32 protein-coding genes (1 of these 32 running past the window's edge) are annotated in these 57,671 nt (G+C 46.2%); 1 reads left to right on the top strand and 31 read right to left on the bottom strand.

Features of this window, described 5'->3' with window-relative positions:
• The 13 genes from AC1DLM_RS07875 to AC1DLM_RS07815 form a co-directional block, all read right to left on the bottom strand.
• A protein-coding gene (locus AC1DLM_RS07875; RefSeq protein ID WP_477569632.1) for a sensor histidine kinase crosses the window boundary here: on the bottom strand, positions 1 to 469 show its 5' end (the start). It extends 1,274 nt beyond the left edge of the window; 469 of the gene's 1,743 nt are visible here — the first part of the coding sequence; the start codon lies at positions 467 to 469; its stop codon lies off the left edge, out of view.
• A 69-nt stretch (positions 470 to 538) separates the two neighbouring features.
• Positions 539 to 1,879: a histidine phosphatase family protein gene (locus AC1DLM_RS07870; RefSeq protein WP_477569631.1), complete on the bottom strand. Its 1,341-nt coding sequence runs from the start codon at positions 1,877 to 1,879 to the stop codon at positions 539 to 541.
• Positions 1,876 to 3,381, bottom strand: a complete 1,506-nt coding sequence (locus AC1DLM_RS07865) for an ABC transporter substrate-binding protein (protein ID WP_441987912.1) — start codon at positions 3,379 to 3,381, stop codon at positions 1,876 to 1,878. Before AC1DLM_RS07865 ends, AC1DLM_RS07870 begins: the two co-directional genes overlap by 4 nt.
• Positions 3,382 to 3,587: 206 nt before the next feature.
• Positions 3,588 to 4,430 carry an alpha/beta hydrolase gene (locus AC1DLM_RS07860; protein WP_477569630.1) on the bottom strand — a complete coding sequence of 281 codons (843 nt, stop codon included), beginning with the start codon at positions 4,428 to 4,430 and terminating at the stop codon, positions 3,588 to 3,590.
• Positions 4,431 to 4,813: 383 nt separating this feature from the next.
• The gene (locus AC1DLM_RS07855; protein ID WP_477569629.1) at positions 4,814 to 6,436 is read right to left on the bottom strand and encodes an extracellular solute-binding protein; all 1,623 of its coding nucleotides are present in this window, start codon (positions 6,434 to 6,436) and stop codon (positions 4,814 to 4,816) included.
• Between the two features lie 25 nt (positions 6,437 to 6,461).
• Positions 6,462 to 7,337: a carbohydrate ABC transporter permease gene (locus tag AC1DLM_RS07850; RefSeq protein ID WP_441987908.1), complete on the bottom strand. Its 876-nt coding sequence runs from the start codon at positions 7,335 to 7,337 to the stop codon at positions 6,462 to 6,464.
• Between the two features lie 27 nt (positions 7,338 to 7,364).
• The gene (locus tag AC1DLM_RS07845; RefSeq protein ID WP_477569628.1) at positions 7,365 to 8,333 is read right to left on the bottom strand and encodes an ABC transporter permease; all 969 of its coding nucleotides are present in this window, start codon (positions 8,331 to 8,333) and stop codon (positions 7,365 to 7,367) included.
• A gap of 99 nt (positions 8,334 to 8,432) precedes the next feature.
• The gene (locus AC1DLM_RS07840) at positions 8,433 to 10,211 is read right to left on the bottom strand and encodes a sensor histidine kinase (protein WP_477569627.1); all 1,779 of its coding nucleotides are present in this window, start codon (positions 10,209 to 10,211) and stop codon (positions 8,433 to 8,435) included.
• Positions 10,208 to 11,302: a response regulator transcription factor gene (locus AC1DLM_RS07835; RefSeq protein WP_477569626.1), complete on the bottom strand. Its 1,095-nt coding sequence runs from the start codon at positions 11,300 to 11,302 to the stop codon at positions 10,208 to 10,210. The genes AC1DLM_RS07840 and AC1DLM_RS07835 overlap by 4 nt, the downstream gene beginning before the upstream one ends.
• Before the next feature lie 120 nt (positions 11,303 to 11,422).
• Positions 11,423 to 13,243: an S-layer homology domain-containing protein gene (locus tag AC1DLM_RS07830; protein WP_477569625.1), complete on the bottom strand. Its 1,821-nt coding sequence runs from the start codon at positions 13,241 to 13,243 to the stop codon at positions 11,423 to 11,425.
• A gap of 76 nt (positions 13,244 to 13,319) precedes the next feature.
• The gene (locus AC1DLM_RS07825; protein WP_477569624.1) at positions 13,320 to 13,634 is read right to left on the bottom strand and encodes a dockerin type I domain-containing protein; all 315 of its coding nucleotides are present in this window, start codon (positions 13,632 to 13,634) and stop codon (positions 13,320 to 13,322) included.
• 104 nt (positions 13,635 to 13,738) lie between these two features.
• Positions 13,739 to 18,211, bottom strand: a complete 4,473-nt coding sequence (locus tag AC1DLM_RS07820) for an S-layer homology domain-containing protein (RefSeq protein ID WP_477569623.1) — start codon at positions 18,209 to 18,211, stop codon at positions 13,739 to 13,741.
• Between the two features lie 279 nt (positions 18,212 to 18,490).
• Complete coding sequence (locus tag AC1DLM_RS07815; RefSeq protein WP_477569622.1) at positions 18,491 to 20,356, bottom strand: ADP-ribosylglycohydrolase family protein; 1,866 nt, start codon at positions 20,354 to 20,356, stop codon at positions 18,491 to 18,493.
• Between the two features lie 118 nt (positions 20,357 to 20,474).
• Here AC1DLM_RS07815 and AC1DLM_RS07810 point away from each other — a divergent pair, with 118 nt between their 5' ends.
• On the top strand, positions 20,475 to 21,365 hold the full coding sequence (locus AC1DLM_RS07810; protein WP_477569621.1) for an AraC family transcriptional regulator: 891 nt from the start codon (positions 20,475 to 20,477) through the stop codon (positions 21,363 to 21,365).
• A 61-nt stretch (positions 21,366 to 21,426) separates the two neighbouring features.
• Here AC1DLM_RS07810 and AC1DLM_RS07805 read toward each other — a convergent pair whose 3' ends face one another.
• The 18 genes from AC1DLM_RS07805 to AC1DLM_RS07720 all read right to left on the bottom strand — a co-directional run.
• Complete coding sequence (locus AC1DLM_RS07805) at positions 21,427 to 21,957, bottom strand: DUF1003 domain-containing protein (protein WP_477569620.1); 531 nt, start codon at positions 21,955 to 21,957, stop codon at positions 21,427 to 21,429.
• A gap of 29 nt (positions 21,958 to 21,986) precedes the next feature.
• The gene (locus AC1DLM_RS07800; RefSeq protein ID WP_477569619.1) at positions 21,987 to 22,802 is read right to left on the bottom strand and encodes a PPK2 family polyphosphate kinase; all 816 of its coding nucleotides are present in this window, start codon (positions 22,800 to 22,802) and stop codon (positions 21,987 to 21,989) included.
• 34 nt (positions 22,803 to 22,836) lie between these two features.
• Entirely contained in the window at positions 22,837 to 23,967 is a 1,131-nt protein-coding gene (gene glgD, locus AC1DLM_RS07795; protein ID WP_477569618.1) for a glucose-1-phosphate adenylyltransferase subunit GlgD, read from the bottom strand.
• 23 nt (positions 23,968 to 23,990) lie between these two features.
• Entirely contained in the window at positions 23,991 to 25,172 is a 1,182-nt protein-coding gene (locus AC1DLM_RS07790; RefSeq protein ID WP_477569617.1) for a glucose-1-phosphate adenylyltransferase, read from the bottom strand.
• Positions 25,173 to 25,179: 7 nt separating this feature from the next.
• Complete coding sequence (gene glgB / locus AC1DLM_RS07785) at positions 25,180 to 27,084, bottom strand: 1,4-alpha-glucan branching protein GlgB (protein ID WP_477569616.1); 1,905 nt, start codon at positions 27,082 to 27,084, stop codon at positions 25,180 to 25,182.
• 155 nt (positions 27,085 to 27,239) lie between these two features.
• Positions 27,240 to 28,025 (bottom strand): SDR family oxidoreductase, encoded by a 786-nt coding sequence (locus AC1DLM_RS07780; protein WP_477569731.1) that lies wholly within the window; start codon positions 28,023 to 28,025, stop codon positions 27,240 to 27,242.
• A 217-nt stretch (positions 28,026 to 28,242) separates the two neighbouring features.
• Positions 28,243 to 28,638, bottom strand: coding sequence for a (R)-mandelonitrile lyase (locus AC1DLM_RS07775; RefSeq protein ID WP_477569615.1), 396 nt, complete (start codon positions 28,636 to 28,638; stop codon positions 28,243 to 28,245).
• A 474-nt stretch (positions 28,639 to 29,112) separates the two neighbouring features.
• Positions 29,113 to 30,210: a BTAD domain-containing putative transcriptional regulator gene (locus AC1DLM_RS07770; protein WP_441987887.1), complete on the bottom strand. Its 1,098-nt coding sequence runs from the start codon at positions 30,208 to 30,210 to the stop codon at positions 29,113 to 29,115.
• Between the two features lie 3 nt (positions 30,211 to 30,213).
• Positions 30,214 to 33,306, bottom strand: coding sequence for an ATP-binding protein (locus tag AC1DLM_RS07765; RefSeq protein ID WP_477569614.1), 3,093 nt, complete (start codon positions 33,304 to 33,306; stop codon positions 30,214 to 30,216).
• Between the two features lie 273 nt (positions 33,307 to 33,579).
• Positions 33,580 to 42,213 (bottom strand): cadherin-like beta sandwich domain-containing protein, encoded by an 8,634-nt coding sequence (locus AC1DLM_RS07760; protein WP_477569613.1) that lies wholly within the window; start codon positions 42,211 to 42,213, stop codon positions 33,580 to 33,582.
• A gap of 265 nt (positions 42,214 to 42,478) precedes the next feature.
• A complete protein-coding gene (locus tag AC1DLM_RS07755) occupies positions 42,479 to 44,653 on the bottom strand; it encodes a glycoside hydrolase family 88/105 protein (RefSeq protein WP_477569612.1) in 2,175 nt (724 codons plus the stop codon).
• Positions 44,654 to 44,734: 81 nt separating this feature from the next.
• Positions 44,735 to 46,291: an extracellular solute-binding protein gene (locus AC1DLM_RS07750; protein ID WP_441987883.1), complete on the bottom strand. Its 1,557-nt coding sequence runs from the start codon at positions 46,289 to 46,291 to the stop codon at positions 44,735 to 44,737.
• A 179-nt stretch (positions 46,292 to 46,470) separates the two neighbouring features.
• Entirely contained in the window at positions 46,471 to 48,831 is a 2,361-nt protein-coding gene (locus AC1DLM_RS07745) for a helix-turn-helix domain-containing protein (protein ID WP_477569611.1), read from the bottom strand.
• A 72-nt stretch (positions 48,832 to 48,903) separates the two neighbouring features.
• Entirely contained in the window at positions 48,904 to 49,770 is an 867-nt protein-coding gene (locus tag AC1DLM_RS07740; protein ID WP_056623712.1) for a carbohydrate ABC transporter permease, read from the bottom strand.
• A 55-nt stretch (positions 49,771 to 49,825) separates the two neighbouring features.
• A complete protein-coding gene (locus tag AC1DLM_RS07735) occupies positions 49,826 to 50,794 on the bottom strand; it encodes an ABC transporter permease (protein WP_216626247.1) in 969 nt (322 codons plus the stop codon).
• A 329-nt stretch (positions 50,795 to 51,123) separates the two neighbouring features.
• The gene (locus AC1DLM_RS07730) at positions 51,124 to 52,656 is read right to left on the bottom strand and encodes a sulfatase family protein (protein ID WP_477569610.1); all 1,533 of its coding nucleotides are present in this window, start codon (positions 52,654 to 52,656) and stop codon (positions 51,124 to 51,126) included.
• Between the two features lie 7 nt (positions 52,657 to 52,663).
• A complete protein-coding gene (locus tag AC1DLM_RS07725; protein WP_477569609.1) occupies positions 52,664 to 55,969 on the bottom strand; it encodes a glycosyl hydrolase in 3,306 nt (1,101 codons plus the stop codon).
• A 452-nt stretch (positions 55,970 to 56,421) separates the two neighbouring features.
• Positions 56,422 to 57,671, bottom strand: a 1,250-nt coding sequence (locus AC1DLM_RS07720) for a hypothetical protein (protein WP_477569608.1), incomplete at its 5' end; no start/stop codon positions are given.

Here is a 57,671-nt window from a genome sequence, read left to right as displayed (position 1 = left end):
ACGTATCGCCTTGAAGCATCTGGAGAAGCGCCTTTTTGACACCGTCCCTCTCCTGATAGCTGGATCCAAAATTTTGATTCCAGATCAAATCTTGGTTCACTTCAGAATAGATAAAAAATAAATCTATCGATTTATAGTAGCTGATTTCATTTGAAATCGAATTGAAGAGCCTCAGTTTCGCTTTATTGTAGTCATTCTCGCTATTTTGTGACGTCACCTCAAGATCCAGTAGATCTGTGTTGAGCTGTGATAAACTGTACAAATAATTATCAACCTGCTTTAGATTTTGATCAATTTGCCCGACGTAGAGACTAAGCAAATTCCTATTGGATCCCGCGACCTCGTTACGTACAACTTGTGTGGAATAAAAATTAATGACAACAAGCACAACGACTAGAGGCACAATGATGAAAATAATACCTAACAGTTTGAAACGCAGCGAATTGAAAAAAGGTTTATAATTCCGCATTGGGCAGGTCTCCAAGTTAAAACAAACGTACTCCAACCAAATCTGAGTACGTTTGTTCATTTATTAAATTTATTTATTCATTTTCTGACCTTTTTCTGCGTAACTTTGATCACCAACTTTTAACACCTTGAATTTACCGTTTTTCCACTCTACCGTCGTCACACTCGAGTTAGGTAATCCGCCTTTACTAATGTCGAAACTTTTCGGATCAAGCGCAAGGATGTATTTCAATATCGTAATGCCATGAGAGACAATAAGCACATTACCGCTCGCTGATTTGTTTTCTTCTATGATGCGGTTTATGGCTGCACTGGCTCGCTCTACCAGTTCCGCCTGGGATTCCCCACCAGCCAAGCTTTTCACCAAATCAAAGTTCGTATTTAAATCCGGGTGTAATTTCAGGATGTCTTTGGTATACTCACCCTCCCAATTCCCGAAATTCATTTCCTTAAGACGTTTATCCTCTTTATAGGGCACGTACCTGTCTTTTAAAATTAAGTCGGCCGTGTCGGATGCCCGTTCACTCGTAGAACTGTAGGCCGCGATAAACGGAACATCCCTCAATCCCTTTCCTAAGTTCTCAGCTACCTTGATTCCCTCTTCCGTCAATGAAGAATCCGAGTATCCTTGCATACGTCCTTGCTTGTTGAATAGTGTTTCTCCATGGCGTACCAAATAGAGGGTAAGCTTCTGTTCACCTTTTTCCGCGTAGCTCTGATCACCGACTTTCTGAACGGTAAATTTACCATCTTTCCATTGCACGGTCGTCACACTAGAGTTTGGCAGGCCGCCTTTACTCATATCCCAGCTTGTTGGGTTTAGACCGAGAATATAGGTCAATATGGTTAATCCGTGAGAGACAACTAGCACATTACCGCCGTTTGATTTATTTTCCTCTACAATTTGGTTAACAGCTTCTTTGGTTCGTGCAAGCAGCTCCGCTTGGGTTTCTCCACCAACACTTTTAAATATATTCTGATTTGTATACATATCAGGATGTTGTTTCAAGAGGTCACTTGTATATTCGCCTTCCCAATTACCGAAATACATCTCCTTCAGACGTTTGTCTGTTTTCAGAGGTATGTTTCTGCCTTTCAAGATCAAATCGGCTGTATCCAGTGCCCGTTCACTCGTGCTGCTGTAGGCTGCTGTAAACGGAATATCCTTCATACCTCTTCCCAAATTCTCGGCTACCTCAATTCCTTCCTCGGTTAGTGGTGAATCCGAGTAACCTTGCATACGCTTTTGTTTGTTAAATAACGTTTCGCCGTGACGCACGAAATAGAGGGTGAGCGTCTTGTCTTCTTGTTTCTTGTTGTCGACGTTTTGGCCAGAGGCCGTCGCACTAGTCGTAATTACAAAAATAGCAACCATCATAATCGATAGTAAGCGTAATAGTTGATTCTTCATTTTTGTGCTCCTTTCGCCCAAACATCCAGTTGTTTTTGTTTTTCCGCAATGATCTTATCCAAGCCTGATGCTTTAAGCTTGCTATTGAATTCCTGCAAGCTCAACTTCGGATCCAACGTACCTGTTTCCAAACCTACTCGGTATTGATTTAATACGTTCATAGCAGCGGCGATTTCCGTTTTCACAGGCTCGACGTCAAATGTGAAGCCTAACGCTTTCGATTTAAAAGCAGACTTATTAAACTTCTGCATGTTATCCCAAATTTGCGGATCCTCGCCTTCCCACACATAAGCCAGGAAGTTGTTACCGATTTCCCACTCATTTAGATAATAGCCAGTTTCCGTTTTTCCATCTGGCTTGGCGATTATCGTATCGGATTTCTTTACATAATGTTTTCCTTCTATGCCATTATCGATCAGATTCACGAGATTTTTATCCGTATACAAGAGATTCATGAACTGCATCGCTCTTTCCGGATTACCGCTATTTTTCGAAATGGACATCATGAAAGAAGTGATACCGCTCGTTGAGGTAACCGGCTTGGTTAATCTAACTCCAATCATTTCTTTACCTGTAGCTCTGGATTCCTGCACTTCAAATCCCGGCTTCATGTTGGCCACATAAGCGAAAGCTTTATCGGACTTCACCAAATTTTGTCCAGTTTCCTGTAAAGTCGCAATATCTTTCATAATATAGCCAGCTTGGTACCATGATCTGACCATCGTCAACGCATCTGTGTATTCTTTGGATTCAAACATATTTTTCACATTGAGATCACTTCCCGCATCTGCAAGTACACCCAGCGAGTCACCCAGGGAATCGAATGATGCACCTAGAATAGCTTGTGCGACAGTTTGCGACTGAGCCTGTTGAACCAAAGGAGCCATGCCAGGCTCATTCTCTTTAATTTTTTTGAATACCGGTTCCAGATCGTTGAACGATTTGATTTGATTGACATCGATATGATATTTGTCGACGAGATCTTTCCGCATGACGATGCCAAAATCTGCAGCCAAATCCCTCATGCTGGGAACCCCGTACATTTTCCCTCCAATTTTTGTACCGTTCAGATAGTCTGGGTCTACTGCGCTTTTAATTCCTTGTCCATACTTGGCAATCAAATCATCAAGAGGAAGCAGCTGCCCTTTGGCAACCTGACTGTTGTAATTAAAAAACGTAGAAGAAACGACGAGATCCAGTTTCTCATTGCCTGCCAGTATCAGATTGATTTGCTGGGTCCAAGCCGAGAGGTTAATTGGCGTTAATTTGACGGTAGCATTCAGTTTTTCCTTCGTAATTTTATTAATTTCGTCTTGAACAGCGCCAACATCGGGTAAGTTTTGAAAAGTAAGAAACGCCATCGAAATTTCGTATGGCTTGGAATCCTCTTTTTGCTCGCTGACAGTCCCTTGTTGCACCGAATCTCCACATGCAGTAAGTAAAGTTGATGTTGCCAATACGAGTGTCAGCAAACTAACAGCCACTTTCAATTTCTTGACCATTCGATTCCCCCCTATGATTATGAATCCACCCATGTGAAGCGCTTTCAAAAAATTAATTTCACATCGTACTCACCTCTATTTCATTGTACTTGTTTCAAAATTGAGCCACTCACCAAAAAAACGATCTATACTTTTGATTTTCCGACCTTTTACTGTTTTGGCATATTTCCCGAATTTATCCTGATCATGATTAGATTGATTGGAATTCAACGATTTGTATGGATAAATTCTTTTACCTCATCGATAAAGTCTTCAGCCTGTTTGCAATTTCCGGTATTATCGATAAAGGCATGTCTCGTATTTTTATATAGAGAGAAATGAACGTTATTTCCTGACTCTTCCAGCTTCTTAGCGTAGCTCAAAGAAGAATCCTTTAAGAAATCCAAATCGCCAACAACGATCAAAGCATCCGGCAAATTGGCGTGATTTTCACAGAATATCGGGGAAACGTGCGGAGTTCTTACTGTTCCCTCCGTTTCCTTCAAATACATTTCAATGAGTGTTTCAGCAAATGCACGTTCTGTTTTGTTCTTACCACCAGATTCCATTTCTGATAAATCTGTAGCTGGATAAAGCAAGATTTGCTTCGAAATGCGGAAATCCCCACGATCGCGGGCCATGATTGACAATACCGCGGAGTAATTCCCCCCTGCGCTATCACCAGATACGATCACATTTTCTTTATCAATATTTAGCTCATCTGCGTGCTCTACGCCCCACTTTAGAGCTGCATATGAATCTTCAAGACCTTCAGGATATGGAGCCTCCGGCGCTAAGTGATAATCAACAGAAATCACTACACAATCTGCCCGATCTGCCACGGCGAGACAGTAGTCGTGAACAGCATCTATAGAGCCTGCTACCCAGCCGCCACCATGTATAAAAATCATCAAAGGACGTGTTGCTTCACCCTCAGGTGTATAAATGCGAATGCGAAAATCACTCTTGTAACCCTTAATCTGACGATCTTCAGTACGAACCTTTCTTACACTAATATCCTTACTTTCTCCGCCCATCATTGCTCGGATTTTTTTCACATTTCTTTTCAACCAAAATTTCGTTACAAAGGCCGGTATYTTAATATACCCGCCAAAACTTTCATTTTTAATCGCAACAAATTCATAATCTTTCTCCTATCCCTCCAATTCGCGTATCAACATGTTTGCCTATACTAGTTTCACTAGCATGCTACTCTTACTTTTTGACTAATATCGATGTATGAATAATACAAGGAATGTTCAAAGCGAACAACGCGAATGTTCCTCTATACGGAATAGCTATTCATAAAATAAATTTACTTGTGAGATCACCAACGCCATAGCCAAGCTTCTCGAAAAATTTTATTCAGACAACAGAGTTTCTGGAGCTGGGCACACTTAAAAAAGAGCAGATCACCACGAAGGTGAACTGCTCTTTTCCGAAAACCGACATCCTATTTCTTATTCAATTTATCATAAATAGCCTTACCATCTTTGGTAAACCAATCCTGCGATGCTTTGATAACATCTTGTCTGCCGGAAGCATCCGCCTTTTTAAAATACTCATCCAATGCCGTCAGTGGTAACGCGCCGTTGATGATTTTGGCAACGTACTCATTTCTCAGGTCGATCAATGCTCTACCTTTGGCAAGTTCGACTTCCGTCTGCGGTCTGTACTGGTTAATATTGAAAGCAGTCAGCTGTGCACCCGCTTGGGCAAAACTCTTCATAGCTGGCTCATATCCGCCAAGTAAAGCGTTAGGCAGCCAAATGTCCGGTGTATTCCACATTCTATAATACAGTTTATAAATGATCTGATCATACGCAGGTTTCTTCGGAGTCAGCGCGCCATTGACCATGTCATAGTGAACGCCTTCCTTACCGAAATTCACAAACTTCTGCAGATCTTTATCTTTCAAATAGGTGTTCAGTAAATCCACAGCTTCGTTCACATTTTTCGAACTTTTTGGAATGATATAGAAGTTGGATACAGGAGCAGGCATTGTATAGCCTTTCTGTCCATCTTTACCTTCTACCGTAGGCAAGAAGCTCAACTTCGCATTCGCATCAATTTTACTTAAGCCTGCCTGGTAAGTAGCCGGGTCCCAATAACCCGCATATGCTGCAGCTGCTTTCCCCGCCGATATCTTTTCGGTCACTTGCTGTGTTTTGTTGAATAGGTACTCGTTGTCAATCAAGCCTTCTTTATAGAGCTTATTCAGGTATGTCAGCAAGTCTTTTAGATTCACATCCTGTGCATCAACCAGTTTACCATCCTTAACAATGAAAGGGACAGCGAGGTTATTTATGCCGGAAAATCCAAAAGCTGCGGTAATGACATCCAGCCCATCAAGCGGATTACCATTATTGCCGGCTGCTGCTACGTACGGTATGGTTCCCTTGCCGCTTGGATCTTTATCCTTCATCGTCTTCAAGAACGTATATAGTTCATCAAGATTTTTAGGCGCCTTCAGCCCCAGCTTATCCATCCAGTCCTGTCTAGCTAGAAATCCTGATCCTAGATCTACATTTTCGAATTTCTGAAACGGAGGAACCGGGATGGCATATTTCTTCCCTTCCAGCGATACTGCCGTCCATGCGTTCTCGGTAACTAATTTATCGACCTCGCTGCCGAATTGCTTGATCGCATCGTCTACTGGCAGGAGAGCTCCCTGAGCACTGAAACGTTTGAAAATATTCAAATCATTCGTATAAATCAGATCATACACATCACCAGACGCAAACATCAAATTGTACGTATCCAGTTGATTTGCAGCCGGAATGACATTCCACTCTATATTGCTGTAGCCTGTTTTCTCTTTGATCATGTTCAGGAATTGGTTATCGTTTGCACTTGCTCCTTGCTCGTAGCCTTTGACTCCTGAATTATCGGGAACAGCGATTCTGATTTTGGCGGCCTTATTCAGCTTCGGTCCTTGGGTCGCAGCAGCCTCTTTCGTTGCCTTGGCTTCTGGCGTGGCTTTGTTTGATTCATTACTACAGCCAGCAAGGGACACCGTGGCTGCAAGTGTAACTAATAAAGTTGTCGTTGACCATTTGTTTAATCTCTTCCGCATATTTTTTCCCCCTTCAAATATGTAGCTATTGTTTAACAGCACCTAGCGTTAAGCCTGTGACAAAATACTTTTGTAGAAATGGATAGACGATCAGAATCGGTATTGAAGAAACGAAGATGGCTGCGGCCCTGAATGTCTCGGAAGCGATATTAGCCAATTGCTCGGGATTTTCCAAACCGTTCTTATTGGCTGCTGCCACTACGTTTTGCAAAAATAAAGGTAAAACCTGCACTTCTTTTTTCGTCAAATACATTAATGGGTCCATGTAGTTGTTCCAAATCCCTACCGCGCTGAAAATAGCGATTGTCGCAAGCAACGGCTTGGAGATCGGAAGCATGATGCGAAATAGGATCGTGAGATTACCAGCTCCATCAATTCTCGCAGATTCCTCTAGGCTATAGGGCAGAGACTCGAAGTAATTTCGCACCAGAATCAGATTGAAAGCGCTCACCATCCCCGGAATGACAAGCACCCACAGATGGTTAATTAATCCGGTATTTTTAATGACCATATAGGTAGGGATCATTCCCCCGTTGAACAGCATCGTGAACACATAAAGAATATTGATGGCTTTACGACCTACTAAATCCCTCTTCGCAATGGCATACCCAACACAAGCTGTAAAAAACACTTGAATGGCTGTACCTAGAACGGCTACAAACAAGCTGTTCGTAAACGCAGTGCGAAAATCAATACCGGATAACAACACTTCGTAAGCTTTTAACTGAAAACCCATCGGCCATAAGCTGACCTGACCGCTGACGACGTAAGCTTCTTCACTAACCGATTTCGCTAACAGTGTGATAAACGGTAGGACGCAAATGAGACCTACTGTAATCAACAATGTGTAATTAACAACCGTAAATACCTTTTCCCCGGTCTTCATCCTCTTGTCGAACAAAGCTATTTGCTCCTCTCTGCTGCCGATTTACCATATCCCTCGGTTCGAATACTTGCGGCTAATTTTATTGGCCAGAATCATTAAGGTAAATCCAATTACAGATACAAACAAACCGACCGCGGTTGTATAGCTGTAACTGCCGTTCTGAATCCCTTCGCGGTACACATAGGTGCCGATGACATCCCCAACACCGTATACAAGGGGATTGTACAACAGTAGTACCTGTTCCGTATCGCTGCCCAATAAGGTAGACACCCTTAGAATAATGATGAATACGATCGTACTGGATATGCCTGGAAGCGTAATATGCCACGTTTGTCTGAGTTTACCTGCACCGTCAACGCTGGAAGCGGCGTATAGATCGGGATCAATTGACGTTAATGCGGCCAAGTAAATAATGGCGCTCCAACCGGTTTCTTTCCAAGCCGTCGATGCGACGAGCACACTGCGGAAGTAACTATCGTCGCCAAGAAACGTAATTGGTGAGATGTCGAATGCCTTCAGGATGCCATTGATAATGCCTGTGCTTGGGGACAGGATATCCACAAAAATCCCTGCAATAACGACCCACGATAGAAAATGTGGCAGATAGGTAAGCGTTTGCGTCATGCGTTTAACAACGCCCGTTCTGACTTCATTCAACAGCAGCGCCAAGATAATAGGCAGAGGAAACTGAAAAATAAATTTGAACAGATTGATCAGCATCGTATTGCTTAACACACTAAAAAATTTAGGATCGGTCAACAATGTTCGAAAATGTGCCAGCCCTACCCACTTGCTATCCAGTATGCCGTCGAATACCCGATAGTTCTTAAATGCGATGACGATCCCCAGCATCGGGACATAACTGTAAATCAAAAGCACCAGTAAGGGGATCGAAATAATCAGATATAAATCCAGATTATGTACGACTCTTGCCTTCAGGCGATTTTTTTTCTTGGGGATCACACCTGCTTCTAGAGCGTTTATCGCATGGGAGGGTGTAATCTTTGCCATTTCATCACCTCAGCTCCTTGTTGTATAGCTTTATTTTACGTAAATGTACCCATCAGCCACAACAGGACAGAAGTAAGATATCTCTGACAAAAACACGGATTATACGCTCCCCGAAATCTTTAGCTTCGCAACGGCACGGCAGCCATTTCCTGGTTCGCTGTAAAACTGCAAGCCACATTCCTCACCATAATAGACTTGTATACGCTGATGTACGTTCTTCACCCCGTACCCTCTGCTCTCCGTTTCAAACATTTCCTGAAGCCTCTCTGCCGTTATCCCTACGCCATCATCGATGACCTCCAAAACCATATAGACGTCTTCCCGATAAGCACGGACGACAACGGTTCCAGCTTTCCCTTTTTTAGGCCTGATCCCATGAATAACTGCATTTTCAACGAGTGGCTGCAAAATCATTTTGATCATAATCTTCTCTTCAAGACCCTCTTCGACGTCCGTCTTAAACTGGATGGCTCCCCGATAGCGATAATTGATGATCTGCATGTACTTGCTGACCTCCATAACCTCTTCGGCCACGGAGATATGCTCCTTGCCTTCGTTCAAACTCAACCTCAAAAACTTGGCAAGTGATTCGGTCAATTCTGCGATTTCTTTCGCATCGATTCGTAAAGCGCTCCATTGAATAATGTCTAACGTGTTATACAAAAAGTGCGGGTTTATTTGCGCATACAACAGTTTCATTTCCGACTCTTGCTTGCTGATTTGTGCCTGATACACCTCTTCAATTAGGGCTTTAATACGCGTGCTCATTTTATTAAAAGAGCGCTGCAGCCGAGCATATTCATCATTTCCTCGAATGTTATCCTCTGTCTCGAAGTTCCCTTTTTCGGCATGCTTGATGAGCTTCACCAACTTTTTCAACCTTTTGGTAATGCTCCCTGAAATGATGAAGGCGGTAATGATAGCAATAATTGAGACTACCCCMGCCAAGGCGAGCATGAAGTTCTGAATCCACCTACTGTTCATGCCAAGATGCTTCTCCGTCATTAGCAGTGCAATTTGCCATTCCAGACCTTTCGTTGTACTGAAGACAGCATAATTGGCCCTCTCCGCAGGTCCGAAACTGATAATCCCCTCTTCCTCTTCCGGCAAAGACTTCAAGTACATGTCACTTACACCACTGCCACCTGCCTTTAATTGCTCGAAGCCAATTCGCTTGTTAGGGGACCTAACGAGTGTTTCCGCTCCATCTGGAAGCCGAATACCATTCAGAATAGACCATATAAATTTGGCATCCAGCTCCACCATCACATAGCCAAGCACATGCTGAAATCGGTTAATATCCTTGATTTCTTTAATAAAGATGACCTCATCCTTCTGAACGATGCTGAGATGTTCCACTTCACTTGCATAGAACCACTTTTCTCTGATTTTCCCTTCCAAAAGTGGCTGTACACCAGCTTCAAGTTGAAGCTGATCTATCCCAAAGAAATTCGGGCTAGCCGAGACGAAGGTTGGGTTCCCTTTCATGAAATAGCTAACCTTGAGCACATTGCTCTTGCCCACGTAATTGCTCACGTTTTTGTTCAGCAGATTAAAAAAATCGATCACTTCCCMCGAAGTCAAAGCGCGTTCTGATACCGTTCTTAGAATGAGCTGAATATCGTAATTGCTTTGCGTCAGATCGGCAATGTTATAGGCGGTTTCAATGCCGAATGAAATGTTTTTCTCCGCCTGCTTCAAGGTTTCCAAATAAGCCTTACCCGTCTGTTCAACCACAGACTTATGAATCGTAATATAGGAGAAATAGACCAATACCATGACTGGAATAATGATCAAAATTAAATAGGAAATAACCAGCTTGGTCCGCAAGTTAATGTTATAGTAAATGCCACTGAGCTTGTTCATCACTGTTCTCATAGCATTTTCTCCCGATAGTCCATAGGGTTGACGCCCACTGTTTTTTTGAATATTTTGGTAAAATAGTGCGTATCCTGATAGCCGACCTGATTGGCTACTTCATATATCTTAATTGAGGCGTCCTTGAGCAGCTCCTGCGCCTTCTTTATACGTACATGCGTGATATAATCGTTAATCGTGTGGCCCGTTTCTTTTTTGAATAACGTCTGAAGATGTCCAGGAGACATGAATACTTCTGCAGCCAGCTGCCCAATGGTCAGATTCTGACAGTAAATTTTATGAATAATACCCTCAACATCTCGGATAATTCTTCGGGACTTGTTGTTGCGCAACTCATTGGAAGCCATCTCCAAATAGACTAGCTTCTCCATGACAAATATCTCGATTTGCTGAGGGCTCTGCATCGTTCTGAATTGGTGCAAGGATTCTTTCACCTCTTGCGCAATCGCAGGCTCAATATGCGTGGATGCGCTTCGAATTGCTTTAATTAGAAGCTCACTGCAGATGGTTGTAAGAAACAGCATGCTTTCCATTTTCAATTGCCTAATCGTAATGAAGAGCTGCTGGACCTCAGCTGTTAGTGCATTTGTTTGCCCTGTGCTGCATAATCCTATGATCTTCTCCACAGACTCCACAATCACCGGCAACCCCGTCGATGAAATACTGCCTGAATAATATTGGCTAACGTCATCCTTTAATCGCTTCTCCGCTCTTTCTTTATCCAACTTAGCGACAACTTTGCCTACAACCTGTATGAATTCCTCCCGATTGAAGGGCTTTAATATGTAATCGATCGCATCCAATTTAATCGAAGCCTTCACATACTGAATGTCTTGATGAGCGCTAATCATGATCACCATGACCGCAGGCTGCTCATGTTTCAACTCCTCTACAAATTGAATGCCATCCATCACAGGCATCACAACATCGGTAATTACGATATCCGGTTTGAGGTCACGGGCAACGAGCATCGCTTCCGCTCCATCTTCTGCTTCACCAATAATCTCGATACCTAGACGATCCCAGTCGATGAGATCTCGCAGGCCTTCCCTTGAAATATAATCGTCGTCGACCAGCATCATTGTATACATGGGCAGGGACCTCCTTGGCAATTTGAGAAGCGTTCTCTTAATTGTATCTTACTCTGATCGATTTACTCAATCACAATGTAGGATAAGATCATGTTAAGAGACTCCTGGTGAAAATACCGCTTACGCATTCATGAATGAAAGCTTAATCAACAAGCGTTTCAGCATAACTACTGCTTCCGCACGTGTCGCTGATTGTGAAGGGTGAATGCCATGTCCATCATCCCCAGTTAGGATGCCGAGTCCTACCATCATGTGAACAGAGTCCTTCGACCAGTCGTTTAGATGATCCATACCTAACAGTTGAACGAAATGGGCAGGTCGATCGTATTTAAATCCCGTTAAGTGCAGTGCACGATCCAGCATGACGGCAATTTCCTCCCGCGTGACGAATGYATCAGGACGAAATATCCCTCCGTCATAGCCTTCAATTAAGCCGAAGGACACCGCAGTTAAGAGAGCGCGCGAATACCAAGCAGATGGGTCAATATCACGGAAGGTCATGCTGTCACCTTTCTCCGGCAAAGCAAGCGCATCCGTTACTAACTTGGCAAATTCAACTCTAGTTATCGCATCATCCAGACGGAATCTTCCCTCCGTATCCCCATTCACGAGCAAACGGCCCGCCATCGTTTCAATATCCTTTTGGGACCAGTGACCGTTCAAGTCCGCAAATGTTCGGCTCCCCGTAATAAGCCCATACGTACTATTGCCCATTCGGTGGATAAGTGCCATATAAGAGCCATCTGGCTGCTTGACGAACAAGGTTGGAACCGGGGCCATCGTGCCATCTGTACGGAATAGAACTGCTGCTGTTCTATCTGGATCCATATGCCCTGCTGGTATCGTTCGAGCAGCAAACGCGCTCTCATAGTCATGCATCTCCGTTACTTGACCGGAGGCATCTAGGATCGAAACGGAGAAGTCGACGGGTACACCAGTTAGCGTAAAGCCTTCTGMCGTAACAAGCTTATCTATCGCGTGCGTCTGTTCTTCCGATACGGTCGCTATCGTTACTGTGACCTTCGCCTTCGCATCAAGTTTCAATTGATCAATTGGCAGCTTATACATGCCGACGGAACTTGAAATAACAAGAGAGCCAGTTCCCGCACTTTTAGATTGGATCGCTTGCAGAACCTCGGAGGGTACATCCACCGTAATAGATGCCGACTCCTGAGCTGGAATCATGACAATGAAAGTTGATTTTTCCTTCGAGGATTCATGGATCTCTTTCAAAGCTTGCGCCATATGCAAGACGACGTGTGTACGATTTCCTGATTCCATTGTGAGGCTAACCACATTTTCAGATAATGTCATGGCTGGGGCGTTGCCCGCAATAATGGCCACTTCTGGAGTCAAAGGTGCTTGCGCTTTCCCGCTCCCATTCGTATTAGGCACGTTTACACCGCCCACATTCCCTACGTCACCTGAACCAGATTCAGCTCGAGCATTAGTCCGAAGTGAAACTCCTGGGGATACAGCCACTTCTTGCAAACTGCGATTTGCAATCCTCAGTGATTGCCAGATGATCTCCGTCTCCCCTGCTTTCAGCACGTCGAAAGTCAGCTCAGCCATTCTCATCGTACCGTTGGTCGGCTGTTCATTGCCTTCTTTTGACCATGCAAGTATGATTTCCCCCTCATCACCAATAGGTTTTATCAGATTACCGTTTGCAGCTGCATCCGCACGGATCAGTTTAACCTTCTGCGGATCGTAGGTAAATATCGTCTCGAATGCGAATAGCTCCGAAACGTTCGCTGTCGCTGTTACCGTGAAGCTGTCCCCTACCTGCGGTGTACTTGTACTTGCTGATAGTGTGTAAGCGGATGATGCCGGCAACCAATTGGCATAAGCTGGGAAAGGGTTTGTAAGAAAACATAGTACCATTACAATAAATACGAAAAACACGCTTTGCTTACGTTTAGGTTTATGTAGGGATAACATATTCATAGCTCCTTTGTACAAAATAAAAGATTCGGGAGATTTGGCGTGATAGAACCAATCTCCCGAAGTTGGATAGCTATTCGATTTTCATAGCAACTGCGGCCATATCGAGATAATCGATCTTCAGATCCTGATTAACATCGTATTGACGAACCGTCGACCATTCTGAGCTTGCCGAAGTTTTGCCATAATGGATTAAAATTGGGTACAGGTCGCTGACGCTAATGCGATTATCACCATTCAAGTCCTCAGGCTTCTGCTTATTCACAGTCAGTTTAAAGGCGTCTACAGCTCCTACAAGTAAGCTCGTTGCCGCGTCGATCTGTGCCTGGGTCGCAGCAGTGTCAGTCTCAACCGCTTTCCCAGCGTTAATCGCCGATTGGAAAAACACGAAACCCTAAATCGGGTTCCGTGTTCTTGTTGTTGCTATTGTTCTTCCGTCTTAGTGGTCATAAATGCGAAAGAGCATCAATTTCGATGAAAACGTCTTTCCTCTTACGGATTGATCAACCCGGCCTGCTGCAGAAGACGTTGCGACATGACAGCAACTTCTGCTCGTGTCAATTGCCCTTTCGGTGCTAGCGTGCTGTCCGTTCGGCCAGCAACTATGCCTCCCTGTAAACAAAGGGCTATGCTTCTTTGCGCCCATTCCGATACCTGATCGGCATCCTGATACTTGGTAAGAAGTGCTGCGTCCGACAAGTTCTCCTTCATGTTTGTTAATTTCATGGCATTAGCCATGATCATCATTGCCTGTTCCCTGTCGATGGTATTCGTCGGCCGGAAAGTGCCATCCTCATACCCCCCAATAAGTTGGTAGGCAGAGGCAGTTTGAATCGCATCATGGTACCACGCAGAAGGAGCAACATCAACGAATAAGCTACTTCCATTTTGCGGCTTTAGTCCTAAAGCCCGAACGATAATAGCAGTAAACTCCGCTCGTGTAATGTTATGATCCGGGTTAAAGTGATTATCGTCTTGCCCTTGAATAACCATTCTGGCTGCCAAATTATTCACTTCTTTTTTCGCCCAGTGATTTTGAACGTCTCCAAACTCGATGCGGTGTGAGACCAAAAAGTAGACGCTATTCGTCAAACTATTTATTTGGGCCCAATATTTCCCGTCTACTTTCACTATCTTGGTAGGTACGTGCCGTAAGGTTCCGTCTTGGTCGATCACGACTGCTGTCGTGATTTGGTCAACATCTGCTTGATCTTCGATAGGCAGCATTCTTTCTACATAATTGCTGAACTGAGAAATCGCTATAGTTTGGCCCTTATAGCTTGCAGTCACTTTGAAGTCAACTGGCGAAGATTTCAGTTCCAGCTCGTTAGTGGAAAGGGTATTCTTTACAAGCTGCACCATATCCTCATTTGGTTTCACAATTTCAATCTGGATTGTAATATCTTGAAACTCCACATTTTCGCCAAACTGACTCTGTAAACTTTCAACTTGAATCTGCTTTGCTGGTAAAGTATACCTAGCTGCATCGGTTTGTAATTCTAGCACAGCATTCTTTTGCTCCATGCTTTTAATCATTTGTCCGGTCAGTTTACCTATGAACCCGTCCGTTGAACCCGAAGTCGACAGAATAATATGACTACCCTCTCCACCTGTGGATAAACGCTGCTCCAGCTTTTGAGCATCCACGGTATAGGTGGTTGTGGATTTGCCTCCTCGTTCATCCTTGACTGTGGAGCCCAACTCACCTATTGGTGAGGAAACAGGAGCTTGTCCCGATGGTGTACTAGATTGATCGCCATCCCCACTATTTGACTGTTCTTCCGTATACGGAACCGCACTTACTTCTTGCGATGCTTCGCTGACTCCACCCGGATTTACAGCTTTAACGGTAAAATAGTACTTCGTACCATTGATCAAATTCACGACATCATACGTATAAACAGAGCCGCTAACGGTTGCAAGTTCGCTTCCATATTCACCTGAATTCGTGCTGAGATAAATCTGATAATTCGTCACATGATCCATCGGGTCCCAGCTGAGACTTACTTGTCTATTGCTAACAACTGGGGCTTTAACGGTTGGTGCTCCAGGCGGGGATATTTGTGGTGTTGCACTAACTTCCTGGGATGCTCCACTTAATCCTCCTAGATTGCTGGCCTTTAGAACAAAGTAGTACGGCGTTCCATTCGTTAAATTCATAACATCATACGTATAAACAGAGCCGTTAACGGTTGCAAGTTCATCTCCGTATAAGCCTGACTGATCACTGACATAAATATGATAATCCGTGGCTGAATCCATTGCATCCCAAGTGAGACGCACTTGGGCATCGCCCGGCAACGCGGACGTTACTTGAGGTGCTCCCGGCGTTGCTATTTGCGGCACCGCTAACAGTTCATTGGAAACGCCGCTCTCTCTCTCACCACGAACTGCCTTAATGACGAAGTAATAGGTATCGCCATTATTCAGCCCTTCAGCCTTGTAATTGTAAACTTCATTGCTAACCGTTGCTAGCGGGGAACCATATGAACCCGCTGTTGCGCTAGCATAGATGCGGTAATTCGTGGCCCTGTCTACGTTGCTCCAGCTCAGATTCACGTAACCATCTCCTGCTAGGGCAGATAGCAATTGAGGTTTGTTCAGTTCAGCTACCGTAACCGTTGCCACTGCCTTGAATTCACCGTTCGCGGTTTTTGCTGTGATGGAAGTGGTTCCCAATCCCGTCGCAGTAACAAGTCCGTTGCTGTCTACCGCAGCTACATTCTTGTTGCTCGACGACCATATTACTTTATTGTTCGTTGTATTTGCTGGCTGCACCGTTGCCGTCAAGGACTCCGTTTCGCCTGGAAGCAAAGCAAATGCTGTTTTGTTCAAAGAGATGGTTTCCGGAAAAACTTCGGGACCATAGACTTCAAACTCCCAGATCGAATATCCATACTGTGTAGCCMTTACTGTACCGTACATCCTTACATATCGAGCATCGGTCTGATTAAACGTAATTTTCTCCATCAAACCTTTGCCAGTGGTTGTGCTATACACGTTACTCCAGGTTTGCAGATCATTCGATACCTGAATTTGATAGCTTTTTGCATACGCAGCCTCCCAGTAAAGCCGCACTTCATTAATGGATTTAATAGTTCCCAAATCAACATAAATCCAGCCTGGATCAACGGCTCTTTTGGAACCGAACCGGGTCGACATATCTCCGTCAAAAGCCCAAGGCGCCGTATCCACCGTACTGTCATTAGAGGAAGCGACAGCAGGCTGATTCAGGGCCAAATTCGTCTGCGGCCGAGGCTCCGGATTCTGCACCGGTTTAATGGTGATATCGCTGTAATTGTCCTTATTCGCGAAATTCATCTCATATAAGCTTGTCGCAGGTTGGGCTTTTCCCGGCATATAGACATTTTCAAATGTGATTCCGCTTATGGGCGCATCGGGCAGCCCTTTTATTTTGGCAACACCCTCGCCAGCATCACGCACAGTAATATTTTTAACTGTAATTCCTGAAATCGGACCTACACCCGAATTGCTGCCATTTACCGTAAAAAGCGTCATCCACGCACTGTTATCTTCGTTGAAGCCGCTAATATCCTCGACATCTATATTCTCGAAGGTGACATTGCTCACAGCACCAGTGCCATATTTGTGATGAATGGCAAACCCGACAGCCGCCTTATACACGACGCCATCTCGAAAGACTATATTATTCTGATCCTGCATGACCCCTTGGCCAATTTTGAAGCCGTAGCACAATGTCCAAGTGATGGCATCCTCAAAGAGCACATTACTTACAGGCTGTGGACTGCCAGGCCAAGGTACTTTGCCTGAGGCAATATCCGTCGTTTCTTTCCAAGCTTTCGTCGAGAAGGGATCGTCCAGCGCAATCCCGATCGCATTTCTCACTACGACATTTTGCGACTCGCACACATCAATCCCGTCATTTTCACCCATGCCCAAACTGTTAAAAAACTTCACATTCGTAAAACTAAGATCATGTGATCGAACTGGCGTAACCGCCCAAGACGCGGATTCACGGATGATGATCCCATCCATAATGAAATTGGATGTCGCGATGGGCACAACCAGATTGTTAATCATACCTTTGGCATTGGTTGATTTATCGGCATATAGCGCAGCGCCATTCCCATCTATCGTTCCACGTCCATACATCTTGATGTTCGTCGAATCAAACGCAGTGGAAATCCACCAGGTTGCCGGCCTGCCCATAGAATCCTTGTACCAATGTTCCTTATAATCAGCTGTCTTTCCCGTTCCTATAAAAGCAGCCCCAGGCTGCATATACAGCGCTGTATTGCTTTTCAGCACGAGATTGCCAATATAGTACTGTCCCGCAGGGATGTACACGATTCCTTGAACGCCATTCCCTGCAAGTGTACCGTAGCTGCTAGCATCGTCAATGGCTTGCTGAATAGCTGCTGTCCTAGCTGCCACGCCCGTTTGATCCCCGGTTGAATTAACAAGATAAGGGGCTTGTCCTACATTGAAAATACCCGTCCCTGTAGATGCAGGCACATCGGTTTCTGCCGGATCAGCCGCAATGACGAGGCGCGTCTTCCTGCTGTTCATCGTAACAATCAAATATTCATCTTTCTGCGTGGTGAACGTCAAGGTTCGACCCACAACGCTGTCCGGCTGAATTCCCAGTTTCTTAGGACTAATTGCGTAATCGTGAACCTTGTCCGTATTTAGTATCGTAACCTCGAAGGTAACCGGTCCATTGGACATGGAAAAGTTCGCATAATCATAATCGTCAAAAGATTTGACTACGGGAATATCCACTCCGTTCGCCTTCAGCGTGTAGTTAACGGAAGCCGCATACTTCGCTGGTTGATTATAGGGATATATGACTGCTTTCGACGCTGCTGCATTAATTTCTGGAGTCACTGCTGCCTCCACGCTTGTTGTTAGAGGGTTAAAAAGAAACCCTGCCGTAAAAACAACCGCCATGATCATACTGAAAAATCGATTCATTGTTATCATTTGTTCATTCCCCCCTGAATAGCTTCGCTGACTTTTGCAAGGATGTCAGCGCTTCCACTTTTTCATTATAACAACTGGGGCCATTGGTTATAATGCGGTAATCTCCATTTCAAGGGCAGATATTTATTGATAATGACGCTCAACTACAACGCTAATGTAAATAACGAACGAATCTAAAGCTCATTTAACGTAATAAAAAGATTGCCACTCATCCCGGCCTTCCTGGCTAGGTGATTGGCAATCTCTTTAGTCACTGCTACTTTGACAAATTCACATCGTTTATCCCAATAATATATCCGTATAATAATAGTGAGGCCCCGGTGATGTTGTATCGAGAAGTGCTACCGGCAGGATATACACCTCAAGCGGTGAGCCATCGCTAATGGCCTCAACTTCCACGAGATGACTTCCAGCCGCTAGAGTCAACTCCACATACTGTTGATCAGGGGCACGGTGATACGCTGGCATGAACTCCAACGTTTCTTTGCATGAAATCACCGTCTGACCATTCAGCTTCAGCGTTACAGGACTATTCGCTGCTGCAATAAGTCTCAGCTTGCGCTCAATCGGATTGGTAAGCTTTGTTTCCGCCTTATACACGCCTTCTACTTCAACTTTCTTCCAATGTACGCTATTCCCCGGGAAATAGATCACTTCTCCTTCGCCATCTTCTGGACCCCTGATGATCCATCTGGAGGAGTTGACCATGGCAAACGGTACTTTTTGAATCGACCATATCGCTTGGTCATGTAGTCGTGTCCAACTAAACGTTAGCTCATGACTTGCAGCTGCAATCGGTCCAGCCTGGATTTCCGTATCCCACTGGAAGGATTCATCTGGTTGCAGGCTAATCTCAACCGTTGTTGGTCCATGCCAACCTGAAGGTAGCTCTAATGATATATGTCCATCGATTCTCGTCATTGAGTGATTCGTCAGCGTAAACTGCAGTACCTTGCTTTGACCCGGACCGATAGCTGGGCCATCCGCTCCGAAATCGATGATTAATTCTGCATCCGGGTTTCTTTTCGTTCCTTGCGGCAGCAAGTAACGATTGGACGTTATTTTACTTTCCCAGAGCGCCCTTATTGCTTCTTCTGCTTCTCCCTCAACCAATGATTTGTTCCACGAAGTAGGGAGCTCTGGATGCACCCAAATCTCGGTATCCCATGCCGCGAGGATCTGTTTGCCCATACGGATTGTACGGCGCGTTAACTCATCCAAATTTCGAGGCGCTGGGAATCCTTTAATCGGGGGACTGACGACGATACGGTCTCCTACCGGCTTCACCCATTTAGCAGGCAAGCCTTCCGGTCCTAGCAGCATTCCCAATATGGCACCCAGCGTTGCTGCGGTACAATCTGTATCGTAACCACAATTGACGGCTTTTAAGATCGCGTCTTCAAAATCTTCCCCATACAACCATCCAAGGATGGTAAAGGCAATATTTTGAGGGGCATCGGTAAAATTGTCACTGCCATGGTGCTCTAGAATGAGCAAACGCGTTTCAATCCAGCTCTTTCCTTCCTGATGCCAGCGAAGCAGATCTTTCAAGGCCTTGGAAGTGCGACTCTCCTCTGGGATATACTTCATTCCAATCGCAATCAGCCGATCCCTGTCTTTCTCGAAGAAAATGGCGCTTTCCAAAGCAGCGAAAAACATTTCACCATAGACACCTTCGCCGCCAGCATGATCTACAATCGCATCCTGATACGCATAGTGAGCTGCAATTTCCGGGGCACCTGGAGCAGCCATTGCCCATATTTCGGAACGAATAGGTGAGCCCATACAGTCATTGAATGGATTGTTGAACCAACCCGCTACCGGTGGAAGTAAACCTCTTCTTAAATTCGTCAATGCATAGCCATATTCATCAAATGGGAAAAAGACATGCTCTAACCATTCCTGTCCAAGTTCAGTTGCGGTCAATCCCGGACCATACTGCTCCAAAGCGTGCAGCCACACCAATTGCAGGTCCAAATCATCGTTCTCTAGTGGACCGTCTGGCAGTTCTGGATAAAAGCTCAATTCAAGCAGCTCCTTCTTGCCTTCGACCGGTGCACCCAGCGTTCCTCCGATATTTTTCCCCAGCCATCCCCCAAATACGATACGATAGTAATCTTGTTCATTTAAAATGCTGATAGACATGTGAAAACCTCCGTTGTTTGATATAATGGACATTGAATTTAGTATAAAAGCGGTTCCATTATAGTGCCATGTACATAGTTTTGTTCTAAAAAGAAAAAACATCGGGGGATGTCATGCCATGCACTACTCTCTTTCGCGATTATCCACATTGGATGTCAAATGGGCGGATCTTTTCGATGCAAATACCCCCCATTTCTTCGGTCAGCATCATAATCCCTATTATGAGCTTATCGTCATTGCTGACGGAACGGTGCATTTGCAGACTGCTGATGAACGTATGATCTTACATGCTGGGGAGTCGCTTCTTTTGAAGCCTTGGGAAACGCACACCGGTTGGAATTCCCAAGAACGACAAGGTCAATTTTTTTGGGTGCAATTTTCCTGCAATCCTACCCTTAATGAATTCGTGCTGGATCGAGCCGCTGAGCTTAATATTGTCCATGCCGAACGAACCGAGCTTAGAACCACGGAAAACTTGCATGAAGATTTGCTTGTTATCCCACGTCAGTTTCGTTCTTTGCAACGTTTTAAATTGCTCGGCTTGTTTGAAGAGCTAGTCGAGACAATGAAACAACCAACGGGCTATTTTCGTTTTCATGCCACCTTATTACTTGGTGAAATCCTTCGTCTTATGGCCAATGATCTTTTGAAGCAAAGCCAATTGGACACCGCTTTCTCCGCTTCCTACCTTACTTTTCGCAATCTAGTCAATTACTTGAATAATTTTTACGATTCGGACATTTCCAAAGAGACATTAGAACGATTGATGGATCGCAAATATGAATATCTCTGTCAGGTGTTCAAAAAATATGCCGGAACGAACATCCACAATTATATCCACCAACTCAAAACCCAACGTGCCAAACATCTGCTGCGTACTACAGATAAAAGTGTTCAGGAAATTGCCAGTGAAGTGGGATATCCGGATCCTTTTTACTTCAGCCGTATGTTCAAAAAGATCGAAGGTGTCGCACCTCTGCATTATCGGAATAAAGAGCCGATGGGGTAGATGTGGTGCAACAGAAATAAGGAGCTATCTAGTAGATAGCTCCTTTTTTTAATGACACTACTTACCGCCCTTGTTGCTCGATTCTTTCAAGCCTTTGATCCAACCTTTCCAGCAAGACCTTGATCTCTATATTTTCCTGCTCTGCACGATAATTAATGGCGAAGTCAAGGATCGCCTCCTGCTTATCTTTGGAAGCTTGTCGATTCTGACTCATGAGAATGACTGGAGCTTGGAAGGCTGAAATACAAGAGAGAATAAGATTAAGCAGGATGAATGGGGGTTTATCGAAGGCAAAGCTCAAGCAATTAATCGTCATCCAAATGACTAAGAACAAGCTGAAAAGCAGAATAAACGCCCAACTTCCCCCGAACGTTGCAATGTCATCAGCAAGCCGATCAGCCCAAGAAGTCTTCTTCTCCTGCTGCTCAATTAAATGGGACTTAATGTTCCCTTTATACGCATTTACTATAGCGGCAATGCGTTCTAATTGGTCATTGTCCAGTTTAAAGTTAGGATCATTATCTAATTCATGAAACAACTTCTCAGGTGTGAAATCACCTTCGACTTGAGCCCCTTCCATCTCTTTCCCCATTTTCTTGTCCCTTCTTCCTTCTGCCAATCTTACTCCAATGTGGCAAGCAGCTTATCATCAAAGTCCTTGTCTGATTCCGGATACGTTAAATCCATGCTTTCTAACGCTGACACGGCAATTTGTAGAACTGCCCAATCCCGATACCAGCGATGGTTGGCAGGGACAATATACCAAGGTGCTGACTCCGAACTGCACCGTTTGATCACATCCTCATAAGCCGCTTGATATTCGTCCCATGATTCACGTTCAACCAGGTCGTTCTTATCGAATTTCCAACGCTTTGTTGGATCCTTGAGTCGATTTCTAAGCTTGGCTAGCTGAAAATCTTGCGAGATATGCAAGAAAATCTTTACGATTTTCACACCACTGCTCTCCAGCAGTTTCTCAAAATGTTTGATGTACTTGAACCGCTGTTTGGCTTCCGAATCATCAATTAATCGATGTATACGCGTGATCAGTACATCTTCATAGTAGGATCTTACGAAAGCTCCAATCATGCCCTTGGCAGGCGTCGCTTTATGTGCACGCCACAAAAAATCATGGGATGCCTCTTCTTCGGTTGGCGTTCGGAAACTCGTTACTTGGAACCCTTGCGGATGCAAGCACCCGAGTGCCTGCTTCACGACACCATCTTTACCACTGCAATCCATGCCTTGAATGACGAACAGAACAGACTGTTGCTTTTCTGCATAAAGCATATTTTGAAGCTCTTGCAAGCGGTCCTTCAAACGTGTCATATTGGGCTCTATTTCTTCTCTATCATGATGAGCATTCGTATCGTTGGGATCTAAGTTCGATAATTGAACTTTTTTACCGGGTTCCCATCGGAAATGGCTGTTAGGCATACTTGACCTCCTCTACCTTGTTGTCATTGGCTCATTAGCTGATTTCAACCATTTTTTCCGCCACAATGGGGTGGGCGAACTCGCCGCGCAAGATAGCTCCTTGTTCCACCACCACTTGTTTGTCCAAAATTACATGATCCAAATAAGCATTCGCTTCGATCGCGCATTGATGCATCACGATACTATTTTTGATGCTAACGCCTCGATTTACCTTCACACCTGGAAACAAAATGCTATTTTCCACATAGCCTTCAATGCTGCAACCATGAGCGATAAACGAGTTACGAATCAACGCTTGGTCATGATAGGCCGTTGCCAACTCTTCTTCATGCTTAGTATAGACAGATTCATGGTTAATCATAAATTCATGCCATCCATGCGGTTGCAGCAGGTGCATACTATGGGCATAGTAGCTATCGATCGAATCCATAATAGCCACATATCCATGATTGGCATAGCCTTGAACATGAATATCCGCTAAGTGGCTCCAAATGACTTCTTTCAGGTACCTCTCATTGCCAAACATCATGCTTTGCTCAATCAGCTCAATGAGCAGACTCCGTTTGATAACCATCGTATCCAAATCAATATTTTGCGGCTTTAAGCTTGGTAACGCATGGTACGTTGGCGTAACACGGACGACTCTGCCCTGCTCGTTCATTTCCAGGCTATAGGCATGACCAATATGCGCATGGCGGTCCATCTCGGTTAAATGCTTATAGAGAATCGTCATATCAGCGTCGTTGCCCAGATGGTAATCGATCATATTTTCGAAATTCATATGGTAAATCACACTGCTAGGAGCAAGCAGCACATACGTTTCGGTGCAATTTTTCAACACTTCAAGATGGCTGTATAGATGAAATAGATCTCCACGCATATCCTTTGCGAGATGGCTAGGAGAGAGCACAGTTACGCCGCCTTCCGCGTTCGTATCTAAGCCCCAATGATGCCCGTCACCCACATGTTCCAGCAGGGAGTCCGCTTTGTCATTTGCCAAGAGCATAACCTTCTGAATACCCGAATTGCTCATATTGGAGAGTGCAAAGTCAACGATCCGATAACGTCCGGCAAAAGGTACGGCACCTACACATCGATTACGTGTAAGTGTAGATAAGTCATCTTGTTCATTCATCAAATTGATCATCCCAAGAACATCCTTCATCGTACTCTCCTCCTTGGCTTGGATTATCCGAAATACACCTGATTGGTCAGCTTGGCCGGAATAACAGCTGGATACTGGCGTCTTACCGTTGTTCTCTCCGCAATTGTCGTGATCTCTGCCCCGTCTAGCTGACCTACAACAGCTCCATCCTTAATGATTGCGCCTTCCCCGATAATCGCATTACTGATGAGCGCGTTTTTGCCAATTTGCACACCTGGCATGATGACGCTATTGAGTACTCTGCTATTTCCTCCAACACGAACATTATCGAATACCACGGAATGACTGATATTTCCATAAATCGTCGAACCATCGCCGATTATCGCATTATTTACTCTGGCTGTTAAGGAAACGTGAGTTTGCGAGAGATTCCTTGTTTTGGTCAGTATAGGCCACATTTCCTGTTCCAATTGCAATTTAGGCGTATATCCAAGTAAATCCATATGGGATTCCCATAGGCTTTGAATCGTACCTACATCTTTCCAATATCCTTCGAATGGATATGCCGATAAGTGGGCGCCTTCAGCCAGCAGTCCCGGAATGATATTTTGTCCAAAATCATGGCTCGAAGATTGATCTTCCGCATCTTTTTCCAAAGATGACCGAAGAACATCCCAATTGAACAAATACACGCCCATAGAAGCGAGATTACTAATAGGCTTCAGCGGTTTCTCTGCAAAAGCTGTGACCCGGTGATCTTCATCCGTGCTCATAATGCCAAAGCGACTCGCTTCCTCCCACTTCACAGGGGTAACGGATATGGTAACATCCGCGCCAGAAGCCTTATGATGCTCGATCATCGCGCGGTAATCCATGCTATAGATATGGTCGCTGGAAATAATTAAGACATAGCTTGGATTCTGTTCCCGCAGAAAAGCCAAATTCTGATAGATGGCGTCCGCTGTCCCCGAGTAAGCATTGGGCGCACCAACTTGTCTTTCAAATAGAGAGATCCCACCTCGCTCACGCTTCATCCCCCATGCTTCCCCGCTTCCGATATGAGCATGCAGAACAGCAGGTTTGTACTGTGTCAACACGCCTACCGTGTCAATACCTGAATGGCGGCAATTGCTTAATGAAAAGTCAATAATTCTATATTTTCCACCAAAATGGACAGCTGGCTTTGCGATATTTTTCGTCAACGGACTAAGTCTACTGCCCTCACCACCAGCTAATAGCATCGCTACGCATTCCTGTTTCTTCACGCTAATCTCATCCTTCCGTAGGCTTATATTTGAGGATAACCGCTGCAAGTGGCGGTATGTTAACTGAAATACTTTGCGGATAACCCTGACAAAGCCATTCCTCGGTTTCCAACATGTTGTCATTGGTTACTCCTGATCCGCCAAATTCCTGCTTATCGCTATTAAAAACCTCCTGATAGTGCCCAGGCTCCATGACCCCAAGGCGATATCCCTCATGCGTTTCAGGTTTGAAATTGCTTATGATAATAAGCTGTTCATTGTTCGTCTTCGATTTTCGCAAGAGCGTCACCAGGCTATCCTCTTTCTCATCCGCAACCAGTGAGGTAAAGCCGTTCGACTCGAAATCAAGTTCCCACAATGCTTTTTCTGCTATGTAAAAATGATTCATCTGTTTCACAAATTCCGCAAAATGCTGATGCTCTTCAATGTCCAACAATCCCCATGCCAAGGAATCCGCTGCATTCCAATCGTCCATTTGACCGAATTCAGTGCCCATAAAAAGCAGTTTCTTACCCGGATGTCCCATCATATACGTATAAAGCACACGCAGATTAGCAAAACGCTGCCAATTATCTTCCCCAGACATTTTACCTAGCAAGGATTTGCTCGGATCATTCATTTCGTCATGAGAATAAGGCAAGATGTAATTCTCATCCGTTGTCCCCAGCAATGACCGCGTTAACCGATCTTCCTGTCCGCTGCGTTCGCTTTGATTCTTCTTCATAAATGCCAGCGTATCCGAGGTAAAGGCTAAATTCCATTTGTAATTAAACCCTAGTCCGCCATACTCAACCGGTGTAGTCACTCCCGGATAAGCGCTCGAGTCTTCTGCAATCATGAGCATATTAGGATACCTGGAGAATACGACTGCATTTAATTTCTGTAGAAACGCAATCCCTTCCAGATTCTCCTCTCCCCCCTGTTCGTTCTTAATGTATTCCTCTTCTGGCCGATTAAAATTCAACGTTAACAAGCTATAGACGGCATCGACTCTTAATCCATCCACATGATACATATCCATCCAGAAGAGGGCATTCGAAATCAAAAAACTAACGACTTCGGGCTTACCATAATCGAAAATATACGTTCCCCAAGTCGGATTCTCACCTTTGCGACTATCCGCATACTCATAGAGCGGGGAGCCATCAAATCGGGATAAACCATGCGCATCTTTGCAAAAATGTGCAGGGACCCAGTCCATAATCACGCCGATTCCCTTTTGATGACAACGATCCACAAAGCACATGAAATCTTTCGGTGATCCATAACGGCTTGTTACTGAATAGTAACCAGTTACCTGATATCCCCACGAGGAGTCAAGCGGGTGCTCGGCTAACGGCATAAGCTCAATATGGGTATACCCTCGCTCATGAACGTAATCGACGAGTTCATCAGCTAATTCCACATAACTATAAAATCCACCGTCCTCCTTGCGCTTCCAACTGCCCAAATGCACTTCATAGATAAGAAGCGGCTGCTGCAAGTGTTGATTCGATGTGATATTCGCCAACCAGTCTTCATCCTGCCATTCATAGTTTTCAAGCGAAGCAATAATGGAAGCGGTTTCCGGTCGAAACTCCGTTTGAAACGCATAGGGATCCGCCTTCAGATAATGATCTCCGTCTTGCGTAACGATTTYATATTTATATAAAGTGCCTTCATCAAGCTCGGGAATGAATAGTGTCCAAATGCCTTCCTGCATCGTCATCGCATGATGGCTGCCATCCCAACCGTTAAAGCTGCCGGATACGTTCACCTGCTTGGCATTCGGTGCCCACACAGCGAAGTTGACTCCTTTGCAGCCTTCGCGTTCTTCTAAATGTGCCCCAAGAAATTGATAGCTTTGATACTGTGTGCCCTCATGCAGCAAATAGAACGCGTCCGTGTTTGATTTCGAGGCGATTGTTGTCATGCTCTTTCCTCCCCTGCGTTGTTGAATTTAATGGTAATTACACACATATGGGTAGATTGAAACAACAAATTGATAACTTTTTGCAGCACAAAAAAAACACGATACCAGTTTGGCTCGTGTTTTTGGAACGATCATTTTGTATAGCGCTATTGCTATTATAGCAGCGATTCCGCGCCGTCAATGAACAGTTCCGTACCGGTAATATGGTTAGAAGCGTCTGAGGCCAGGAAAGCTACCAGATTAGCGACTTGCTCAGGCTGTCCAGGCGCATGTTCTAATGGTTGGCTTCCTTGTGGGTACTTGACTGGAATTTTAATTTTCTCAAGTTCCTCTGTAGGCTGGGTATTCTCACCGATATTGGTCTTGATTGAGCCCGGGCAGATGGCGTTGACGCGTATTTTGTACCGGGCCAATTCTAACGCGGCCATTTTGGCAAAGGCAACTTGCCCTGCTTTGGATGAGCTATAGGCCGTCATCCCGAACCCGGAGAAGGTACGACTTCCGTTAATTGAACTCGTGATGACGATGCTGCCGCCACTCTCTTTCATATGAGGAATTGCATATTTAACGCAGAGGAACGTCCCCTTTAGATTGACAGAAAGTGTACGATCCCAATCCTCAGGCTTCATATCTTCAATCGGCGCCAAAACCCCGTTGATGCCAGCGTTGGCAAAGACAACATGTATCTGTCCCCATGTCTTTGCCGTTTGCTCGAACGCCTGTTGAACTCGGTTCGAGTCGGAGATGTCGACGTCGGCTGTTATCACCTGACCGCCTGCTGCTTCTATCTCTTGTTTCGTCTGCTCTAGCCGGTCGTCCTTCAAATCAGCAAGGCATACTTTCATTCCTTGCTGTGCCAGCATCACGGCTGCAGCACGCCCAATACCGGATCCTGCTCCGGTAATCAAGGCAACCTTGTCCTTTAAATCGGGTAGTACCATCAACGATTTCTGCAATGTTTGCACGGCAGTGGGTTCACTCCTAACCTATATTAGTAGACTCAAATAAACCTGATCCTCCTACTTATTAAAGTTACTATACCCATTCTGCGCATCATTCAAACTCAATCGATCGTTACTACAAAAAAATAAAAGCCCCAATCGCAGGGCTTTATTTATCGATATGAGGCTCAAGATCCTTCCACATATACCCGACGACTTAGGACTGATATTCATCTTCAGGGACTTGCTCCAACCATTCGACCGTCTTGCCGTCAAGACGTTCTTGAATGGCGATATGGGTCATAGCTGTGGTGGGAGAAGCACCATGCCAATGCTTCACACCAGGTGGGAACCAGACTACATCACCGGGGCGAATTTCCTCGATCGGACCTCCCAATCGTTGAGCCCGTCCTATCCCCGCCGTTACGATCAGCGTTTGACCCAGCGGATGCGTATGCCACGCTGTCCGTGCGCCGGGCTCGAATGTAACACTTGCACCAGCTACGCGTGCGGGCTCAGCAGATTCAAATAATGGATCGATCCGAACCGTTCCCGTAAAATAATCAGATGGTCCTTTACCCGAAGGTTGGGATCCTACTCTTTTAATTTCCATTTACTAAATCCCTCCGTTAATGTTGTGAGTTTGTTTTCGCGTTGTTGTACTTATAATGATACCAAAAGGGACGGCTGAATTGAATTCTCCTTGGCACATATTGCGCGGTTTGATGGACAGATACTCTGTAGAATTTCTATTAACTGGAAAATATACAGCTATTTATGCGAAATTCGCTCGAAATCTCGATTTAACTGTAAAATATGTAGCTAAAACCTCCTCTTTTGTTCAGATCGGTTAAAATGGTTAAAATTAACTGTAGGTTATCCATCTATTCTGAGTTAGATCAGAAATAACCAAAATTTAACTGTATAAAAACCATCTAATCATCTGGAGGACAGGAGATTTAGGAATCTACCTTGTAATTGCTCATCGAAGAGCTGCTGACGGCGACTGTGTGGCAGGACCTAGCATCCATAAGGAAAAACGAGCAAAGACAAGCCCTTCCCTTTTGAATGAAGAGCTTGTCTTTATTTATGAAATCACATCCTCCAGCCGAAGATCAGGCGACGTTCCAAGCTCTCGCTGCAGCAGTTGCTCCAATTCACGATATTGCTTCATCGCTTCGTTCTTCCGGCCTAGATCAGCATACAATCGCATCATTTTGTAATGAATGTCTTCTCTCATCGCATCGATCTTCAACATTTCACCGTAGTAATGCAGCGTTTGCTGTGGACGGTCATGTGTCCAGTGATGCTGAGCAGTCAACTCCAACAAATCAATGTATTGTTGCTCCAACGAGCGACTCATCTCGATAGCCCACTCATAGGACCTGCCTTTCAACAACGGTCCCTTATACAGAGCTTCCGCCTGTTCCAACAAAGCTGCACGCTCACTAGGTGCTCGTCTAATTTCCTTGATCAACCGCTCGAACTCATACAGATCGCACCTCAGATCATCGGTTTCTAAGCGTATTTCGTTTCCCGTCGTTGTAATCCCCCCGCCAGACCGGTCGTATCCGACCGCTTTGCGGATAGCGTACAGCGTCGAATTCAAATTCTTCAATGCATTGTCCGGGGCTAGATTCTGCCACAACGTTTCCGTTACTTCCTCCCTGGCCACTGTTCTTTTGCACGCCAGAAAAGCAAACAATTCCTCGGTTTTCGGACTTCGCAATCGAACCGCTTCTTTCTTCCCTTCAGTCATACGGCGTATAATTTTAAAACCACCGAACAGTTGCACCTCCAGATTCGGGATGGGATCGTCCTGCCGTCGAACCCTTTGAATCTTCTCCATGGTGACGGCTAGCCTCTCCGACGTAACAGGTTTTACGATATAGTCCAGCACGTTAATCGCATAAGCTCTTACCGCATACTCATCAGAACCTGTCACTAACACAATATCGATATTCCGCCGCATATCCGTTAGCAACGCTGATAATCTCATTCCGTTAATATCGGGCATGGAAATGTCGAGAAAGGCGACATCGATATCATGCTCTTTGGCATATTCATATCCATCCTGKGGATCTAAGAATGTCTCGATACTTCCGATTCCACCGATTTCCGACAAGAGACGCTTCAGTCTCCTTATCGCCATTTCCTCGTCGTCTACGATCATCAATCGCAGCATACGCTACGTCTCCCCTCTTTCTAAAATGTGTCTTGTCGACAATTCCATCTCCACACGCGTGCCTTCACCCTCTCGGCTGTCGATGCTTAATGTTGTGCCATACAGCAATCGCAAACGTTGGCTAATATTCCACAATCCGATGCCCCCGACTGCCGTGTCGGGCTTCATAACTGACACCAACTGACCTTCTTTCATCCCGCAGCCATTGTCTTCAATTCGTATCAATACATCACCTTGTGCCCGTTCGATAACGGTCAATTTCACCGTCCCCCCTTTCGAGCGGGACATAACGCCGTGTCGAATCGCATTTTCCACAATCGGCTGAATAACGAGAGGGGGAATCATTACCCCCAGATTTGCCTCCAAAACGTAATCCACCTGCAGCCTCGCACCAAATCTCGCCTGTTCAATGGCTACATAAGACTGGACGAGCTCCAACTCGTTCTCCAGCGTAGTCAAGGCTTCGAGGTGCTTGAAATCAAAGCTGCTTCTCAAATAGCTCGACAATCGAAGCGTAAGCTGCTCTGCCTGTCCGGCATCGATCACGCACAGTTCGGCGATCGCCGTAAGCGCGTTATAAAGAAAATGCGGCTTAATCTGCGAACGTAGAAAAGCGATCTCTGCATTCCTGGCTAGCTTGACCGAAGATTTCAGCTCGGTCAAATTACGTACGCGGGCCATCAGTTCCTCGGATTCGAACGGCTTCGCGACAACATCGTTCGCTCCGTTCTCCAACGCTATTCGAATATCCTCGCTGCTGTTTCGGGCCGTCAGCACGAGCACTGGCAGTTCGAACGGCGAGAATCTTTCTCGAATGCGCCCAAGAACTTCGTAGCCGGACATGTCCGACATGATGAGATCCAGCACGACAAGAGAAATATCCGGATAACTGAACAACGTTTCCAAAGCTAGTTGCCCTCGGTCAACAACGATGAAGGTGCGTTCTTCCAATTTGAACATGTTCATCATACTTTGCAGATTCGCAAAATCGTCATCCACCAGTAGAATCGGTTCCTTTTCCTTACCCACAACATATAGCGGATACTCTTGAGAGTGCACACTGACAGTTCTGGACAATGGCAATTCGACTGATTCAGCCATCCTTCCGTCGCCGTTCAGTTTCAAATTATCATCTGCTAGAGGCAGTGTGAAGCGGAAAGCCGCCCCCCTGCCAGTCTCCGAATCAACTTCGATATGTCCGCCGTGCAGCTCCACCAGACGCTTCGTAATGCTGAGCCCAAGCCCGGTGCCGCCGTAATCGGCCGCTCCGTCTTGCTCGAAATCCAGGAAAATGCGTTCGCGCATATCTGCAGCGATCCCAAGCCCGGTATCGCTCACTCGCACTTCCATCCATTCTCCCCTAGTTTCGATGCTCACTTCGACGGTCCCTTGATTAGAAAACTTAATCGCATTACCGATTAAATTGTGCAAAATTTGAATGAGTCGATTACCGTCCGCATAAACAAGAGGCAAATGATCCGGCACGCTGTTGATCAGCTTCGTGCTTCTGCCCTCTAGCAAAAAGCTGTGAATCTGGATAACCGATTCGACATACGATTTCACATCGATTGCTCTTCTTTGTAACGCCAGATCACCGTGCTTAAGCTTTGAGTAATCGAGCAATTCGTTTACGAGCATCATCAGCCTTCTGCCGCTGTCAACCACGATGGACATGTTGCGAGCCTGTTTGTCTGTCAGTGTCCCCTCCACTCCCTTAAGCAGTGATTGGGAAATATTAACGATCGCATTCAGCGGTGTCCGCAATTCATGAGATGTATTCGACAGAAAGTCGTCTTTGATTTTATCGAGCCGCAGCAATTGGTCTTTCATCCTGTCGACCGTCTGGTAAGCTTCAAAAAATCGCAGTACGACAACAGGTACCATCACGGCATTAAAAATAATGATGCAAAACTGTGCCAGCCAGGCGGTTTTATAGATCCCAAGTGCGAAAAATATTACATCCAGCGAATACATATTAATCATCAGTACAGCCACACACAGCATCAGTAATTTAAACCGTGTTCCTCGCTCGCCTTTCATGAACAATTGGGCAGATACGAGAAAATTCCAAAATTGAACGATTTGGTACAGGAGAACAATATAGAACTGAATTGGCGTATACGCCCGGATGGATAGCATCGGAATAAGGATCATAAATCCAATCAGCACGAACGTTACCGCTAGTGTAATACGTAATGACAGCTTGCTTCTATGCAAATGATGGTAAAAAAGCGCTAATGCCAAACAACMGGAAACCGAAACGAAATCCTTGATTTTATATAGGATTTCGAAAGATAGTCGGCCTTCCAACAAAAAGAAAAGCGATCGCTCTCCCATTAGTCCGTGATACAGCCCAAACATCAGACAGATCGACGCCAACAGCAAGAGTGAATGGTCTCTGATGCGATAAGCGGAGGCAGCCGCGAAACAGATCAAATAAATCAGCGTCAGAGTACCAAGAATGCCCAATACGAAAAAATCTTTACTGAGCGCTAACTGCCGTTCAGAGATTAATTGATCGGCAGGCCCAAAGCGCAGCGAGTCGACGATACCTGAATTTACATAATCGTAGTTGGCCGCCTGCACGATAATTTCGATGCGCCCCTGTTTCGCGGAAAAAACGCCAAGCTGTGGGCGGTTACCCGAGCGATAGCCCGATTTGTCAGTGGACGTTTGCCCATCAGCCAGCAGCTTGTCTCCATTCACATAAATCTCACTGGCAAAACGAATATTCGGTTTCTTCAGCGCCAACTCTCCGGCATAGGAAAGCCCAGTCAACACCATCCTGTATGTAGCCGCTCCGTAAACCGGCAGCTTAACGCCGTTAAGCTGCTTTCCGTTCCAGGGGGATGGGATTTTCATATAAGAAACACCGCTGGCATCGGGAAATTTCGATGGCTGTCGGAAATCATCCGGCGTAAGCAACTGGTTCCAGTAGAACTCCCACTCTCCGTCCAACGGGATAACTGGATCGATTTCGGGATTCCACCGCTCAAGATCCAAGTTGCCATGCTGAACGATCCATTGGCTTTGCTGCTCGCCGCCTGTGATCTTTCCAGAAAGAGGTACGAGCGAAAAACCGATCAATCCGATCACAGTGACAAGCAAGACCCTTGCAAGCCAAGATATTCTTTCGTTTCGAATCAGGTTCGCCTCCTCTTCCCTAGACAATTACTTAATGATATAAACTATTTCGTTGTCGACATCGTGAATTCCTATTCGGTATGCGGCTTAAAATGAAAATAAAACCGCTTCAAACTTAAAAGCGCGCGCCAATTGAGTATCGGCACGCGCTCACAGCATAGCTTTTTTCATCTGTCTACTTGACAAGGGTATGACCAGCTCATTGGCTGTCATGTTTAAAACTTATTAATGATTAGGTACCACATAAACACTGCCATCAGACAACACTTGTACAGTGCCCGAGGCTGATTCAATTTCCCGAAGTGCCCAATGTTCTTGCGGAACGTCCGGCCAGCTTGATGACTTAACGTCGGCTGTCGGCCGCCCGAACAATCGGTTTAATATCGTTACTGCTTCCGCACGATTCAATTGATTATTCGGCAGGAAGGTGCCGTCGGAATAGCCCTGCAAAATGCCTGCTTGCGAAGCTTGCTTAATCGCTTCAAAAGCCCAGTGCTCTTGCGTATCGCTGAAACCTGCATAAGAAGTGTTTCCAGTTGCTCCAACTTGAAGCAGTCTAGCAGCAATGTTGGCAATCTCGCCGCGAGTAATCGCATCATTAGGGCGGAAGCCGGTATCATCCCCGAGCATCACTCCTGCGCGCTGCATATTGGCAATAGCTTCTGCAGCCCAATGTCCTTTGGCAACGTCCGGATAACCACTAGGTGCCGAAGCCGAAGCATTGCTCGACTTACCAGCGCCAATACGATTCAAAATTGTCGCCAATTCCGCACGCGTAATGGCTTGCGATGGGTGGAATGTGCCGTCTGGATAACCGGACAAATAAGGTTTCAGCGCTCCCGCTCCATTTTTCTGAATAATCGTAAATGTACTGAATTTACTGATCTCAATAGCAATACCGATTGGTTTGCCATCCGCATCATAACGGATTTCTCCTTGCTTAAGCACTTTTTCGCCGTCGCTATGTTCAATGTACACAGCAAGCCCATCCAGTACTTGTTTGGCCGCTGCTGCGTTTTCTGGCAAACTCAAGTTATTCAGTGGGAACACGACTTCCGTCTTGTATCCCGAATAGTTGGTTTCAATCTTAACCGGTTGACCGATTATGGTAATCGATCGACCTCCTGCATCTTTGAGCACAAGCTCAGCAGCTTTCACGCGTGTTGTTACTTCACTGCGCTCAGCCTCTGCACGGACCGGAACAATTCGGAAGTAGGCATCTTTTCCGTCTTTGCCCATTTGCTGTAGGGACTCTACGGATACGGTGATCTGCCCATCAGGCAGCACCAACTGCAGCGCCATTCCTCCATCTGCAAGCAAGCTTACCGTTTCGGCATTTAAGCTGACAATTCGCTCATCTGCAGGATCTTCTGGCAAGTCCGTTACATAGATGCGAGCAATATGATCCTTATTCTCTGCAGCCTTTTCCAAGATCTTACGTGCATCTGTAGTATTCAATTTCACCGTATCAAGCGCTTTACCTTCTGACGATTGAGTCCTCAGGATGTTGGTTTCGAATGTCCAACCTCCGGAACTTCCTGCAACCGTCGTTTGGCGAACCTTAGGGCCAGTACTTGATTCCTCTACACGTTTTACGTCGATGGAATACGTCTGTGAAGACATCAGATCGGCTGATTCCACATTGACGATTATGGTATTGCTTCCAATTCCTATAGCAGGTGTAAAGGTGCCACCGCCTTTAATTTTTACATTCCGCACTCTTACTGTCGCCTCTGGATCATCGGTAATCGCCTTGATTGCCACGTTGGAGCTTTCGGTTGGTGCAATCGTTCCGTATTTAAGCTTGTATGGCGTAAAAGCACCGTCCAAGATGGTATCTGCCTGCAAACTCGCCAATAATGGTGGCTGACCAGGCACTGTCTGCTTACGCAATACAGATACAATATAGGTGAGTGCGGTACCGTCTTGAGCTTCCACCTTAATAGTAAAGGATTGTGCATCCTTCGTAAATGGAAGTGACAAGACTGTTCCGTTCGTTACCTTTTGACCATTGATGTAGATGACTGCATCCGATTTTGCAGCAACTGGTAGAAGCTTAAACTCACCAACTGTATAAGGTACAAGAACCTCATAATTTGCTACTGTCGGGTTGAAGTCAGTTAACAACTGAGCTCCGTCAGTAGCAAGTCCCAAGCTTTGCAGTTGTGCATTACCGCTTAGTTCTCGAACTACAGTTACTTGGTAGTTGCGTGTTTCCGATCCGTCTGGTGAGGTCACAACCACAGGGACTTGATTCTCGCCAACTTGCAGCTGAATCGCCTGAGAAGCTTGCCCGCCCTGAACGGATTGACCTTTCACTTTAATACCTGAACCGGCTTTCATAGCACCAGGTGTCAAGGTTACTGTGTCCACGGTATTATCCACATAAACGGCATAGTTTTCTTCCGTCCCTGTGAAGGCTTTCGCCGGAAGTACATCTCCCGGTTGCGAAGCCGTGGCATTATTCAGCTTCAATGACGTCAATAGGGCTTCTTTGGAACCCGTTCCATCAAGAGTAAGTGTGTAGAACTTATCACCTGCGCTAGCAGAACGAACTTTGATGGATACCGATTTCCCAATAACAGGTACTGCGACATCGACATAACCGCTCTCAGGAACTGTCGTGCCGTCGATCGTCACGACCGAAGTAGCCGCCATCGGAACTGCATATACACGAACATTGTCTGAATAAGCTACTGCTTGATAAGCAGTTGTACCGAATTGATACGGAGCACTCATCTGTGCATTGCCCGTTGTCAGTGCCGCAAGATCGCTAGKGGTTGCCGGAATCGCTTCAGGTATACCTCGGATGATTTCAAATCCATACTCGGTTTTGTTGCCAACTCCATCAGTAGCCGTCATCGTCATCTTTACGCGATCCGTCGAATCTCCCCACGCCAATGGTGCGTAATAATAGAATTTCCCTTTATCATCCAATGGAACATTCGTACCATTAACAACAAGTTTAGCTCCCGCATCTGTTTGGCCGGTTATATACATTCTGCTGATATCTGTGACAATACCATTCAGTGAAATCGGGTTGCCCTGAGCATCATTGCCTCCGGAAGCGATCAACATCGGTCCTGTGCGGTCAATGAACAACTTGCGGTATGCCGTAGAGCGGTCACCGCGCACATTCACAGATTCAACCAACACGTTATATTCCCGTTCTTTCAATACGGCAACTCCAAGCAGATCTTGCAGAACAAATGTGGCAGTTCCTCCTGCTGTTACTTGCTCATGGCTGCCGAGCTGCTGTCCGTTTACGAATAAAGTCACAGTTGCGTCTTGATCAGCAGTCACCTTCAAGGAGGCTTGTTCAGCTGTTGTAAGCATTAGCTTCTCTTTATTTCCGTCATATGACGTATACGCTTGTTCAATGACTGCTTTTGCACCTGCGTCAATCACCACTGATAACGTTGGCGGTTGTGGAACTGGCAAATCTGTCAACACACTCGTAGACATTGGACTAAGCACAATACGTCCTTGCTCATGACCAATAGCTGAGACAAAGATATCATGTTTTTTGCCAGAAGTTAACTCGGTAATAACAGCATTCTGCTCACTTCCCACTTGAGGTAGCAGATCCATGATTGGAACTGCAGCTTTACCACTCGTGCTTTCACTAGCCCAAATGCGATAAGCTGTCACATCTCCTGCAATAGWAGCCCAGCGCAAGGATATTTCTCCATTCCCAGTAGAAAGAACCTCAGGTTGCTCAGGTGTATCCAGCGAAATAGGAGCAGTCACCTCTACAGTTGCATCCGTAATAGCATGGATCGGTGCTTGATCTGCACTTTCTCCTACAACAGAAAGATAATAAGTTCCAGGCAGCAAGGAAGTCGGAAGATCAATAGCTTTACTGCCGGATGATGGCAAACTGCTTTGAATAACTTCTCCAACCCATTGATCAGCACTGTCTGTTAACATCATGGTTACTTGCGCATCAGACGATGCATTCTCCATAGACCACGTTACTTGAATACGATTTTCCACGCCAGCTACAGCATTTACTGAAGCTTTAATCTCAGGCAGAGGAATTAATTTTTGAATTTGCAGATCAACTTTTGTAGCATTTTGAATCATCCATTTGCCAGCTGGCGCATTCAACAGCGAAACATATAGTGTATCCCTGCCGTCATTCACTGGATTTGGTGTCGAGATCTTCGTCTGTTGGAGCGGATCTCCGCTTGAGTTTGTACTTGATACTCGATCTGACGCCGGTTGTAAATAGGCGTTGCCATCAGGAGCATCGAAGTTCAGTGTGTATGGCGAACCGTCAGGCGCTGTAATGACAGTATTGGCATTGCCGCCGCTAACCGTTAGCATGTAATTGCCATTCTCGGCGATTTCGAGATATTTGCTGAATCGGCCTTCCATCGCCAATGGTTTAATGGACTTGAACTTCCTAGTTGACTTGTAGGCAACAACACTTGTATGACTGCTGCTTACAACTTTCCACTGTCCCTTCAAATCAACATCATCTAGGAAAATCGTTTTCTTCTGCTGCGATTCGTCATACAGAACATTCATTCCTGGCAAATCCGCATTAGGTTGAAGCTTGTAAAGATCACCTTTTGGCGTATACAGTTTTGTCTGTTCATTTGCGCCATAAATCTCTACGATCGCTTGGCCATTATCTGTTTGAGTCATGTCAAACACGGTAGGATAAACTTGATCCTGCACCCACTGCTGAACATCCTCTATTTTCGTTTTGGACGGAACACTGTTTAATACGGCACTTGGACTTGTGCCTGCGCTGATCATCCAAGTTCCTGCCTCAACCGCATCCACCAAAGTGTACACGTAACCCTTATCTTCGAAAGCATTCCAATCTGGTTCGTTCTGTGCCGTCTGTAGACTATAAGGACGTCCATCTGGCTTGTACACAATAATATCACCTTGAGCTTCACCAACTTTAAGGATGTAGCTTCCACGCTCTTTCACTGTAAGAGAAGTAACCGAGCGATCTGGTGTTTGCGACCACAGCTTCGCCAATTCATCCAACTTCAGCGACTCGCTGGCAAATAACAGTTCATTCACTTGGATATGACTATTACCGCTTGTTGTCAGACTCCATTTGCCTGCAAACAACGCTACACGCATATATGTCATTTGGCTGTCAGCATCATAGCTGATTTCTGGATACATAGTCTGCTCATAACTTTGCTTAGATGCAGTACTTTTCAGTGCAGCAGTTCGTTGATCTCCTTTTAAGGCAATAAGTGCCGTGTAGGAACGATCTACCGTAAAAGTAGCTGTCGACTTCCCGCTTGAAGCATTTGTTTCTGTTGTGATCAGAGGTGTTTGATCCACTGACGTAAGCTGTCCATTCACAATGCGCGCTTTCGCATCGATATGAACTGACTCATCCGGTTGGAAAGACAAACTAACCGGTGTTAGATCAAAGACTCGCTTCAGCGGATTGGCAGCAGCAATTCTAACATCATTCACCGTTTTGCCCGAATCTGTATTCCTTAGGAACAATTCTTCCGCAATGTCCAGCCATGGTTCTGCTGCGTCCATAAAATCAGAAACACTGTTCACGAAATCCAGACCCTTTTCCCACCAAGACTTCTTAGGCGGCTCTGCTTCCACTTCGAACAGAATGGTATTGTTATTGAACGTATACTTCAGATTAGCGCCTACCCCGTTATGTCTGAAAGTACCACTAATGCCTTTTTCATTTACACTAAGTGCAACGTTACTCACCGTCGCTCCACCAATACGCGGAATCCCTTTGGGAACATAAACCGTTCCTTTAATAGCACCGTTGAATCCCTTTTGATTAAAAGAGTACGTGCCAATTGCTCCTTTGACGACTTCAAAAAGGTTGATGTCGCCTTTCGTTGCAAAGCCCGGTGCAGAAAATCCTTTGATTCCAGCGGTTGCTGGATTCACTACTGTTTGCATGTCCATGTTTTTCACTGGCAGCCAATAGTAGTATTCAATTCCACTGCCATTAAAGCCGTAGTTCGATAGATTCATATCAATGGAATCGGTACCGATTAGATTAAACTTGTAATTGGCCTGCGGATGCTTCAGTTCAGGGACAATGAGATCATTCACAGATCCAGTGACACTGAACTTCTGAGGAATCTGCGACTTCTCTGCAAGTTTGTCCACATTACCGAATAGATAATTGACTTGTAGACCTGTCGAAGCAAGCTTCACTTTCTTGTACATCCCAAAACTTACGCCATCCAAACGTCCTTGTTTGGTTTTCATATTCAAATCGAAGCTTAAGTTCGTATCTGGCAAGCTGCCTGTTCCCTGAACACCGACATAAGGAATGCGGCTTTCCACAACGAATTTAGTATCACTTGCTTTGATTGGGCCCACCTGAAAGCTATTCTTCATCGTGTAGGTACCCGACAAATCGAAGCGGTTGTTACGGAATTGCAGGCCTTCAAACGGCACCGTTTCCTTAACTTTTTGAGTTCCTACTTGCAAACCGATTTCCAGATCACCAGTTAGACGCAGGCCGTCCTTTGTAAAAATAAACGAGCTTGCCTTGACCGGCATATCCATGTTCAAGTAGTCCGTCGCTTGCGAGCTGCTCAAATCCAAAGCGAACTTGTCTGACGTGATGGTAAAAGGCCCCTCATGAATCGTATAAGACACATTCGAACCGAGTGCTCCACCGCCGTTGACATATAAGCGGCCATCGCCGGTTATTGTCGCTGGATTTACTCTTTTGTCCACAGTAAGGCTGGTTCCCTTGAACATGACCGAGTCATTAATGATTACCGGTTCGGTAGTGTCATTAAGTGTATAGAGACCAGCCGTATCCGGATTCTCCGTGAACGGCCMTTGCAGACCAAGACTGTTTGCCTCGTTGCTAGCAGACGTGCTTGGCACATCTACTCTAGCGAAGTTTCTTGGTTTGTAGAAGTCTTGTGCTGTTATCATCAAACCTTCCGTATATACATAATCTTCATAGAAATCATGCTCCAGGTGTACATCATATTTGCCCGGTGGCAATTCATCCTTCCATGTCAATTCTAACTGACGTTCATTAATGACATTGTAAGAAAGTGTATATTTGGTGCCGTCCTTACTTTGTAAATAGTAATGAATATCGGCTAAAGGCTTACGAAGCAAATTAGCAATACCCGTACCGACTGCAACCAATCGTTTCTTGTCTTTCACATGCAGAACCGAAGCGCCTACACGGTCATAATCAACATCCGGTTGTAACATGTTCGGATCATCTTTCATGATAAATCGTCTTATATCTGTGTAGCTTGTACCAATGATATTCGTTGCATAGCCACGTGTTTCATATTCTTTATGCCACGTAAGGCCTTTTAGAACAACCGTAAATGAGCTTGTTCCTTCTTCTGTACCTGTGTACGGTACTCGAACCCAATTATTATCGCCCTTATCTGAGTACTCTCGATACTCGACCCCTCGTGCTGTAATGTCTTTTGTTCCATCATCATAGACATTTGTAATCACACTGACAATATCATCGATATGCTTGAGATCAAACTGAAGAATCGGATCCACCGTAAGCTTAACACTTGGCGCTGTCGGAGGTGTATACCCGAACAACCAAGTTTCGTTCATAATCGCTGCAGGCTCAGCACCGACTTTAGAGCCGAAAACTTTATCCATGATCATAATTTCGTCGCGATTTCCACCAAACATGACAAAATTTTTACCATCGAACGCTATGTTCGCATTGGTTAATGGGAAAGGCACCTGATTGGGTTGCCCCTGGACCTCATAAACCTTTCCCTTTTCGTCCATATTACTTTTATACATAACTCCGGTGGAGAATTTTAATGGAGAAGTTTCCCACTTACTTCCATTCCATCCATAAGCCATACTCCCCCTCGTCGGAGGGTATGTGCTGGATGGCAGTTTTAATTTTTCAACCAATACCGCATTGTTATCATGTACATAGTCTCGTTCTCCACCAAAGAAGACAATTCGACGCCCATCATAGGCCATTGCCTGTCCCCATCGACCATAAGCTTCTGGACCAGCTATCGAACTCCAGTTCTTTGCTTCCCGGTTCCATTTCCATAATAACGGAGAGCTATCATCATGCGTGATCGTCTTCGTTTCTTTTGTAGCGGTACCTGTGTAGGACGCAGTGATTTGGCCTTTGTTCCCACCGTAAAGCACTGCCGTTTGGCCGTCAAAAGCCATTTGCCCGCCATACGCTGCAGGTGGCTTATCATCAGGCGTAGCCTGAGTCCAGCCAGTTCCATTCCACAGCCAAGTATCGTCCTGAAGATGCTTAGAACTTCCGCTGCCTGAATATCCGCCGAACAGAACCAACTGATCGCCGTTATAGGCAAGCTGAGCCCCTCCGCGAGCTATCGGGGAGTCCGTAAGCCCTTGAACTTGCTCCCACTTGGCATCCATGCCATCCCACAGCCAAGTATCACCTAGCAACGCTCCGGACTGACCCTCGCCTCCGAATAGAAGAACTTTTCCAGTGGATGGATCATAAGCCATGGCTGCGCCTTTGCGTTTGGACGGAGAGGAAGCAAGATGCAATTCTTCCCGCCAAGTTTTCTCATAGCCATCCCATATCCAAGTCTCATCGAAAAGGCCACTGTTACCCTGACCTCCGAACATAACCACATTCTCAGCCATCTCATCAAAGATCATGGCTGCACCCTGTCTTGCACCAGGTGAAAGATTCGTTGTTACTCTCTGCCAAGTATAATCCGTAATTTTGGTTGCAGGACCGTATGTATTCTGCAGCACTGTGTTAGTCCCGAGAGCCACATCTTTAGCTTGAGCTACACTCGAACCGCCGTATAGAAACGGTATGTACTGGAATAGCAATGCAGCAATTAATAGTTTGGCCCATCCGGCTTTCCGACGTCTATTCAACATTCATCCCTCTTTTCCTAGTTTTCATCAACAGTATCCGTAGGCATAGCAGCTTATAGACCTACCAACCCCCGGCCTCTAGTCCTAACTTCACGAAACTTTTCGACAGTAATCGGGATTATTATACAAATGTCGGATAAACAAAAAATGAACAAGATGGAATCTAGGTTTGTTCAAAGGTCTCCTGCTATTTACCTTGACTAGAAATAAAAACTAGCCCCACGATTTCTCGTAAGGCCAGCTTCACTTATCGTATATTCAGTTTTATCTAGACCTCCCCTGCAGCCAAATGGCGTTCCAACTGCAGCACTTCAATGCCAGCTAGCAAAACAATACCAATACCATGCGTATCGTTAAGCAGCCATGAGAGATCGTCCTTATAATAACCAACACTGTATGAGTAACCTGAACCGCGGCACACACCATACACATTGCCGAACTTATCGATAGAGACGCGGGCCATGCCGTTCCAGCCCTTATGGATCGCTGCGATATACTTCTCTGTATCTGTGATCCAGCCATATCTTACAGCGCGCGCATAAGCATACAAAAACATCGAGGTGCATGAGGTTTCTTCATATGAAGCCGGCTCCGTCAGCACTTGGTGCCACAGGCCGTTCTCCCCTTGCAGACGCAAGTAGCCTTCGCTCAACTCATTAAAGAACTGCAGCAGTTCGCCCCGCTGTTCATGACTTTCTGGCAGCACAGCCAACAATTCCGATAAGGAGAAAATGACCCAGCCATTGCCGCGGCCCCAAGCGATCTTCGTCGGCTTGTCGATACCGAAGTCATAGACGTGAGACATGATTTGCAGCTCAGGGATGTACAATTTCTTCTTGAACTGGATGAATTGGTTGGCTGCATCCTCCAGATAATTAATTTCTCCAGTCCGCTGGTAGCAGCGGCACAAGTACGGCACGCTCATGTACAAGTCGTCGCACCACAACGTCGCATTCGGGAAATCAACATGCTTCGGCTTCCGGTACAAGGAACCGTCAGGGAGCCGATCCTGTCTGTTGCTGATATAATCCGCAATCACATCCGCAATCCGCTCAGCGCCTTGAAGCGGCTGATCTTGCAGCGCAAGCAGCATCGTTGCACCGAACGAGCCGCAATCATCCAAGCTGTCCAGGGTAGCTAGTGTGTTCAACACACCAGAGGCGCCATATTGCGCTTTATCCCAATTGGCATAAGTGTACAGCCGCGTGCATGTTTCAATATGCTTATACACATACTGCAGCAAATCGTCACGACCAAGCAGCTTTCCGGTTTGGAGCATCCCATACAGCGTTACGCCAAGCGGATAGTTCCACTTGCCGAACAACGCATTCTCCGTGAACGGTCGTACCCACGTGTTCGGGTGATCCAGCCTCCAGAACGTTCCRCCCTCCTGCGTCTCCACCAAGGCAAGGAGCGAATTCTCAACATCAGGGATGGCTTCACCTGCAAGGAACGGACCCAAATATAGCCAAGCATCCTTAGCACCATGTACAGGATATGGTTCCACGAGCTGAACGCCAACCGATAGCGGATCCAGACGAAAGCCTGCGCCCCCGTTCGTTCCAAAACATTGCATGACAAGGTTATGCTCGCCGTACGCTACCTGCAGTTCAACACGGAAAGCGCCTGCTTGGCCGATTCGGGCTTGCAGTTCCCCGTCCACATAAATCGCAATGCTTCCTTCCGCATGACCGCTTAATTCAACCTTCCGCAGTTCAGACGAGAATGAACGCAGCTTCGTCCAAGCCATTGCATACTTGCCGTTCAGTTCTCCGAAGATGCGTGCAACAGAGGTCTTCGCCTGCTCGTCATCGCTCCATGCCAACTCCGGATACCATGCGACGCCGTGATCAGCCTCCGTGCTTCCCTCGCCGGGAAGCTCGCTCCAAACATGATCCTGCGGCGCAGAGTAGATCCAACCTTCGTGGCCGAATCGCTCGGGTGAAGGTGCCAGGAAATGCACCGGATTACTCTTATAGGAACCTGGCCCTAGAGAGCCGCCGCAGCCCGCTTCCGTTTTGGTAAACTGGAACACCAAGTGATTCCAGCCCTTATGCATCTGAATCGTAACGACCGTTCTTCGTTTCGGATTTAGTTCGTCTGCGATATTCGCTTTATAAATGGGCTGCCCGTTCGCATACAACATGAGCGGTCCGTAGCAATGCAAAATAAAATTGAGCGGCGTTTCCACATCACTCCAATATTGCGACCATGCATAGACGGTCTGTCCGTTCTGCAGTTCGGGGAAGCGTTTTACGAAATTAAAATCATAACTATAATCGTGGTTTTTCCTAATCCCGTTGGCACAAAAAGCCCGGTATGCCATCGGATGAGGCGGGTTGTTTCCTACATATCTGTCAGCTACTGTAGCTAAAATTTCGCTTACACGGTCTCCGCATTTCGTAAAAATGCTTTCGTTGATGTCGATGTAACGTTCCGTCATGGTCGCTTCCTCTCCCGTTTCAATAAATAAAGAGGCGGAGTCTCCCCGCCCCTTGCTAGAATTCATTCACACAACATGATCTTATTTTGCAGCGCCGCCGCTGCGTTTTTGATACGCTTCCGTCATTTCTTGGCTCATTTTCGCCAAATCAGCATCTGCTTTCGCTTTGGTAACGAAATCATCCCAAGCCGTAATCGGCTCGCGGCCAAGAATAATCTTCGTTTTCAAATCTTGCACCTTTTTCTCAAATTCAGGCAACAGCTTTTGCGCCGTCGGCGAGTAGAGACCGATACTGATATCGGCGACACTTGTTTTGGCACGCTCGTCTTGAATTTTCATGAACAAATCGTTGGCTTCTTTGGGGAAATATACCTTCGTGGAGCTCGCATAAGGATCCGCGACATAGACGATTTGGTTAAAGTCAGGACCGTTATCTTTCGCCAATTGTTCGGTGTTGATCACTTTTTGACCATCCTTGACCGTATGATCMACACCTTCGATACCGTATTGTTGAATCGCGAACACATCGTCGTTCATCCACGTATCTACCATTTTCAAGATGCGCTTCATTTTAGCTTCAGGTACGGATTTCGGAATAGAAACCATCCCGGAAAAACCAGGACCTTTCGGATTGTAGCCATTCATGTTGGTCAATGGATAGAAATCAGTCGGCTTCATATTCGGRTCGATTTTTTTGAGCAGTTCATAGTGATCGTTCATCGTACCCGCTTTATCCATGATGATGCCTGCTTTACCGCCGTTAAACAAATCAGAGGCCTGGGAAAGCTTCAATGATGCGAAGTCTTCCGGAAGCAGTTTATCTTTGTACATTTTAGTCAAATATTCAATAGACTTGCGAGTTTCCGGCAACAGCGCTGTATTTACAATTTTGCCGTCAACTAATTTCCACTTGTCGTTCTTCACGTTCGCGCCAGTAAAGCTGTTCTCGATTGTAGCCAGCGTGCCCATATCGGCTGGAGGTGTCATAAAGGCTGCGAGCGGAGTCGTATCATTTTTGCCGTTTTTATCCGGGTCTTTCTCCGCAAAGGCTTTCATAACGTCGTACAGTTCGTCAGTTGTTGTCGGCACTTTAAGTCCCAGATTGTCGAGCCAATCCTTGCGAATAATGAAGAAAGAATCAGCTTCAGCTGGACGCGGACGCGGAATGCCGTAATTTTTGCCATCCTGCATTTTAGTCAAATCCCAGGCTGTTTTGGAAACCTTGGAACTCAAGTTAGGGTAATCTTTGATATAGGGAGTCAAATCCCAGAAAGCACCTTGCGTTACCGCGTTGCGGAACACTGGCGTGAACGGATCGTTAATCGTAATCAAATCCGGAATATCGCCGGAAGCCAGCGTCACATTCAGCTTATCTGTATAGTTGTTGCCAGACACCCATTGAATTTTCATTTTAGAGTTCGTKGCTTTCTCAATCTCCTGCTTAATCTTGTTATCATCTGCTGCCGGAGACGGCGTAAGCAAGATCGTCATGATACTGACGTCTAGCGGTGCTTCTTTCCCGCCTGCTGCGCTGTTTCCTGTCGTACTCTTATTTCCACATGCTGCAACGAGACTAGAAATCGCCAACATAAGAACCATGGAACCTAGGACAACTTTTTTGCTTTTTCTTACTTTCATGAGTGATCCTCCCTTGTTATGAACTTCTGAACTTCTTCGTATCAATCGCTCCAACAGAGCACAAGGTAGACATTAGTACATTCCGCTTTGATCGACAATCGGACTTTTTTGTACGGCCATTTCAGCAGGTTTAGGACTATCTTGCAACTTGCACATCGATGCATAAAGCCAGAAAACCCTTATTCCGTGCGGTTTATCTCGCGAAACTGACTTGGTGTAATGCCTTCGTACTTTTTAAATAGCCGGTTAAAATAACTGTGCTGATAGCCGATGGCATCGGCGACTTCATTGATTTTCATATCGGTTTCAATAAGCAGCGACTTGGCGTTGCTGATTCGAATGTTCGTCAAGAAATCGATGAAATTAATGCCTGTGATCTGCTTGAATGCCCGGCTTAATGTATATGGACTGGTGCCAAATAAATCTGCGCACGATTCCAGCGACAGCTGCGTCATGTACTGCTCGCGCAAATGAACGATGACCTGTTCAATGATTTGTTTGAAGTGATAATCCTGCCGGGAAATCATCTCCTGCACGAAAACACCGATCACTTTGTGCTGGAACCACTTGAGCATTTCTTCTGGCTCTTTAATCTGCGCCAACTGCTCGAACAAGTTCACGCTGCCGAACAACTGCACCGGATTCATCCCGGATTGCAGGGATGCGTAGCGGATGCTCCCCAGAAGCTGAAGCATGCCTTGCTGAAGCATGAATTCCGTAGAACCATTGGCAGCCAACTCCTTCATGAACTGAGCGATAAGGTCGATGGCACCTGATTCCTGGCCGTTGCGGATCGCATTAATAATTTCTTTATCCAAGGTGAAGGGATAGCCCGTTTCCTTATAAACGTTTAACTTGGAAAGCTGTTCCGTCTTAATAATCTGATTCTCATCGAGCAGATCCCGATAGACCAACGCTTGCTTCACTTCCTCGAACAAATGTGGAATTTGTTTCACGTTGTGGACCCATTTACTGATCGATATGGTAACCTGCATTTTTAGAATCCCATTAATGGCCCGAATGATCTCTTGGCACACCTGCTCCAAATCGTCCTCGAGCCATGTCGACGGATGAGATAACGGAAAGGAGAGCAGGACGCCAATTGAAAAATTATGGAAATTAATAATCTCTGCCTGCTCATATTGGCTCCTAATCAACTCATCGATAATGTTGGACGCAGCGAAAGTTACGAGGCTCTCATCCCCCTGAGAGAACCTTCCCTCTAGGTTTGCGAAACCCGTCAATTGAAACACCAACGCAACAAATTGACGATCCTCCGTTTCCCAACCATATCGCTTCATCCGTTCCTTCATGTCGTTCTCTTGCAGGGAAATCAAGTAACCCTGTGCCAGTTGCAAGAAGAAGCCTTCACGCAAAAGCGGCATTTGCTCCTCAAGCTTATGACGCATCGTTTCGCTCTCTCTGGACATATGCTGCCAATGTTTCTCAATCATGGCGAATTCGTCTTTCACCTCATCGTTCTTTTCACCAGACAACAGCGTCATCAAACGCTGCACGGGATGATAGATCCGGCGGGATACGAACCACGAAAGCAGCAATGCAAAAAGCAGACCTGAGACGCTAATCACCAAGATCCATTTGGAAATGGCAATGACCGGCGCGGTAATGGACGATAGCGGCGCAGCAGAGATATAAACCCATTTTTGACCCAACCGATTAAAATGACCGTAAGAAACCGAGTACGAAATCTTGTTGTAGTCAAATAAAAACGATTCTGGTTTCGCATCTTTTACGGCCGCTTCGCCAAGCTCCATTTGATGCTTCGCATAAGCCTCTTTGAGCACGAGATCCAATTCCGATCCTCCGGCTCCGCTGCTTGATAAATTCCATTCGTCTTTCTCGTTGAACAACATTGTGACCCCCTCATCATAGGGAGTCAACGTTTTCAGCACCTTCAGCAGATTATCCTGATTCAATGTGGCAACAAGAGCACCGAAGGGCTCGGTGCTGTCGCCGGGGATTTTATTAATAATGGCAAGTCCCTGTTTACCTGTTCCTTGCGGCTTCCGTAACATCCAGAACATCGACTTATCATGCTGGAGCAAGTTTTCATAATTTTCGATGTCGGACTGTTTGCTGAGAAAAGTGTATCGTTCCGTTGAGAACACAAGCGGACGCGGCTTGTCCAGAAACAACTCCACCTTTTGCAGAAAAGGATGTGCGCTCTCCAGCGACAAGAGGGTCCGGTACATATCCTGGACCGTGTCGTAATTATAAGCAAAATTAATCGTTTTCAGCTTCTCATCGAACTTGGAATCGAACGCCCAGTGCGATACGGTCATTTCCAGAAATGCAAGCTGATCGTCAATATTGGCCGCCCGATTAGAAATTTGATTCTGGTGGAGCCCTTGCAGTTCTTTTTCCACGTTATTCGTTGCGATCCAATAAATGCTCAGACCGATAATCAATCCAGGAATACTTGCCATAATCAGAATCATGACAAGGCTCTTCCGGAAAAACCGCTTGTTATATTTATATTTCTGAATATAGCCGAGTGCATGTTTGAAGATTCCAGCCAAGATGTTCACCTTCCAATCACTAATATTCTACACGCTTCGACATCTTGGACTGGAATCCCTCCCCTCAGTGCTTTACCCCTTAACCGAGCCTACCATGGCTCCTTTAGCAAAGTGCTTTTGCAAGAAAGGATAAACCAGCAAGATCGGAACCGTCGCGACGATCACTGCTGCCATTTTCAACGTTTCAGATGGAGGAGGAACACTAGAGACATCCATCCGGAGGTCCGCATTATTAGCATTGAGCAAAATGTTTTGCAGCATAACCTGAAGCGGCCATTTGCTTGCATCGTTAATATAAATCAGAGCATTAAAGAACTGGTTCCAGTACGCGACTGCGTAAAATAATCCGAATGCGGCCAACGAAGGAAGTGACAGCGGTAAAATGATCCGGAAAAACGTCGACAGATCGTTACACCCGTCCATCGAAGCGGACTCCTCCAGCTCAGCGGGGATGCTGTCAAAAAAGCCTTTCATCAAAATCACATTCCAGCCACTGGCAAGTGCCGGTAAAATCAACGACCATAAGCTGTCAATCAGGTGCAGCTCACGAACCAACATGTAGTTCGGGATCATACCGGGATTAAACAAAATGGTGATGAGAATCGCAAGCAGAGCGAATCGTCTTCCGCGAAGCCTTTTTCTAGACAAAGTATACGCCAATGAAGCGGTAACGACCAAACTCAATGCCGTTCCGACTAGGGTTACGTAGACGCTCACACCGATCGATCTCGGGAAAGCGCCCGTCGCCATTAGAAATTTATACGATTCCAGCGACCACGTCTTCGGGAAAAGCACGAAGCTTTCTTTCAGATATTCCGTCGGGTCGGTAAAAGAAACGACAAACACATAATACAATGGAAAAAAAGTGATGATACCGACCAGCCCCAGCACAGCAATATTTGCTATGTTAAACAACCGGTTGCTCAGCCCTACTTTCATATAATTCCCTCCTAAGGACATTGCTATAGCTACGTCTTTCGATTAGAAGTGACGTTTAATATACGCCTTCTTCGCCCATCTTTTTAGAAATCCAATTCGCTATGACAACCAATACTAAGCCGACTATCGATTTAAACAAACCTGCAGCGGTACTGTAGCTAAACTCACCTTGCTGAATCCCAACCCGGTACACATAGGTATCGAACACTTCAGCCACTTGCGAAACAGCGCCATTGTACATCAGGAATACCTGTTCAAAACCGACATCTAACATATGTCCAAGCCGCAATATGAGCAGCGTGATGATAACCGTGCGAATCGCCGGGAGCGTAATGTGCCACATTTGGCGAAAACGTCCMGCTCCATCAATTTTGGCTGCTTCATAAACCCCTGGATCAATGCTGGCCATCGCCGCCAGGAACAGAATCGTCCCCCAACCACATTCTTTCCAGATGGATTGAACAGTAAGCATGGCCCAAAACGTATTGGGATTCGTTAAAAAGTCCATTCTAGCAAAGCCTAACCCTTCCAGCATTTTGTTGACCAAACCTTCTCCCTTGGCAAACAACAGGAATGTTAAGCCAGAGATGATGACCCACGACAAGAAATGCGGCATATACACGATCGATTGAATCACCCGTTGATACAACACGCTCCGCAGCTCATTCAAGAGCAGCGAGAGTACGATCGGCAGCGGGAAAAAGAGGACGAGATTCATCAGATTGATCGCCATCGTATTACGGAAGAGCAGCATAAAGTCCGGATTGGTGAAAAACCGTTGGAAGTGCTCGAATCCCACCCATTCGCTGCCGGTAATGCCGGCAAACGGAGAAAAGTTCTGAAATGAAATCACCACGCCCCACATCGGGACAAATTTGAAAATTAGAAAAAACAACACACCTGGCAACGCCAGTACATATAAATATTTGTCACGCCTTAAATCCCGTAAAAGACCTCCCTTGCGAACAGTTCGGGATTTCGCAGAATTGCCGGATGCTGCAGATTCTGGTTGTACCATTGCCATCCTCTCATTCCCCTTTCCAGTTATGTTATCGAATGTTATCAACTTAGACTAGTTTCATACCGTTTACAATCAGACAATATTGTTTGGGTACATGGCAATTTTGTCGCAACTGGAATGGGGATTGCGACTATTTTGCCGATTGAGACAATATTGTACAGTAGCCTAAGAATGGCGTCATGACGGGGAAAATGGCGTGCAAGGAGGGCCATACTGCTGGAGACTGCCACTCTTTAACGCTGAGCTCCCGTCCAAATGAAAAGGGGCAATCCCCCTCGTCATTGACGTGTGGGACAGCCCCTTCTTTCATTCAAGACGTTTAAAAAAGACGATTACTCCAGCGCCGCAAGCCCATGCCGGTCATAAAAGACCGGGCCGCGGGACCAGACGCAGGCCAAATGCATAAGCAGCTCACCGGTCATCCGTTCACGGATCGCCGCATACTTCTCATCGCCATATACATTGTGCCATTCATTCGGATCCGCAGCCAGATCGTAAAGCTCCCCTTGGAACTCGCCGATTCGACCGATCGCCCCTCCAAGCGTGCCTGGCATATACATGATCAGCTTGTAGTCCTGCTTTCTCCACATCAAAGCGGGAGCCGAATGATGCGGTTCCGTCCCTTTGCCATGAAACTCGCAGAAAGTCCCAAGACGCTTGGTCTCGCCTAGTAAATCGAGTCCGGGCAGCTGCGGATTACGTTGCGATCCCGCTACCTTCGACAAAGTCGGTACGAGATCCACCAGCTCAGCCGGACGATCGTCCACCGTGCCGTGCGCCACTTGCGGCAAATAGCTGCCGGCCAAGATCATCGGCACACGTACGCTGCTCTCGTACAAGCAGTATTTGCTGAAGCGGTGCTGCCGTTCGCCCATCATCTCGCCATGGTCGGAGACGAAGACGATCAGGGCATTGTCCAGCCGCCCGTGCCTCTCCAACTTCTCCAATGCTTGACCCAAATAATCGTCGAGCCAGGAACAATTGGCCCAATAGCGAAGCGTCGTCCGTTTGCGTTCCTCCGGTGTCATCGCTTCCCAGACATGCCGCTTCTCCCAATAGTTGATCTGACTGCTCTCATTAACAGCGTCCGTCGCGGCTAGATGTGTATCCTGCTCGAGCTCCCAAGGGGGTTGCGGGATATCCGGGATCTCATTTATATCGTAGAGATCCTCGAATTCCTTCGGCACATTGAAGCCGGCATGTGGCTTTAGAAAGGAAAGATATAGAAACAGCGGGCGCGACTCATCCAGCCCCTCGTCGATGAAATTCAAACATTGCTCCGCCACCCAGCCGTCACGGTGCCAAGGCGTCGGCACTTGACTCGTGCAGCCGATGTAGCCTTTCGAATTTTCTTCGCCACCGCCGTAGTCTTTCGTTTCTTCATAATAAGCAGCGAGTCCCTCCGGCTCGGCATCTCCCATCATGACGGCACCATCTTCGTAATGTCCACTATCACGGGACAGCCCGACGGCCCGGACCTCGAAACCTCGCGTGGACGGGACCTCAGTTTTTACGCCGTGATTCCAATGCGTTTTCCCGAAGCCTGCAGTTTGATACCCCGCTTGCCGCATTAATTCAGGGAGCGGATCGCTTGGCAGCTTATCCTCATCATACAAACCGCCGTGATTGGTCCGCACCCCGAGCTGCGATGGATAGTAGCCAAACATCATTGAAGTGCGACTCGGCACGCACATTGGCGCCTGGCATACGGCCTGACTATAAGTGATGCCCTGTGCAGTCAGCTTGTCGATATTCGGTGTATGGATATGTGAGTTGTATGTACCGATACAATCCCAGCGTTGCTGATCCGTCATGAAAAAAATAATGTTCGGTTTAGACGCAGCATGTTCTGTGTTGTGTGGCATAGACGTCTCACTCCCCTTCCTGGCTCTGGTAGGATCGCACGCGCTCAGCAGCGTATACTTGCTTCAGTTCGTGTTTCGCATAATCGAAATACTTCCCTTCCAGTAAACCGATTAACGTATTGGTCACGCGCACTTCAATACGATTCATACCTTCCGTCAACATGGATGTCTGGCCACGGAAGTGGTAGGGCATCCATGTGCGTGCGCCAAGGGAAACACCGTTCACCAGCACTTCAGCCACGTCGTGGAACTCCCTGTCCAGCCCTTCGAACATAAGTTCGAAACTCTCTTCCACTGGCAATCGTTCAAGCTTCAGCTCACGCTTAAAGCTCATGGTTCCGGCAAAATACGGATAACCCGCGTATGGACTCGCAGCGAGCGGCTGTACCTGAACAACCGGACGCTTCAAGATAGGACGTTGCTCCGCGTCAAATCCGGTTTGGAAGCTCCCTATTACATACAGTGCATCGATCAGGCCGTTCCAATCCTGCTCAATCGTAACCTCTACCGCAATTTCATTGACACCAAGCTTCAAATAAGCGGTAATCTCGCAGCCCACGTTCATAAAGTCATACACATTGTGTCGCGTAAAATCCGACTTACGGAGACGATGGCCGTTTATCAAAATCAATCCCTCACCAGAGATCGCGCCTTGGTCCATCACTAGGTGAACGCGATCGAGCGGCTTCTCCATAACAAAGGTTGCCGTATAGTTCGCCTGTAGTGGATACGCTAGCTGGATGCGCATCGGCGTCCCAAACAACTGGCTCATGTTCACTGGCAGTTTCGTCGAATCAGCAAGGTCGGCACACTGATCAATGAATGTCTTCACTTGTACCTGTGGAAGTGCGTCCTGTGCACCTGCTTCCGAGCTGTTCACACCTTGCACGGATAGGCGGAAGGTATCCAAGCGTACCGCATTATCTTCATCGGTCTGCATCGTCCATAAAGTTGAGTCGGACGCATCGATTTTGAAAGTCCATGGTTTGCTTTCTGTGACTGCAAGAGCTTTGCTGCGTGTGATACGGAACAGTCTGGATTCGTACCCACCGAGCAGGACTGGCAATCTCCAGCCGTTGACGAGGAGCTCAGCCTCAACAGGTGCCTCGTCACCGCGATCTAAGGATAGCTCAGTAAACTGAGCGGCATTCACGTCATTTTCCTCCCAAAGAGCCGTGGAAATTTGTAAAGACAAATCACGTTCCGCCTCTTCCTGATTGCTTACGAAAACAAGGAAGCTGTCCGCGTCAATCCGGCGCGTTTGCATAAGAATACTGCGCCCGCCGTATGCCGGGTTCAGTTTCACAGCCAGCGGCTGTAGCTCTTCGAGGAGCGCTGTCATGCTGCCCAGCGTAGCAGCTTCGTCAGCCGACGCCGCGAACGGCAAGTGATATGCGCTCCCTGTGCCTTTGGACCACGACAAGGCCGATCCGGCTTCTTCGTTCCAGAAATGCTCGGCGACAGGCTGTGGCAAACCGAAAGTACTCGCCGTTGAAGCTACGTCCCAGCCGTTTACTTCAATCGCGTGGTACGGCAATTGCCCCATGCTGATGACCGTTCCGCCTTGCGCAAGGAATGCATCCAGCTTCGCCCATGCGCCGCTCTCCAAATTAGTTATTGGCGGCACAATCACGATTGAATAGCTGGCATTGCCAAGCAGAATCTGACCATTCTCTACTACGGCTTCCGCTAGCAGTTCCGTATCCAGATGGTCGTAATCCCTGCCACTGTAGGTCAACTCGTTGCAAATGCGTGTCCACCACGCTTTCAAGTCGCTAAGCTTAAGCTTCTCATCGGCGTTATTGCCACCGTAATCAAAATGGTGGAAGGGATTGCCCATGTGTGCCCAAAGCGAGGTTGTCGGTTGAAGCACCGCTGTTCGAATGTCTGCTTCACCGCAGCTCATTACGTAGCTGATCCGACCGACATAATCGCCGAGTTGTCTAAAATGCGGCCAATACGGATTTTGCAGGAACTGCGACGGCGGCGCGTCATGCTTCATCAACGCATCGAGCGTATAGAAAAAAGCATGGAAGTTAAAGAAATTCGTGCCTTGCGCAGCCATACGGTCGATCATCCACTTGGCATCCTGAAGCGTCATCGACCATCCTACACTATGGAAGCACTCAATCAAATTGCGCTCACGACCGAATTGACGGGCAATGGAGCTGACCATTTTGGCACTCGAGCGAAAGCTTTCCGCCTGGTTATTCAAAATCCAATCCAGCGAACGTCCGAGCTTCTCATGTGCGGTATCGCCTCCAGGCACATGGCTGTATCGCTGTGTCGTATGCCGCACAGAAGGCACCTCGGTCACGTACTGCAATCCGTACCGTTCGCACCAGTCGTGCACCTGTTTATGGTAAGTGCTGAGCAGCAGCTCATGAATAGCTTGATAGTAATCATAACGAATACGAGCTGACTGCTCCCCTTCTTCATACAGCAGCGCATGAAGGTGCTCTCGCAAATCATAGCCGTTGCGTTCCAGGAAAAATTGCGGCAGCCTCGGAGACCACGGCAACTTGCCCAACAGCCCGATCTCGTCGGTAAACATGCCTTTAATCGTACCGCCAAAGTATTCACCCAGATGCTGTGCGTACTTATCGTGGGTCAATCGAATAAATGTTGCCATCGCTTCATGATTGCATGGATCGACGAACGTACCGTAGTATTTGAAATCTTCGATTTCCTTCTCCTGCATAATCAGCACTTCCCAATCGCCTGTAGGCGCCGTCCATTCCATTTTCTGAACGGTGCGATACGTAAAGAACCGCTTTTGGTTGTAAGCCGTCAAGCCTGCTTTCTGAAAAATCGGCTCCGCCTGGAAGTTCCCGATCGACGAACGGACGTCTATCGCCATATTCCACAGCTTAGCGCCCTCCGGACTGAGCGGAATCGCTTTTGCATATAAAATACGCGCCCACGGCAGCTCCATGGACAAGTGCTCTCCACCTTGCACCCGCTCTGCTCGATGCTCGAGTGTGTAGTGTTTAGCTTCCGGGTGCGCAAGCGTCACCTCACCGCCMGCGATCCCGCTCGGATATGGGTACTCGTCATAGAGCCACACCTGCAAATTGCGGCGCTCCGCCGCTTCAACCGCTACGCGTACTTTTTGAAACCAGGCATCGGATAAGTAAGGTACCTCAAGCCCCTGTCTCGCACAGACGAAAAATCCCCCCAACCCCTTGTCCGCCATCTCATCGATCTGATAACGAATCTGTTCATCGTTCATATCTCCATTCCAAAACCAAAACGGATGAATCCGGTAAGTCGCTTCCGGCTGTGCAAATGATTGCATCGTAAACTGGGCCATGTAAGCTCATCTCCTTGATAAGTGAATAACTACTTCCTTCTATATAAGCACTATATAGGAAGTCACTTTGCCCTAACAATCGCACTATTTTGACACTGTGCATTTCCGCCTGCAACTATCTTGTCGGGTTTGCACATCCTTGCGAAATCAAGATAAATCACGGTCGGCTGACGTCAAAATGGAGATAAAAAAACAAAACACCGCAGTGTTTTGTTTTTTATTTAAACGCATATAGACTTATAGCATCTCAGAATGAAATTACTTGTTAAAATATGATTCAAACAGGTTGTTGGCGATTTTCCCACTAGCAACTGCTTCCCATCTGTGTAACCTTCTTCTCTTCCAAATAATTCTTTGATCAACCTAAAAGCTAAGAATCCAATCATCCACGATGACCTTTTGCAAAAATCGACTTTTTGCGAGATTCCTGTGCTTTACTTTCCGTATTTTGTTCATTCCTGTAACGGTTTATCCGGTACCCAAACGATGCCACTATAAGTTGAAATATGATACCAATTGACCCCCTCTGGGGAAATCCACTTTTCAAAAGATAGGACTTCCTGATCTTTGAAGGTGCCTGCTTGATGGAGAACTTCTCCTGTTCGTGGAAAATAGTAGGTTTTAGTTTCTGAGGTTAATTTTACTTTCTCTTGTGTTATTGTAATGCCTTGTGGTCGTTCAAATGGTGCTCTATCCAGATTGACCACTTTCCAACCGAATGGGGTTTGGATACGTGCCCAACCTTCATTTATTTTGTCAGCTACATATGTTCCCGGCTGTAGCCAATTTTGTAAATTAATACTTGCGTCACTGTCGATGTCGAAATAACGTGTGGCGGTTCGCAGGGTGATCTTTTCATTATCTAAGTCGGTTTGCATTATCGGACCACTCTCAGATTCAAATAGGGGAAACGATTTAACCCATTTAAAAGTTCCATCCTGTAATTGAATCTTGAACCATCCATAAATTTGAGTCTTCATGTTGAAAATGGAGCTTGCAACCGCTTGAACTATTCCAGGAGTTGCTTTCACTCCTTTTCCCTCAACTTCATAGGGATGATCATAAAGCAATTCGTTCCCAGTCATTTTAACGACTCTGTCAGTTGATCTCTCCACATGCTGAAAGTCTTCAGGGATAAATGGATCAACAATCCACTTCTGCCCCTGTTGTTTAGTAGAAATTCGATACCACATTGGAGCTTCCAACATTGCCTTTCCTGTATGAGCCCCTTTGTATAAATAATTATAAACGGCTGTTACATGCACTTTTTGTGGTGATATTATATCTTTAGGTGGTTCGGCTTTGGAATAAATACCGACATCGGGTTGGTCATATAACTTCATATCGTCAACAAGGGTAATGTCCCTATCTTTTTCCCAATAGCCGCCAGCAGTAATTTTGTTATCATCCTCGATCCATTTTTCTCCCATCCAGGTTTTTATACGTATATAATCTTTACCTAGGATGCTTGCTAAACAGTTCGGTTCATTCAGAGTACAAGCCACTTCTACCATCTGCATACCAGAAATCGAGCCTACGATAGAATTTGGATTTCTATAGTCATCTAGCAGTTTCGTCTCCGATAGAACAACCAACTGTCTATTTGACATCAAATCGATTGTCGCCGCAGCTGAGGTGCTTAAAAAACTGAACCCACCGTAAAATACTAACACCGCCAGTGCAAACTTAGCCGCCTTTTTCA

The sequence above is a fragment of the Paenibacillus sp. 01T442 genome (assembly GCF_056398345.1).
This window is presented reverse-complemented; position numbering and strand designations above follow the sequence as displayed.

Bases quoted from the DNA above. Each gene is read 5' to 3' on its own strand.
- AC1DLM_RS07870 (WP_477569631.1), bottom strand. From the start codon at position 1,879: ATGAAGAATCAACTATTACGCTTACTATCGATTATGATGGTTGCTATT.
- AC1DLM_RS07865 (WP_441987912.1), bottom strand. From the start codon at position 3,381: ATGGTCAAGAAATTGAAAGTGGCTGTTAGTTTGCTGACACTCGTATTG.
- AC1DLM_RS07855 (WP_477569629.1), bottom strand. From the start codon at position 6,436: ATGCGGAAGAGATTAAACAAATGGTCAACGACAACTTTATTAGTTACA.
- AC1DLM_RS07845 (WP_477569628.1), bottom strand. From the start codon at position 8,333: ATGGCAAAGATTACACCCTCCCATGCGATAAACGCTCTAGAAGCAGGT.
- AC1DLM_RS07835 (WP_477569626.1), bottom strand. From the start codon at position 11,302: ATGTATACAATGATGCTGGTCGACGACGATTATATTTCAAGGGAAGGC.
- AC1DLM_RS07815 (WP_477569622.1), bottom strand. From the start codon at position 20,356: ATGTCTATCAGCATTTTAAATGAACAAGATTACTATCGTATCGTATTT.
- AC1DLM_RS07810 (WP_477569621.1), top strand. From the start codon at position 20,475: ATGCACTACTCTCTTTCGCGATTATCCACATTGGATGTCAAATGGGCG.
- AC1DLM_RS07805 (WP_477569620.1), bottom strand. From the start codon at position 21,957: ATGGGGAAAGAGATGGAAGGGGCTCAAGTCGAAGGTGATTTCACACCT.
- AC1DLM_RS07800 (WP_477569619.1), bottom strand. From the start codon at position 22,802: ATGCCTAACAGCCATTTCCGATGGGAACCCGGTAAAAAAGTTCAATTA.
- glgD (WP_477569618.1), bottom strand. From the start codon at position 23,967: ATGAAGGATGTTCTTGGGATGATCAATTTGATGAATGAACAAGATGAC.
- AC1DLM_RS07780 (WP_477569731.1), bottom strand. From the start codon at position 28,025: ATGGTACTACCCGATTTAAAGGACAAGGTTGCCTTGATTACCGGAGCA.
- AC1DLM_RS07775 (WP_477569615.1), bottom strand. From the start codon at position 28,638: ATGGAAATTAAAAGAGTAGGATCCCAACCTTCGGGTAAAGGACCATCT.
- AC1DLM_RS07740 (WP_056623712.1), bottom strand. From the start codon at position 49,770: ATGAAAGTAGGGCTGAGCAACCGGTTGTTTAACATAGCAAATATTGCT.
- AC1DLM_RS07730 (WP_477569610.1), bottom strand. From the start codon at position 52,656: ATGCCACACAACACAGAACATGCTGCGTCTAAACCGAACATTATTTTT.